The organism is Muricoprocola aceti (assembly GCF_025567005.1).
GTDB classification, from domain to species: Bacteria; Bacillota; Clostridia; order Lachnospirales; family Lachnospiraceae; genus Marvinbryantia; species Marvinbryantia aceti.
Genome location: NZ_JAOQKE010000011.1, coordinates 1 through 57,671, shown reverse-complemented (window position 1 = coordinate 57,671; position 57,671 = coordinate 1). Strand labels below are relative to the sequence as shown.

58 protein-coding genes and 1 tRNA gene (1 of these 59 running past the window's edge) are annotated in these 57,671 nt (G+C 42.5%); 42 read left to right on the top strand and 17 right to left on the bottom strand.

Annotation, left to right across the window (positions count from 1 at the left end; genetic code table 11):
* The 7 genes from OCV47_RS09620 to OCV47_RS09590 form a co-directional block, all read right to left on the bottom strand.
* Positions 1-472, bottom strand: the 5' portion of a protein-coding gene (locus tag OCV47_RS09620) for an ATP-binding protein (RefSeq protein ID WP_028087227.1). The gene continues 362 nt to the left of window position 1, outside the view; 472 of the gene's 834 nt are visible here — the first part of the coding sequence; its start codon is at positions 470-472; the stop codon falls past the left edge of the window.
* Positions 469-1,185 (bottom strand): replication initiator protein A, encoded by a 717-nt coding sequence (locus tag OCV47_RS09615; RefSeq protein ID WP_021739289.1) that lies wholly within the window; start codon positions 1,183-1,185, stop codon positions 469-471. The genes OCV47_RS09620 and OCV47_RS09615 overlap by 4 nt, the downstream gene beginning before the upstream one ends.
* Positions 1,186-1,207: 22 nt before the next feature.
* Complete coding sequence (locus OCV47_RS09610) at positions 1,208-1,591, bottom strand: hypothetical protein (RefSeq protein WP_021739288.1); 384 nt, start codon at positions 1,589-1,591, stop codon at positions 1,208-1,210.
* Between the two features lie 3 nt (positions 1,592-1,594).
* Entirely contained in the window at positions 1,595-2,512 is a 918-nt protein-coding gene (locus OCV47_RS09605; protein WP_262654864.1) for a ParM/StbA family protein, read from the bottom strand.
* A gap of 314 nt (positions 2,513-2,826) precedes the next feature.
* Positions 2,827-3,810 (bottom strand): zf-HC2 domain-containing protein, encoded by a 984-nt coding sequence (locus tag OCV47_RS09600; RefSeq protein ID WP_262654863.1) that lies wholly within the window; start codon positions 3,808-3,810, stop codon positions 2,827-2,829.
* Complete coding sequence (locus tag OCV47_RS09595; RefSeq protein ID WP_330684617.1) at positions 3,803-4,267, bottom strand: RNA polymerase sigma factor; 465 nt, start codon at positions 4,265-4,267, stop codon at positions 3,803-3,805. The genes OCV47_RS09600 and OCV47_RS09595 overlap by 8 nt, the downstream gene beginning before the upstream one ends.
* Before the next feature lie 91 nt (positions 4,268-4,358).
* Positions 4,359-6,605, bottom strand: coding sequence for a tetratricopeptide repeat protein (locus OCV47_RS09590; protein WP_262654862.1), 2,247 nt, complete (start codon positions 6,603-6,605; stop codon positions 4,359-4,361).
* Positions 6,606-7,351: 746 nt separating this feature from the next.
* Here OCV47_RS09590 and OCV47_RS09585 point away from each other — a divergent pair.
* Positions 7,352-7,786: a helix-turn-helix domain-containing protein gene (locus OCV47_RS09585; RefSeq protein WP_262654861.1), complete on the top strand. Its 435-nt coding sequence runs from the start codon at positions 7,352-7,354 to the stop codon at positions 7,784-7,786.
* 85 nt (positions 7,787-7,871) lie between these two features.
* Here the strand turns inward: OCV47_RS09585 and OCV47_RS09580 are convergent, their stop codons facing one another.
* Positions 7,872-8,579 carry a GntR family transcriptional regulator gene (locus OCV47_RS09580; protein WP_262654860.1) on the bottom strand — a complete coding sequence of 236 codons (708 nt, stop codon included), beginning with the start codon at positions 8,577-8,579 and terminating at the stop codon, positions 7,872-7,874.
* Positions 8,580-8,792: 213 nt separating this feature from the next.
* Between OCV47_RS09580 and phnG the strand changes: the two genes are divergently transcribed.
* From phnG to OCV47_RS16195, 18 genes are all read left to right on the top strand, one after another.
* Positions 8,793-9,212, top strand: coding sequence for a phosphonate C-P lyase system protein PhnG (gene phnG / locus OCV47_RS09575; RefSeq protein ID WP_262654859.1), 420 nt, complete (start codon positions 8,793-8,795; stop codon positions 9,210-9,212).
* A gap of 3 nt (positions 9,213-9,215) precedes the next feature.
* The gene (gene phnH, locus OCV47_RS09570; RefSeq protein ID WP_262654858.1) at positions 9,216-9,824 is read left to right on the top strand and encodes a phosphonate C-P lyase system protein PhnH; all 609 of its coding nucleotides are present in this window, start codon (positions 9,216-9,218) and stop codon (positions 9,822-9,824) included.
* Positions 9,824-10,888 carry a carbon-phosphorus lyase complex subunit PhnI gene (locus OCV47_RS09565; protein ID WP_262654857.1) on the top strand — a complete coding sequence of 355 codons (1,065 nt, stop codon included), beginning with the start codon at positions 9,824-9,826 and terminating at the stop codon, positions 10,886-10,888. Before phnH ends, OCV47_RS09565 begins: the two co-directional genes overlap by 1 nt.
* Complete coding sequence (locus OCV47_RS09560; protein ID WP_262654856.1) at positions 10,888-11,748, top strand: alpha-D-ribose 1-methylphosphonate 5-phosphate C-P-lyase PhnJ; 861 nt, start codon at positions 10,888-10,890, stop codon at positions 11,746-11,748. The genes OCV47_RS09565 and OCV47_RS09560 overlap by 1 nt, the downstream gene beginning before the upstream one ends.
* On the top strand, positions 11,730-12,560 hold the full coding sequence (locus OCV47_RS09555; protein ID WP_173790084.1) for an ATP-binding cassette domain-containing protein: 831 nt from the start codon (positions 11,730-11,732) through the stop codon (positions 12,558-12,560). The genes OCV47_RS09560 and OCV47_RS09555 overlap by 19 nt, the downstream gene beginning before the upstream one ends.
* 25 nt (positions 12,561-12,585) lie before the next feature.
* Entirely contained in the window at positions 12,586-13,770 is a 1,185-nt protein-coding gene (gene phnM / locus OCV47_RS09550; RefSeq protein WP_262654855.1) for a phosphonate metabolism protein PhnM, read from the top strand.
* Positions 13,771-13,778: 8 nt separating this feature from the next.
* Positions 13,779-14,492, top strand: a complete 714-nt coding sequence (locus OCV47_RS09545; protein ID WP_262654854.1) for a phosphonate C-P lyase system protein PhnL — start codon at positions 13,779-13,781, stop codon at positions 14,490-14,492.
* The gene (locus OCV47_RS09540; protein WP_262654853.1) at positions 14,492-15,307 is read left to right on the top strand and encodes a PHP domain-containing protein; all 816 of its coding nucleotides are present in this window, start codon (positions 14,492-14,494) and stop codon (positions 15,305-15,307) included. Before OCV47_RS09545 ends, OCV47_RS09540 begins: the two co-directional genes overlap by 1 nt.
* A gap of 137 nt (positions 15,308-15,444) precedes the next feature.
* Positions 15,445-16,554 (top strand): 2-aminoethylphosphonate--pyruvate transaminase, encoded by a 1,110-nt coding sequence (gene phnW, locus OCV47_RS09535; RefSeq protein ID WP_262654852.1) that lies wholly within the window; start codon positions 15,445-15,447, stop codon positions 16,552-16,554.
* The gene (phnX, locus tag OCV47_RS09530) at positions 16,551-17,336 is read left to right on the top strand and encodes a phosphonoacetaldehyde hydrolase (protein ID WP_262654851.1); all 786 of its coding nucleotides are present in this window, start codon (positions 16,551-16,553) and stop codon (positions 17,334-17,336) included. Before phnW ends, phnX begins: the two co-directional genes overlap by 4 nt.
* 65 nt (positions 17,337-17,401) lie before the next feature.
* The gene (locus tag OCV47_RS09525; protein WP_262654850.1) at positions 17,402-18,454 is read left to right on the top strand and encodes a phosphate/phosphite/phosphonate ABC transporter substrate-binding protein; all 1,053 of its coding nucleotides are present in this window, start codon (positions 17,402-17,404) and stop codon (positions 18,452-18,454) included.
* 146 nt (positions 18,455-18,600) lie between these two features.
* Positions 18,601-19,410 carry a phosphonate ABC transporter ATP-binding protein gene (gene phnC, locus OCV47_RS09520; RefSeq protein WP_262654849.1) on the top strand — a complete coding sequence of 270 codons (810 nt, stop codon included), beginning with the start codon at positions 18,601-18,603 and terminating at the stop codon, positions 19,408-19,410.
* Positions 19,407-20,192 (top strand): PhnE/PtxC family ABC transporter permease, encoded by a 786-nt coding sequence (locus OCV47_RS09515; RefSeq protein ID WP_262654848.1) that lies wholly within the window; start codon positions 19,407-19,409, stop codon positions 20,190-20,192. The genes phnC and OCV47_RS09515 overlap by 4 nt, the downstream gene beginning before the upstream one ends.
* Positions 20,192-21,043: a PhnE/PtxC family ABC transporter permease gene (locus tag OCV47_RS09510; protein WP_262654847.1), complete on the top strand. Its 852-nt coding sequence runs from the start codon at positions 20,192-20,194 to the stop codon at positions 21,041-21,043. The genes OCV47_RS09515 and OCV47_RS09510 overlap by 1 nt, the downstream gene beginning before the upstream one ends.
* 24 nt (positions 21,044-21,067) lie before the next feature.
* Positions 21,068-22,186 (top strand): phosphonoacetaldehyde reductase, encoded by a 1,119-nt coding sequence (locus tag OCV47_RS09505; RefSeq protein WP_262654846.1) that lies wholly within the window; start codon positions 21,068-21,070, stop codon positions 22,184-22,186.
* Between the two features lie 51 nt (positions 22,187-22,237).
* A complete protein-coding gene (locus tag OCV47_RS09500; RefSeq protein ID WP_262654845.1) occupies positions 22,238-22,828 on the top strand; it encodes a chromate transporter in 591 nt (196 codons plus the stop codon).
* Positions 22,829-22,833: 5 nt separating this feature from the next.
* Positions 22,834-23,397, top strand: coding sequence for a chromate transporter (locus OCV47_RS09495; RefSeq protein ID WP_262654844.1), 564 nt, complete (start codon positions 22,834-22,836; stop codon positions 23,395-23,397).
* Positions 23,398-23,439: 42 nt separating this feature from the next.
* Positions 23,440-23,694, top strand: coding sequence for a hypothetical protein (locus OCV47_RS16195; RefSeq protein ID WP_416888013.1), 255 nt, complete (start codon positions 23,440-23,442; stop codon positions 23,692-23,694).
* Between the two features lie 20 nt (positions 23,695-23,714).
* Here the strand turns inward: OCV47_RS16195 and OCV47_RS09490 are convergent, their stop codons facing one another.
* On the bottom strand, positions 23,715-24,146 hold the full coding sequence (locus OCV47_RS09490) for a MobA/MobL family protein (protein ID WP_262654843.1): 432 nt from the start codon (positions 24,144-24,146) through the stop codon (positions 23,715-23,717).
* A 117-nt stretch (positions 24,147-24,263) separates the two neighbouring features.
* On the bottom strand, positions 24,264-25,202 hold the full coding sequence (locus OCV47_RS09485; protein WP_262654841.1) for an Abi family protein: 939 nt from the start codon (positions 25,200-25,202) through the stop codon (positions 24,264-24,266).
* Positions 25,203-25,474: 272 nt separating this feature from the next.
* On the opposite strand from OCV47_RS09485, the gene OCV47_RS09480 reads away from it, so the two are divergent.
* The 3 genes from OCV47_RS09480 (at position 25,475) to OCV47_RS09470 (ending at position 30,911) form a co-directional block, all read left to right on the top strand.
* Positions 25,475-28,435, top strand: coding sequence for a TOTE conflict system archaeo-eukaryotic primase domain-containing protein (locus OCV47_RS09480; RefSeq protein WP_262654840.1), 2,961 nt, complete (start codon positions 25,475-25,477; stop codon positions 28,433-28,435).
* 10 nt (positions 28,436-28,445) lie between these two features.
* Positions 28,446-30,128: a recombinase family protein gene (locus tag OCV47_RS09475; protein WP_262654838.1), complete on the top strand. Its 1,683-nt coding sequence runs from the start codon at positions 28,446-28,448 to the stop codon at positions 30,126-30,128.
* Between the two features lie 219 nt (positions 30,129-30,347).
* The gene (locus OCV47_RS09470) at positions 30,348-30,911 is read left to right on the top strand and encodes a signal peptidase I (RefSeq protein ID WP_262654837.1); all 564 of its coding nucleotides are present in this window, start codon (positions 30,348-30,350) and stop codon (positions 30,909-30,911) included.
* A 45-nt stretch (positions 30,912-30,956) separates the two neighbouring features.
* Here the strand turns inward: OCV47_RS09470 and OCV47_RS09465 are convergent, their stop codons facing one another.
* Positions 30,957-31,457: a hypothetical protein gene (locus OCV47_RS09465; protein ID WP_256298914.1), complete on the bottom strand. Its 501-nt coding sequence runs from the start codon at positions 31,455-31,457 to the stop codon at positions 30,957-30,959.
* A 135-nt stretch (positions 31,458-31,592) separates the two neighbouring features.
* Here OCV47_RS09465 and OCV47_RS09460 point away from each other — a divergent pair, with 135 nt between their 5' ends.
* The 16 genes from OCV47_RS09460 (at position 31,593) to radA (ending at position 48,962) form a co-directional block, all read left to right on the top strand.
* Positions 31,593-33,170 carry a polysaccharide deacetylase gene (locus OCV47_RS09460; RefSeq protein WP_262654836.1) on the top strand — a complete coding sequence of 526 codons (1,578 nt, stop codon included), beginning with the start codon at positions 31,593-31,595 and terminating at the stop codon, positions 33,168-33,170.
* Between the two features lie 103 nt (positions 33,171-33,273).
* Complete coding sequence (gene tig / locus OCV47_RS09455) at positions 33,274-35,022, top strand: trigger factor (RefSeq protein ID WP_262654835.1); 1,749 nt, start codon at positions 33,274-33,276, stop codon at positions 35,020-35,022.
* Between the two features lie 151 nt (positions 35,023-35,173).
* On the top strand, positions 35,174-36,100 hold the full coding sequence (gene pyrF, locus OCV47_RS09450; protein WP_117448620.1) for an orotidine-5'-phosphate decarboxylase: 927 nt from the start codon (positions 35,174-35,176) through the stop codon (positions 36,098-36,100).
* A 20-nt stretch (positions 36,101-36,120) separates the two neighbouring features.
* Positions 36,121-36,798: an orotate phosphoribosyltransferase gene (gene pyrE, locus OCV47_RS09445; protein ID WP_262654834.1), complete on the top strand. Its 678-nt coding sequence runs from the start codon at positions 36,121-36,123 to the stop codon at positions 36,796-36,798.
* Positions 36,799-36,815: 17 nt separating this feature from the next.
* Positions 36,816-36,968 (top strand): hypothetical protein, encoded by a 153-nt coding sequence (locus OCV47_RS09440; protein WP_256298921.1) that lies wholly within the window; start codon positions 36,816-36,818, stop codon positions 36,966-36,968.
* 13 nt (positions 36,969-36,981) lie between these two features.
* Positions 36,982-37,443 (top strand): VanZ family protein, encoded by a 462-nt coding sequence (locus OCV47_RS09435; protein WP_262654832.1) that lies wholly within the window; start codon positions 36,982-36,984, stop codon positions 37,441-37,443.
* Entirely contained in the window at positions 37,436-37,750 is a 315-nt protein-coding gene (locus OCV47_RS09430; RefSeq protein WP_262654831.1) for a DUF6142 family protein, read from the top strand. The genes OCV47_RS09435 and OCV47_RS09430 overlap by 8 nt, the downstream gene beginning before the upstream one ends.
* Positions 37,751-37,761: 11 nt before the next feature.
* Complete coding sequence (locus OCV47_RS09425; RefSeq protein ID WP_262654830.1) at positions 37,762-39,828, top strand: aminopeptidase; 2,067 nt, start codon at positions 37,762-37,764, stop codon at positions 39,826-39,828.
* Between the two features lie 80 nt (positions 39,829-39,908).
* Positions 39,909-40,415: a 5-(carboxyamino)imidazole ribonucleotide mutase gene (purE, locus tag OCV47_RS09420; protein ID WP_117448625.1), complete on the top strand. Its 507-nt coding sequence runs from the start codon at positions 39,909-39,911 to the stop codon at positions 40,413-40,415.
* Between the two features lie 18 nt (positions 40,416-40,433).
* The gene (purM, locus tag OCV47_RS09415) at positions 40,434-41,459 is read left to right on the top strand and encodes a phosphoribosylformylglycinamidine cyclo-ligase (RefSeq protein WP_256298924.1); all 1,026 of its coding nucleotides are present in this window, start codon (positions 40,434-40,436) and stop codon (positions 41,457-41,459) included.
* Positions 41,453-42,076 (top strand): phosphoribosylglycinamide formyltransferase, encoded by a 624-nt coding sequence (gene purN / locus OCV47_RS09410; RefSeq protein ID WP_117448627.1) that lies wholly within the window; start codon positions 41,453-41,455, stop codon positions 42,074-42,076. Before purM ends, purN begins: the two co-directional genes overlap by 7 nt.
* Positions 42,077-42,085: 9 nt before the next feature.
* Complete coding sequence (gene purD, locus OCV47_RS09405; RefSeq protein WP_256298926.1) at positions 42,086-43,357, top strand: phosphoribosylamine--glycine ligase; 1,272 nt, start codon at positions 42,086-42,088, stop codon at positions 43,355-43,357.
* A 22-nt stretch (positions 43,358-43,379) separates the two neighbouring features.
* The gene (locus tag OCV47_RS09400; RefSeq protein ID WP_262654829.1) at positions 43,380-44,540 is read left to right on the top strand and encodes a cadherin-like beta sandwich domain-containing protein; all 1,161 of its coding nucleotides are present in this window, start codon (positions 43,380-43,382) and stop codon (positions 44,538-44,540) included.
* Between the two features lie 135 nt (positions 44,541-44,675).
* A complete protein-coding gene (locus OCV47_RS09395; RefSeq protein WP_117448629.1) occupies positions 44,676-45,059 on the top strand; it encodes a GntR family transcriptional regulator in 384 nt (127 codons plus the stop codon).
* 3 nt (positions 45,060-45,062) lie between these two features.
* Positions 45,063-47,507 carry an ATP-dependent Clp protease ATP-binding subunit gene (locus tag OCV47_RS09390; protein ID WP_256298931.1) on the top strand — a complete coding sequence of 815 codons (2,445 nt, stop codon included), beginning with the start codon at positions 45,063-45,065 and terminating at the stop codon, positions 47,505-47,507.
* Between the two features lie 81 nt (positions 47,508-47,588).
* Positions 47,589-48,962 carry a DNA repair protein RadA gene (gene radA / locus OCV47_RS09385; protein ID WP_262654827.1) on the top strand — a complete coding sequence of 458 codons (1,374 nt, stop codon included), beginning with the start codon at positions 47,589-47,591 and terminating at the stop codon, positions 48,960-48,962.
* Positions 48,963-49,094: 132 nt separating this feature from the next.
* Here the strand turns inward: radA and OCV47_RS09380 are convergent, their stop codons facing one another.
* The 3 genes from OCV47_RS09380 to OCV47_RS09370 all read right to left on the bottom strand — a co-directional run bounded on the left by OCV47_RS09380 (position 49,095) and on the right by OCV47_RS09370 (position 52,199).
* Complete coding sequence (locus OCV47_RS09380; protein ID WP_262654825.1) at positions 49,095-51,041, bottom strand: oxidoreductase; 1,947 nt, start codon at positions 51,039-51,041, stop codon at positions 49,095-49,097.
* 92 nt (positions 51,042-51,133) lie between these two features.
* On the bottom strand, positions 51,134-52,012 hold the full coding sequence (locus OCV47_RS09375; protein WP_262654823.1) for a LysR family transcriptional regulator: 879 nt from the start codon (positions 52,010-52,012) through the stop codon (positions 51,134-51,136).
* A gap of 10 nt (positions 52,013-52,022) precedes the next feature.
* Positions 52,023-52,199 (bottom strand): helix-turn-helix domain-containing protein, encoded by a 177-nt coding sequence (locus tag OCV47_RS09370; RefSeq protein WP_262654898.1) that lies wholly within the window; start codon positions 52,197-52,199, stop codon positions 52,023-52,025.
* A gap of 19 nt (positions 52,200-52,218) precedes the next feature.
* On the opposite strand from OCV47_RS09370, the gene OCV47_RS09365 reads away from it, so the two are divergent.
* The 3 genes from OCV47_RS09365 (at position 52,219) to OCV47_RS09355 (ending at position 55,481) form a co-directional block, all read left to right on the top strand.
* Positions 52,219-52,896: an MFS transporter gene (locus OCV47_RS09365; RefSeq protein WP_262654822.1), complete on the top strand. Its 678-nt coding sequence runs from the start codon at positions 52,219-52,221 to the stop codon at positions 52,894-52,896.
* Positions 52,897-52,928: 32 nt separating this feature from the next.
* Positions 52,929-53,939, top strand: a complete 1,011-nt coding sequence (locus OCV47_RS09360) for a uroporphyrinogen decarboxylase family protein (RefSeq protein WP_262654821.1) — start codon at positions 52,929-52,931, stop codon at positions 53,937-53,939.
* A 108-nt stretch (positions 53,940-54,047) separates the two neighbouring features.
* On the top strand, positions 54,048-55,481 hold the full coding sequence (locus tag OCV47_RS09355) for a YjiH family protein (protein WP_262654820.1): 1,434 nt from the start codon (positions 54,048-54,050) through the stop codon (positions 55,479-55,481).
* Positions 55,482-55,543: 62 nt separating this feature from the next.
* On the opposite strand, the gene OCV47_RS09350 is transcribed toward OCV47_RS09355, so the two are convergent.
* Positions 55,544-55,774 (bottom strand): hypothetical protein, encoded by a 231-nt coding sequence (locus tag OCV47_RS09350; RefSeq protein WP_317244246.1) that lies wholly within the window; start codon positions 55,772-55,774, stop codon positions 55,544-55,546.
* Positions 55,775-55,903: 129 nt separating this feature from the next.
* On the opposite strand from OCV47_RS09350, the gene OCV47_RS09345 reads away from it, so the two are divergent.
* A tRNA-Trp gene (locus tag OCV47_RS09345) sits at positions 55,904-55,974 on the top strand.
* 134 nt (positions 55,975-56,108) lie between these two features.
* Here OCV47_RS09345 and OCV47_RS09340 read toward each other — a convergent pair.
* Both OCV47_RS09340 and OCV47_RS09335 read right to left on the bottom strand, forming a co-directional pair.
* On the bottom strand, positions 56,109-56,285 hold the full coding sequence (locus OCV47_RS09340) for a hypothetical protein (RefSeq protein ID WP_262654819.1): 177 nt from the start codon (positions 56,283-56,285) through the stop codon (positions 56,109-56,111).
* A 51-nt stretch (positions 56,286-56,336) separates the two neighbouring features.
* Positions 56,337-57,491: an IS91 family transposase gene (locus OCV47_RS09335; protein WP_262654818.1), complete on the bottom strand. Its 1,155-nt coding sequence runs from the start codon at positions 57,489-57,491 to the stop codon at positions 56,337-56,339.
* Positions 57,492-57,671: the final 180 nt, after the last annotated feature.

Sequence of the window (57,671 nt, the reverse complement as noted above, 5' to 3'; positions counted from 1 at the left end):
TCATCAGCACCGGAACACCTTTTTCCAGAAGGGCATTGGCAATGCAGCCTGCAAAGAAGGATTTCCCAGTACCGACATTTCCCCAGAGGAGAAGACCGGAGGAATTGGCTTTCATATCTTCCCAGTTCTCCACATATTTGTGGGCGTATGCCATCTCCGGGTTGATGCCGTTATCTTTGTCAAATGTATAATCATAAAGTGCCTTATCCTGTAACCCGCTGGCTTTCATCCGTTCGATTTCTGCCTGTTTCTCCAGCAGTTTCCGTTTGGTTTCTTCCTGTTCATAGAGTTCCTGCTGGCATTTGCACCGGATGGGCGGCATGAATACCCTGCCCTGCAAGGTGTACCTGCCCTGCCGGGGTGTATGGCATTTGGCGCAGTAAATCAGGTGGTCGGAGTCATGAAAATATTCATCCGACTGCAATTCTCTGTTTGGTTCCTTATTGGTCAGTTCTTCTGTAAACTTTTTCATAATGTTTCGTACTCCTCACTTTCGTAAATGCTTTGCCGGGAAGGGGGATTGTCCTGCCTTGCCCAGTTGATGATGGTGGCTGCATGGTTCTGGTAGTGCTTTCCGGTGGAAGCCATGTAGCCGGATAACCGTTCGATATATTCCTGCCAGTCTGAAACCGACTGTCTGACTTCTTCCAGTTCCTTTTCTGACAGGAATACATTTTGAAATTTTCCATAGGGAGAGCGTTTCTCCTGACTCTCTCTTTTTGATAAATCGTTCTTATTTCTCTCTTTCTTATTACCGGACAGTTTTCTGTCTGTCTCAGGGAAAGAATCCTGTCTGTCAGCCGGACAGTTTTCTGTCTGTCTTACGGAAAGAATGTTGTCTGTCTGGCAGAATGCTTTTTCCGGGAATTTCACATAGATCCGGTTCGGATGACCGGCACCCTGGCGTTTTCGGATGATCAGATCCTGTTTTTCCAGTGCGGCCAGGGATGTTTTAATGGTCATCTGGCTTTTGTGAAGGACTTCTGCCATGGATTCGATGGTAAAATAGAGAAACACATGACCGGATTCATCCGTCCAGCCTTCGTTTTTCAGGGAAAGTCTTGCACGGTCAAGCAGAACCATATAGAGCAGTTTCGTTGTTTCATTCAGCTCCATATCCAGAAGGAACCGGGGAAACACCATATAAGGCGGCAGGCTGGTGTCTGTTGTTATAAATTCTGTCATGTGCTCACCTCCTTACCTTCCGTTATTCTCCGAGAAAATCCCAGTCTATATCTGCTTCCGGTCCAGATTCTTCCGGTGCCGGAAAGGATGCCCTGTTTTGGGGCTCCCTTTGTGTCAGTCCTGCTGTCAGCCCGGAGAGGAAGAGGGGAAGTGCCTGTTCCAGGCTCCTTTCCACTGCCTCCACGATCTGGTTTACAAATTGTTCTTCCCGTTCCCTTGTTTCCAGATAAGGGTCTTCCTGTGTGCGGTAATAACGGTCAAAATAATCGACCAAGGCGAGGGCAATTACATGGCTGTAGGATTTGAATTCCTGCTTGTCCATGGTCTGCAGATATTCCCAGGCTTTCCTTTGCAGATCTTTCTCCAGATTAAAGCGGAGGTTTGTGCTTCGGATATTGTTTCTCATCGGCTACTCCCTCCTTTTCAGGGTCGTCTGTGCCAGATATTCGTAACCTTTCGCTGTAGCACAGATATCATCAAGGATTGTGACACGGGCTTTGTCATACGTTCCAAAATTCCGAATCAGGCAGCCGCCACCGCCTACCACGTACAGCCGCATCAGGTCAGGATTGTATTCATATTTGCGGAGTGTGGCGAAAATATCAGCTACATACTGTCTGGCAACTGCTGTAATGCAGTCCAGGTATGGTGCGGCAATATCAGCTGTTCCGAACCGAAGAATCTGTTCTACGGTAGATTCCTCGATTTTTACTCCAAACCTGTCCAGAATGGCATTCTTTGCGGCAATCATGCACTGGTTTACCCCAAATTTTTCTGTCCAGCAGCGGCTCTCCTGAGCTTTTTTGTTGTTGATATATAGGATATTCATGGTTCCGTTCCCGATATCTGCAAGGAGATTGGTTCCCTTAAAATCTCCCAGATGGTTCACAACAGCCGGATATCCTTGTGGGTAAAGACTGCATCCTACAAAGCGGATGTGATAGTTTTTGCTGTTAAATGAGAAGAGGACTTCCGGGTTTTGGAGCAGATAGGAACGGAATGCCTCCCGTTGGTTCCGGATCCATGTCAGGGGAAGCCCGGCAGCCAGATGGACATCTGCTTCATGGATGGAAAAGACATTCAACTCCCGTGCCACTGCCATCAGTGTCAGGAGATAATAATCTTCATCCATAGCCTTATCCGGGATAAATTCTTTGTGCCCTTCGCCGATCCGGTAATAGGTTCCATTGTATTCAAGAATGTTTCCGGTAAAGATTGGCTCTGTTTCGTAAGCGGTGATTCCGGTAGGGGTGACCGTGTTGGCAGTTTTAATGTTGCCGTAGCCATGATCCACGGCAATGATTTTTGTGTTTCTGATTTCTCTCATAAAAATCCCTCCTGTTTTTGTATTGATTTCCTCAGCAGTTCGTACCTGTGTAGTACTGGCCTGCTGTGGGATAAGCATACAAAAATCAGAAAGGGAAGGCATTGAGAAGAAATTGAGTTTGAATTGAGAAAAATGGATACCAATATATAAGAGCGTATATGAATAATGTTGTATAGAGTATTCAAACAAATATATATTTGCTGAAATTAAAAGAACTTTCTCCCAAAAGTGGGAAAAAGTCATATAGACATAACAAAAGACACTTCGTATGACAATGTGTGATAATGCCATCCGAAGTGTCTTTGTTTCCAGGATTACCTTTTTTTCATTTTGATTATACCGATTCCAATAAGACAAGCACTGATTAATCCACCAGCAATTAAAATTATTACATAGACATTTGCATTGAAACTGATGTCTGTACTCCAATTTGAAAAGTTGACGTGACTGATAGTAAGTTGTCTTTTATGTTCAATAAGAAAAGTACAGATATCGTTGGAAAAAATCATCCATATACTACACAAGAAAGTACTGATTCCGGCTTTGATGAAAGAATTTACAGGTAAATATCTTATTGTGAGGAAAATGAGCCATACACCTAGCATAAGGACGAATGCAACAATGCTTCCTGTTTTCATTCCAGCCATTCCTGAGCGGTAACATACAATGAATATTGTAAGATATAGCCATAACGTGTCCCATATCATAGTAATAAGAGCTTTTTTATCAGATAAAACAGGTGGCAAAGTGATATTTCGTATTATAAAAGGGAAGAATACTACAGATAATCCGAATAAAGTAGGGATTGACCAATATAGGAATTCTCCGCCTCCATTCATGGCATCCACGAAAAAGAAAATCAGCAATAAAGCGGCAATACTGCATAGGATACATTTTAAAATTCTTTTTTGTGAAGATATCAAAGGAATTACAGTAAGTGCAGCAACAAGCATCATGGATGCAGTGACCACAAGAAATACACCAAGTCCTCCTCCGTTTGCCATAGATACAATAAAGGTAATAATGATTGGCAGAAGAAGGATACCTGCTATAACAACGCCGGCTTTAAACGCGGCATTCCGTTCTTTTTGAGCGTGACGGGCAAGAACTCCTTTTGATTCCTGTTTGATAACTGTGTTAATGGTATTATTCGCTAACTGTTCATAAGTATTTCTGCATTTAGGACAGTCAGTTAGATGCTGTTCTACCAGTTGGCAACTTGCCAAGCTGCATGCATGGTCATAATAAAGTGGCAGAAGATCCTGCACAATATCACATTGATTTTGATTATTATTCATGTTCATCCATCCTTTCTTTGATTTTTAATCTTGCCCTATGATAAGTAACTCTTGCCCAGTTCTCTGTTTTACCAAAGATAGTTCCAATCTGTGAAAATGATAATTCTCCAAATACCCTAAGCTGGAATACTTCTTTATAAGGCTCCTGAAGTTCATGAAGTATGAGATGGATCTGAAGAGCTGTGTCCTGATCTTCATAATTATCTACCATATCAAAAGATACTTCAGAGCTAGCTTCATCAAAAGATGCATATTTAGTATTTTTTCTACATTCATCAATTGCAAGGTTTTTAGCAATACTACAAAGCCAGGTAAATTCGCTGGACTTGCCTTCGTATGTGTGTTTTGCAGTCATAGCTTTATAAAAAGTATTTTGGGTAATTTCCTCCGCAAGAGACTGATTTTTTACAATAGTCATCACATATGAGTAAACCTGCAGATAATATGAATTGTACAATTTCTCATAATCCAGAACTGTTCACCTCCTTTTTACATAGATTAGACGGAGAAAGGATAGTTTCGTTACAAATTTTTTCGGTTTTATTTTATTATTTGTTTTTGGAAGCCAGGATTCCCCTTGCCAGTGCGATGCCTACCTGTGGATACAGTTCCTGAATTTCCTGATATTTTTCTTCAATCAGTTCCGGCTCATCAGCCCAGACATTCTCATAAATCTTCATGGCTTTTTTGAAATGGGTTTTAGCCTGTGAGATATTTGCTGTGATCAGGCAGATATTTCCCATGGATTCCTGTACCTGGGCATAGTCCAGACAGGTATCGGAGTTGTATTCTTTGATGATCTGGGCAAGTTTCTGGAGGGCAGCCATTGCCCGTTCCGGTTCCTGCAATTCTGTCAATAAGGCAGCATAATTGTTGATCTGGGGAATGCTGTCATTGGTATAAAGCAGTTGGTACTGCTCAAGCAGGAAGATACCCTTTTCCATGTGTTCTTTTGCAAGCTCTGCCTGATCATTCATGCGGTAAAGACCGCCCAGATTCGCATGAAGGTTGGAGACAAGGTGGGCATTATCCTCTGTGATTTCTTTGATCTGTGCAAGGGCTTCTTTTTCCAGTTTGATGGCTTTTTCCGGATTTGTTTCCATACATGCCTGATAGTCCAGTAATAATGCACGGTCAGTATCGGCACCGTTTCCATTCCCTTTCAAAAGCTGCTTCATCTCCAGGATAATCTCTTTCATACCTTTCCTGTAACGGTATTTCTCCATATATGGGAAGACATCCTCAAGAAACAGCAGGTACTTGGTCAGATCATCTTTTTCCATCATCCGTATGATATTCCCGACTGTCTGAAACAGTTTTTTATAATAGCTGACTTCCGTTCCATGCATCAGACATATTTTTTGCAGAGAATCAAGCAAAGTATGGCAGGCTGTGACCGAAGGTTTTGTTTCTGAAAGGGCAATCTCCTGAATCAACGGATGCAGGGAAATTGTATGCCGTGTAGTTACTTGTACAAAACCTGTTTCAATCAGATCATTGATGCCATTTAAGTCAGTTAATCCAAGCCAGTCAGCAAAAATACGGGCGGAAATACCGGCAGGAGGCAGAAAGCAAAGGTTCCACATGATTTCCTGTTGTTCCACGGATATGGAATAAAGAGAAAACAGAGTGTGGATATGGTTATAGTAAGTAGCCTTGCTGTTTTGCCCGTCTTTGATGGCACTGATTTTATCTTCATTTTCAAGGGATGCCTTTTCTTCCCGTAGCTTTTCCAGTAAGTGTTCCGGAGGTAGAATCCCATTTTCCAGTAGTTTTGCAGCCAGCTCTACTGCAAAGGTATGGCGATGGACGATTTCTATAATCTCTTCTACCAGTGTTTGGTGTACTTCTGCATCAGAATAAAATGCAGCTGCCAGTTGAAACAGGCTGGCTGGATCCCTGATCTCTTTTAACTGCAGGATACAGTGTCCGTCAAATTTACTTCTGGTCGTGAAAAGAATCCTGCACCGGTATTTCAGAATCACCGGCAGAAAACTGTCCTGCGTGGCAGTGACGTTGAAATTGTCTATGATGAGCAGTGTATCATCTTTCAGAGAACGGAGAAACCGGTTGTGCTTCCGGAAACGTTCTTCTTCCCCATCTTCCGGCAGATCGTCGGTAAAATCCATATCTGTGACAGCCTGATGTAAATCACCGGCATATTCTACATACAGGATGTTCGTATAATATTTTTTGTATTGCTTTGCATATGCTTTCGCCAGTTCACTCTTTCCAATCCCGGCAATTCCATAGAGAAATACTTTGCTGTTTTCTTCCAGCATTGTATGTAATTCGTCCAGTTCTTCTTCTCTTCCAAGAAAATGGCGGCATGGTCTGGGAACTTCACTGTCCATGATGTAATCCAGAATAACCGGGGAGAGAGAGCCGCCTGCAAGCAGCTTTTGGTTTCTGGTGTCACGTTTGATAAATTGGCGTTCCATACCAAAGGAGATTAGTTTTGCCAGAAAGAGAAGCCGTGAATCAATCGGCTTGTAAAGGGCTGCCAGATTTTTCTTTTTTGCTTCGGAGATTGTGGCATCCTGCATGAACAGGAGATAAACATCCTGCAGTGCTTTGTTACAGTCGGTCATTAATGGTATAAGATTATGCTGCAGTGTTTCAGCCAGCTTTTCCTGCTTGCTTGGTCTTGCATAGTAAGTGCAGATTTTGGGACTGATCTTCGCCTGTCCGGTCATCCACCGGCAGACCAGCCCATTGTCAAAAGAAAAATCTTTGCTTTCCGGGCTGTCCATAAAATCCTCAAATACTTCATATAAAAATTCAGGCTGGTTCATCTGGTTACTTTCGCTGATATGATTTTTCAAACATGTCATTATAGAGCTAAAATCGCATCGATCCAAACGCAATCCCCCCTTTTCGTATCAATTCTGTTTGTATTAGATACTAAACTTCCTATATCATAACACAAACATATGTTCTAGACAATGGTATTTCAATTATATGAACCAAAATAAATGAGAAATAACACTTAAATGTATTTTTAAATTCCAGTTTTGGTCCAAATGTAAAAGTAAATTCCATATAGGTCGAAGTTGCTCTTGCACACATATTTGCCTTCTGTTAGAGCCCGCTTGAAACAACCAACCTAAGTCCATTAGAAACAGCCTATCTGAGATCATCAGAAATAGCCAAGTTCAGTCCAATAGAAATAACCACTGCTTTACAACATCTGTTCTTAGGCTCCTGAGCCAGAGGGAACAGATCAGCCACCCGTAGGGCAAGGGTCTTGATAGGATTCTCAGATAATGCTAAACTGGGCAAATTCGACGGTAATTCAACCATCTGTTCTTGAGTTCTTCGCCGTCGGGATATAGAAGTCCAAGCATTATCTGAGGTTCATTTCAAGACTGGCGTCCGGAGTCAACTAACGATGGTTGTTTTAATGGACTCAAATTGGTCATTTCTGCTGGACTCTGAGTGGTTAATCTCTCCGGGCTCTAACACTTCTTGATTGCCATCATTATTTCTCTGTATAATGTACTTGCAGCTGATTGCCTGCCTGTGCAGATTGGAGATAATTATGAAGAATAAAGGCAATCAGAAACATTTAACATTTGAACAGCGTGTTGATATCGAGAAAGGTCTTACCGAGAATAAAAGCTTCGCCGAAATTGGAAGAATTATCGGTAAAGATCCCTCAACAGTATCTAAGGAAGTGCGTCTTCATGCACGTATCAAAGAGCGTCCGGATTCGGGTTATACCAATCCACCTTGCATTCATCGGAAAAAATGTAAAATGACCGGTCTTTGTGATAATCAATGTGGAACCATGTGTAAAATCTGCAAAAAGCAAAATATGCGTTGTATAGATGTATGTCCTGCATACGAAACGGCGGAATGTGAAAAACTTAAGAAACCACCATATGTATGTAATGGATGTGGTAAGAAAACCCATTGTCTTATGCCAAGAATGTTTTATTCTTCTAAGTATGCTCATGATGAGCCTTGTAATTAAGGGGGGAACATAAGAAAACACTGATATTTCCTGTGGTTTCAGGTAATCACTTACATTATCATATCCCGTCAGTGATCTTTTTCGTCTATAGCTTGAAAATAAATTTATCGCTGCGGTACATGGTTCGTGTAATTTCCACAATCCTTTCCAAAGGCTGTGAAATGCAGCGGGAGGTCAGTACAAGACTTGGAGCGTATCCTTTAATATTAAGAAGGGTACGTTCTTTTTTTGTGAGTGTAGACACGGTAAGCTGAGTATTGTCGGAAACCAGATTAGTGTATCCGTAGTTATGGATATAATCAAATACTGAAGTAATTGAAGTACCTTCCTGTGAAATACAGGGAAAGAGATTTTCCGCAAGGTAGCTGATATGTATGGCAATCGGTTCCTTGTCAAGGATACGAAGACGGGTAACTTTATATACGTCTATAGAAGTATCAACTTTCAGCATAGAGTGAATCAGGGAGTCTTTTCGAATTTTCTGACATCCGATATTTATGGTCTCAACTGGAATGTTCAAAGATGCCATTTTCTGACTGAAACTTTCGTTATTCATAGCAAGATATATTTTTTCACGTTTTCCTGAAAAGAAGCTTCCATATCCTTGCATGGAATATATATAGCCCTCTTCCTTCAGGCGATCATAAGCTTTTCGGATTTCGGCGCGTGTTACACCGAAGCGTACTGCCATCTTGTTTTCACTGGGCATTTTTTCATCTTTCTTATAGACATTCTGTTTAAACTCTTTGATCAGAGTATCTGCAATTGTTTCCCAGGTCCAATCTTTTGACACAAAGATACCTCCTTTTAAATTAAGTACATGATTTATTGTACTTGTTCCCTGTTTAATTCAAGTCCGATTATATCAGTAACGAGAGCCATAAAACAATACAAAAAGCAGATATTACAAAGAATTTACAAAATCAAGTTGGCAACCTTACAAAGGTTCTTTATTTTATGCCAAGAAGAAAAAATAAGACATCACAAGATGCAAAGGAGAAAAACTATGTTGAAAAGAAAACTGTCGGCAATTCTGGCGGGAGCTTCAAAGGATGAGCTCGCAGTGATTGCAAATCAGATTAAATCAGCAAATAATATAAAGATTCTGAAAGAGCCTCAAAAAACACTGGTTATGGTGAAGGTAAGAGAGTCCGTGAAAAATTCGTTATTCTATCTTGGCGAGGTACTGGCAACAGAATGTATGGTGACTGTAGACGGGACAAAGGGAGTGAGCGTAATTGCGGGAGATGATTTTGAAAAGGCAATTGCAGCGGCAATCATTGATGGTTTTCTGAATGGAGAATGGGAAAAAAAAGATATTCTGCGGCAGATAGACGAATTGGGAAAAGAACAGAATAAATCAAGAGAAGAAATCAATCGTCAGCTGAGAAAATCGAAAGTAAACTTTAATGTAATGGGAGAATAAATAATGGCAGAAGATATGGAGTTGGAATATCAGTTTGATTTCGTCCACGATGGACAGAAGGTCTTTCGAGGATTGTTGGAGGCAATCGCGAATCCGGGAGAGATAAAAAGTATCAGACAGGAATCCGGAAAATTTGAAGGGAAATATGCTGTGCTTTTGGCACTGGGCTGCACGCTTCTTGACAATGAGGAAAAGATGTATGTGGAGAAGAATCCGAGCCTTTCATCCGAACTGCACAGCCTTACATTGTGTCGTGAGGACGAGTTAAAGATTGCGGATTATGTGTTCCTGTCATCGGAAATGAATTATGGATCTCTGGAACAGATATTAAGAAATGTAAAGCATGGTACATATGCTGATCCACAGGAATCAGCAACAGTTATCCTGTCATGTGAGAGCATACAGGGAAAAGAATCGATGACTCTGATGGGACCGGGAATCAAAGGTGAGAAGCAAATAAGTGTATATCCATATATCAAAAAGACAATTACACTTTATAGAAATCTGAACATAGAATATCCGTTGGGTGTTGATATGGTGTTTGCAGATAAGGAGGGGAATCTTCTCGGAGTTCCCCGGCTTGTAAAAGTAAAAGAGCAGGAGGAGATATAATGGCATATGTTGCAGTTACAGGCGGAAGGGAAGCCATTGAGCAGTCTCTGAAACTGTTGGAAATATTCAGAGATAGTAAAGAAGATATATCGGTATCCAGTATTAAGGAAAATATGGGGCTTTTGATTGACAAAATTATGAGCGAGGCGGGATTTTATTCTCAGGAATATGCGGCACTGGCATTGAAACAGTGTGAAGGAAGTGTGGAAGAAGCGGTATTCTTGTTAAGGGCTTACAGATCTACATTGCCGAGAAATTATTATTCCAATCCAGTAGATACAAGAGATATGCGTTTGATCCGCAGAATTTCCGCAGCATTCAAGGATATTCCGGGAGGACAGATTCTTGGACCGACTTATGACTATTCACACCGACTTCTTGATTTTTCACTGATGGAAGAAAAGAATGCAGACGAGAAAAAGGAAGAGCAGGAGCCGGAAGAAGAATTATCGGGAGCGGATATACACTGTGGAAGGGTAACTGACCTGCTGAGGGAAGAAAAGGTACTGGAATATGTGGAAGAGGATAATACGGAACCTTTTGATGTGACCTGTAACCTGTTGACATTTCCGGCGCCGAGAAGTGCAAGGCTTCAGACATTTGCAAGAAGTGACGCGGGATTTTTGGGAGGTGTCGCCTACAGTGCAATGCGTGGATATGGAGCGACCCATCCAACGGTGTCAGAACTGAGATGTGGTTATGTGGAAGTATGCGTTCCATATGCACTGAACGAGGAGGAGGAACTCTGTATCGGAGAGATTCTGGTTACAGAAGTAGAAGCTTTGGTTCCATCCTGTACAGAAACAGATGAAGAGTTTGACAAGATGACGTTGTCTGGTGGCTATGGATTGATATTCGGAAGAAATGAAAATAAAGCGATTGCTATGTCTATCGCAGATGCCAGTTTGGAGACTGTGGGTGACACACCATCGCAGGATGAGGAATTCGTGCTGACTCATGGGGATTGTCTGGAGATGAGCGGATTCATTTCTCATTTGAAACTGCCGCACTATGTAACGTTCCAGTCGAAGCTTGACCGTGTCAGAGCAAAGGAGGAAGCATAATGATAGATGGCAGACATTATAATTTCGCGTTTCTGGATGAAGGCTCTAAGAGAGAAATAAGAAGAAGTATATTGAAGGCAGTCGCAATACCAGGGTATCAAGTGCCGTTTGGTTCCAGAGAACTTCCGATTGGAAGAGGGTGGGGAACCGGAGGAATCCAGATTACATTGTCGATTATTGGAAAAGAAGACGTACTGAAAGTTATCGATCAGGGAAGTGATGACAGTGTAAATGCAGTAAACATTAAAAAGCTTGTAGAAGAATGCACCGGAGTTCAGATTACCACAGATTCTGAAGAAGCGACCATTATTCAGAGCCGTCACCGTATACCGGAGATTCCGATGAGAAATGATCAGATTCTTGTACTTCAGGTTCCGACACCGGAGCCCCTTAGAATCGTGGAGCCGAGAGAAGCTGTGACTAAACAGATGCATGCGGAGGCAGAATACAGTGGGATGTGGCTGTCTTTGTTCGAAGATCTGACACAGTACGGCGAAATCAGCATCAGCTCAGAGTATCCGGTAATGGTGGAGGACAGATACGTTATGAATCCCAGTCCGATTCCAAGATATGATAATAAGAAGCTGAATGACAGTGATACCCTATATCTTTTTGGGGCCGGAAGAGAGAAGAAGATTTATGCGATTCCACCGCACACGAAGGTTATTTCCATGTGCTTTGATGATGTTCCATTTAAGACAGAGGATTTTGAAGGAAAATGCTGCCGTCTTTGCGGGGCAACAGGAGTGTATCTGGATGAGTTGATTGACGAAAAGACCGGTGAAAAGGTGTATGAATGCAGCGACACGGGATTCTGCAGGGGAAGAAGGGAGAGGATAGCATGGAAACACCAGTCTTAAGCATCGATCACTTAACAGTACGTTACGGCAAGACCTGTGAATACTGTAGGAACGGTGGAAAGCTTGATAAAAATACTTGTCCTCACTGCAAGACAGTCTGGGCGTGCAATGATGTGAATGTGAATTTATATGAAGGAGAGATCCTTGGTATTGTCGGGGAATCAGGTTCTGGGAAATCCACCTTGATGAAAAGCTTATATTTTGACTTTGACATTACGGAAGGAAAGGGTTATCTGAGAGATTTTCATGATGGAAAAGAAGATATCTTCTCTCAGAGCCTGCAGCAGAAGAAATATATTAAGAATCATATTATGGGTATGGTATACCAGAACCCTATGTTGGGGCTGCGTATGGATTACTCCAGTGCGGGAAATATTGCGGAAAAACTGATTGCAGCAGGACAGCGAAATTATGCGGGTATGAATGATAGGGTAGCAGAACTTCTGGATGCAGTGGAGATTCTGCAGACCAGAAAAAAGGAACCGCCGAAGAATTTCAGTGGTGGAATGCAGCAGAGGGTTCAGATTTCAAAAGCACTTGCTAATAATCCGGCAATTCTCCTTCTGGATGAAGTGACCACAGGGCTTGATCTTTCCGTACAGGTAAAGGTATTGGAGTTGATTCGTGAAATCCGACAAAAATTCAATGTGTCTATTATGCTGGTGTCCCACGACCTGGCGGTTATCCGGATGCTCGCTGACCGTACCATAGTGATGCTGGATGGAAAGATTATTGAACAGGGGCTGACCGATCAGATTCTGGATGACCCGCAGATGCCATATACACAACAGCTGGTACATTCATTACTTTAAGAAATGAAAAACAGGAGAAAAATGGATGAAGAAAGCAATTAAAAATGGAAAACTCATTTTGAAGGATCGTGTGCTGGAAGGGTATGATCTGATTCTCGAAGAGGGAAAGATTCAGAGTGTCTGTCCATCAGAAGAGAGCAAAACAGAGGATGGCTGCATATATGATGTGAAAGGAAGTTATGTTATGCCGGGAATCGTAGATATTCATTCGGACATGATTGAATCATATATTCAACCGAGGAGCACGGCTGTTATGGACTTCGAAATGGGGCTTAAGGAAGCGGAGAAAGTGTTGGTCGGATGTGGAATTACTACAATGTTCCATTCAATCTCTATGTTTCGTGAGGGAACCTGGGATGTCAAAGCAATACGACAGGCACCGCAGGTAAAAAGACTGGCGGAGCTGGTGGCAAGGTACCGCCATGAGGAGAGATTAATCAGACACAGATATCATCTTCGATACGAGATAGATAATCTGGCCTGTTATGAACAGGTGAAAGAGATGATTCAGAAAGGATATGTAGATTTGCTATCATTCATGGATCATACACCAGGACAGGGACAGTATAAGAACCTTGACATTTATCGGAAACATCAGCCAAATGAAGGCAGAGATATGACAGAAGAGGAGTTTGCAGCGCTTGTCAAATCCGAGTTTGAGAAAGAAACCAGTACCTTTGATCAGTTGAAAGAACTGGCGGAGATGGCAAAAGAATGCGGTATCTCTGTTGCAAGCCATGATGATGACACGTTGGAAAAACTTCAGATTAATAAACGACTTGGTGTGGCAATCAGTGAGTTTCCGATTACTATGGAAGTCGCTAAAGCTGCAAAGCTAAAGGGATTTAAGACCGTTGTAGGCGCACCGAATATTCTGCTTGGAGGATCGCATTCGGGAAACCTGTCAGCGTTGGAAGCAATCAGAGAAGGTGCGGCGGATGTTCTGGTATCTGATTATTATCCACAGTCTCTTTTACAGGCGGTATTTCAACTTTATGAGACAGAAGGAATACCAGTGTGGGAGGCAGTAGGATATGTGACGCTGGCACCGGCAGAGGCAGTAGGATTGGCGGATTGTATTGGGTCTCTGGAGGAAGGAAAAGAAGCAGATATTCTTGTCGTGAAAAGTCAGGGCGGTCACCCTTGCTTGGAAAAGGTATTTGTTGCTGGCGAGTGCATTATGGAATGTCATTACCGGAAAGCAGATTAGGAGGAAATATGGAGACGATATTGGAAATCAAAGGACTATCAAAAGAATTCTATCTGCATGCTCAAAACAGATTGATTAAAAGTTGCAGAGATATTTCTTTTGCGTTGAATAAAGGGGGTTTCATCGGAATAGTGGGAACTTCGGGAGCCGGGAAATCTACGGTTTTGCGCTGTATCTACCGAACCTATCTGGCAACAACGGGGAGCGTCATCTATGATTCGCTTTCTTATGGGAAGCTGGATCTGATTAAAGCTTCCGAACAACAGATTATTCATCTGCGAAAAGTGGAGATAGGATATGTATCACAATTTCTTTCAATCCTGCCGCGAACGACTGCAAAAGAACATGTTATAAGCGGGGCTTTGGATGCAGGGTTTTCATATGAAGAGTCAGTAAAAAAAGCGGAAGAGATGCTCAGATACTTTAGACTGAATGAGAATCTGTGGGATATTTATCCGAATACATTTTCCGGAGGAGAAAAGCTGAGACTGAATCTTGCACATGCCATGGTCAAGGCACCGAGACTCCTGCTTTTGGATGAGCCGACTGCTTCGTTGGATAATAATACAAAGATACTGGTTAAGGAGCTTCTTATGAAATTGAAAGGGGAAGGGACTTCCATGATTGGTATTTTTCATGACCTGGAATTTATGGAAGGGCTGTGTGACCATGTATACAATATCACAGAAGGCAGATTTAAAAACGAGAAGGAGGCATCCTGATGTATTTCGCAGATTTGCATGTACATACCAATGTTTCGGATTGCAGTATGTCAGCAGAAAATATTTTGAAAAAGGCAAAAAAATCGGGAATTACACATATTGCCTTTACCGATCATGATACTACCCAATGTGCATTCGAGCATCAGCGGCTGGCGGCAGAGTTTGGAATTCAGGCGATTCCTGCAGTGGAAATGTCTGCTTATGATTATGAAGGAAAGAGAAAAGTACATATTCTTGGATATGGATATAAGACAACAGAACATATAGAAGCTATAGGAAGCGAAACCCTACGTAAACGTCATGAAAATTGTCTCAGACAGATTCACATTTTAAACAATATAGGTTATCAGGTTCCGGTTGAAGAGGTTCAGAAGATGGCAGGAGACTGTATTTATAAGCAGCATATTCTGGATTATCTTTTGAAAACCGGGCAGAGTAAGTCACTTTTTGGAGATATATACCGGAATATCTTTAAAAATGGCGGCCCCTGTGATTTTGATATTACCTATCCGAACGCTGCAGAGGTTGTGGAAGCGATTAAGAAAGATGGTGGAAAGGCTGTACTGGCACATCCGGGACAGCAAAAGAATTTCGATATCATTCCATTACTGGTACAGTCAGGGCTTGACGGAATCGAATGGAATCATCCTTCTAACAAAGATGAGGACAAGAAAAAAGTAGAAGCATATGCCCGAGAATATGGATTATTTCTGACAGGCGGGAGTGATTTCCACGGGCAATACGAAAATGGCGGGGCAGGGCTCGGTGAATATCCGGCACATGGAGAAAGCATCTGTCTGTTTGTAAATAATTAGGTCAATATTTTTTCAAAATTTTTACAGGGGTTTGAAGACAATAAAACATAGCTCCGATAGAATGATTAAGTAAAAAAAGAAATATACAGTATCAACTGTTAAAACGAATATTTGCATTAACAGAAAGGATATGAGTCATGAATAAATATAAATTACTTACTCCCGGACCGCTGACCACAACAGAAACCGTGAAAGAAGCCATGCTTACAGATCATTGTACATGGGATGATGATTACAAGGCTATAACTCAAAGTATCAGAAAAAAGCTGATAAAAATTGCAAATGTGTCCGAAGAAAACTATACAGCAGTACTTTTGCAGGGCAGTGGTACCTATGGGGTTGAGTCTGTTCTTACAAGCTCTGTCGGAAGCGGAAAGGTTTTACTTATCACAAATGGCGCATATGGTAAAAGAATGGTGCAGATTTGTGAATATGCAGGGATTAGTTACCTTGAGTACAATGTGGAGTATGCTGAAATACCTTCTTCTGAAATGGTTGAGGAAATTCTCAATTCAAACGGTGATATTACACATATAGCAATGGTACATTGCGAAACAACATCGGGTATTTTAAATAATATTGAAAGTATTGCTTATACTGCAAAAGCATATAACAAGACATTCATTGTAGATGCTATGTCGAGTTTTGGTGGATTTGAAATTCCTGTTGAAGAATCAGGAATTGATTTTCTCATCAGTTCCGCAAATAAATGCATCCAGGGAGTTCCCGGTTTTACATTCGTAATAGCAAAAAGGGATTCTTTGGAGAAGACGAAAGGAAACTGCCATAGTCTTTCACTTGATTTGTATGCTCAGTTTGAGGAAATGGAAAAGGACGGAAAATGGCGTTTTACTTCCCCTACGCATACAGTTCTTGCGTTTGCAAAAGCTCTGGACGAGCTTGAAGAAGAAGGCGGAGTTAAGGCACGTGAAAAACGTTATACAGAAAACAACCACAGATTGACGGAAAATATGCAGGCACTGGGATTTAAAACATATGTTGCAAGAGAATATCAAAGTCCGATTATTACTTCTTTTCTTTACCCGGAAAATAAGAATTTTGATTTTAAAGAAATGTATGACTATATAAAGGAAAACGGATATGCGATCTATCCTGGGAAAGTAACAGATATAGATACTTTTCGCATTGGAAATATCGGTGAGATTTATCTTGAGGATATAGAAAGAATAACAGAGATTTTTAAGAATTTTCTTGCACTGAAAAACACTGGAGGAAATATAAGATGAGGAAAATAGAAGCAGTTATTTTTGACTGGGCAGGAACAACAGTGGATTACGGTTCTTTTGCTCCTGTACAGGCTTTCATTAAAGCATTTGAAAAATTCGGAATAAAACCGACAAATGATGAAGTAAGAAAACCTATGGGCATTGCAAAAATAGATCATATTCGCGAGATGCTTAAAATGGAACGCATTTCCTGTGAGTGGGAACATATTTATGGCAGAGGCTTTACCGAGGACGATGTAAAAGAAATCTATCAATTGTCTGAAACACTTATTCTGGATATTTTAAAAGATTATTCTGAGCCAAAGCCTTATGTGCTTGAAACTATCGTTGCACTTAGGAAAAGAGGTATCAAAATAGGTTCAACGACAGGGTACAACGATGAAATGATGGAAATTGTAAAAAAAGCAGCCGCTGAAAAGGGGTATATGCCTGATGCCTGTTTTACTCCTGACAGCACGAACAAAGTCGGCAGACCATATCCATATCTTATCTTTAAGAATATGATGGCACTCAATGTCAAGTCTGTTGATGCTGTTTTAAAGGTTGGCGATACTGTTGCAGATATTATTGAAGGTAATAACGCCGGTGTTACAACTGTAGGAATAATTGAAGGAAGTTCTGTACTTGGATATTCCGAAGCAGAATATGAAGTACTTACTGATGAAGAAAAGACAAGAGCTGGAATCAAAGCATCGGAAATCTATAAAAACTGCGGTGCTGATTATGTACTAGCCAATATGAGTGGCCTGGTTGATTTGATTGATGCTCTTGAACAAAAATAATCAGTTGAAAACAACTGTTTATTATAAATAATTTATTGTGCATACGACACAGAAAGGACAAGATTATGAAAAATTTTAAGAAATTTTTAACGCTGGGGTTAACACTGGCAATGTTCGCAGGATGTTTAACAGGTTGTCAAAATAATAGCACTGCCCCTGCCGAGGATGAAACTGCAACAAACAAATATGCAGACACTATCACAATGATTTGGGCGCCAAACGAATCAGCAGAAGATTATGATGTTGCAAGAGAAGAGTTTTCAAAGCTGATCGAGCAGGCAACAGGCAAAAAGGTGGAGCATCAGCTTACAACAGATTATGCAGTTGCCATTGAGGCGATGGCATCCGGAAAAGCACAGATTTGCTTTAACGGTGCAGAAAGTTATGTTCAGGCACATGAAAAAAATAATGCGGTTCTTCCTCTGTTCGTAAACAGCGGTGAGTCAGGTACACTTGAGGATGCAATCTATTACAGCTTCCTTGCAGTGGAAGAGGAAAATGCTAAGGATTATGCTGATGGTGACAGTTATAGTATTGACAATATCGAAGGTAAAAAGATGTCTTTTGTATCAAATAGCTCAACATCAGGTTTTAAAGTTCCAACGACATCTATCATCAATCATTTTGCAGATAAAAATCTGACAACAGATTCTCTTATCAATGCAGGCGAGTTCTTCTCTGAGGTAATGTTCGGAGGCTCTCATCAGGGATCTGCTTTTAACCTTATGTCAGGAAAAGCTGATGTAGCAGCATTCTGTGATACCGAGATCAGACCTTATGCTGATTGTACAGAAGGAGAAGAAAATACAGTAGGTGCTGTTTATACTATCAAAGATAATGCTACTGCTCCTTTTGATCAGGTACAGGGTGAGAAATTTACAGTTATAGCATGTACACCTGTACTGAACGGACCTTTCTTCTACAATGCAGACACACTTAGCCCTGAAGATGTGAAGGCTATTCAGGATCTGTTCACATCTGATGAAGTAACAAACAATCCTAAAATCTTCATTCCTGAAGGATCAGAAGATGTAGGCTTATTTGAAAAAGAGGGGGATGCAAAGTTCGTTTTAGTTGAGGATGAATGGTTTGATCCAATCAGAGAAATGGGTAAATAAGATTTAAGTGTAAAGACTGAAGGAAATCAGCATAATGTGTATCAATCAAGTTGGTTTACACTTACGCAGTTTCTTTCAGTCTTTTTATCTTGAAAGAAGATAAAACCTCCAGCGGATCGCAGAGGTGTGCAGAAAGGAAAAAGAAAATGCCAATATTACAATTTGAAAATGTCAGTAAAATATATAATAATGTGACTAAGGCACTTGACAATATTTCATTTTCGTTGGACGAAGGCGAATTTGTTTCTATCATAGGCCCGTCAGGAGCTGGGAAATCAACAATTCTCCGTTGCTGTAACCGTTTGATTGACGCAAGCGAGGGTAATATCTGGTTTGATGGAAAAGAAATTACAAAAATGAAAAAGAAGGAGCTTCGCAACGTCAGAACCAAAACAGGTATGATATTCCAGCATTATAATCTTGTCGAGAGATTGAGCGTTATGGAAAACGTATTGCATGGCAGGCTTGGGCAGAAATCTACATTTGCAGGAATGGCAGGTATCTATTCTGAGGAAGAAAAGCTTCAGGCGTTTCAGATTTTAAAAGAGCTTGATCTTGCTGAGCAGGCATATAAGCGCTGCGATGAGCTTTCAGGCGGACAAAAGCAGCGAGTTGGTATTGCAAGAGCAATTATGCAGCAGCCAAAGATGATTTTATGCGATGAGCCTATTGCTTCTTTAGACCCGAAATCTTCAAGAGTTATTATGGATCATTTAAAGAAGATCAATGAAACAAAAAATATAACCTGTCTTGTAAATCTGCATCAGGTTGATGTTGCGATGAAATATTCAAAACGAATCATTGGGGTTACCGGAGGCAAAATCGTTTTTGATGGTTCTCCTGAAAGACTGGATACCGCAACAATTCACAAAATATATCAGTCAAGTGACAGTGAGCTGATTACGGATGTCAATGTGAATATGGATGAGAATATGAATATGAGGGCTGCCATATGAAAAATGATGTATTTGTGAAAAGAAAAGGTACCTATATTGCTGTCATGGTGGTAATTGTTCTGCTTTATTTTGGATCGGCATATGTTACCGAATTTCATATGTCAGAAGGCCTTGCATCATTTCCGGGAGCTCTTTCATGGATTAGAAAAAATCTTATTCCTGATGAGCAGGCAATAGGCAGAATACCAAAAATATTGTCCATGCTTTTGGAAACCACTCTGCTTTCTGTCGCTGTAACTGTTATTGCTGCTACTTGTGCATTTATGTTCAGCCTGCTCGGAACACGTACCACAAAAATCAATCCTGCAATTGGAAAAACGGTTCGTATTGTTGCCGCATTTTTCAGAAATGTTCCTGATGTTGTATGGGCTATGATTTTAATGTTTTCATTTGGACAGAACATATTAACAGGCTTTCTTGCTCTGTTCTTTACCACATTCGGTTTACTTACAAGGGCTTTTATTGAAACAATAGATGAGGTCAGCTCCTCTTGTGTTGAAGCACTGACTGCAACCGGTGCAAAATTCATTCAATGTGTATTTCAGGGCATTATTCCATCATCACTTACGGGTATTGTTTCCTGGGTGTTGTACATGATAGAAACAAATATACGAAGTTCCACACTGATAGGCATGCTGACATCAACAGGGATAGGCTATTTGTTTGATATGTATTATAAAGGGCTTCAATTTCCATCGGCAGGACTGATTGTTTTGTTTATGGTCATTCTGGTGATTGCGATCGAGAGTATTTCAAATAAGATAAGGAGAGTGATTATGTAATGAATACAAATACTATTGCTATTACTGATTTCGGTGGAATAGAAAGGAACAGAAACGGTAAAATCCGAATCTCTGCCAAAAGTAAAAGTAATTCTGCAGTCAAACTCCTTGTCATTTCCCTTGCAGCTATATCCGTGGTGGCAATTTTCACCTTTGACTATAAAAACATTGATTTGGGTCAAGCGATTGCAGACACCTTTGTAAATTTTAAAACAGTATTCTTAACACCAAAGCTCTCAAGAACGAGTTTGACAGAGCTTTTATATCAGCTGTTAGTCACTTTCTGCCTCGGGGCTTTATCTACTGTATTCGGAATGATATTGGCTTTTTTTTGTTCTCTTCTTTGTGCAAAGAATATTTCCGATCTTCATGTGGCTAATATCATAAAAAGTGTGGTTGCGCTGGTAAGAGCAGTCCCTACTGTGCTTTGGGTGTTGATATTTGCTGTTTCGGCAGGACTTGGAAGTGTTGCTGCAGTTGTCGGTCTGACGTTTCACAGTTTCGCCTATCTTACAAAGGTATATTCAGAGGCAATTGAGGAAATTGATGACGGAACAATAGAAGCTTTAAGAGCAAGCGGTGCAGGCTTCTGGCAGATTGTAACGCAGGCGATTCTGCCGTCAAGCATAAGCTATATGGTGGCATGGACATTTATGAGATTTGAAATCAATTTTACGAATGCAGTTGCAATGGGAGCAGCAGCAGGTGCAGGTGGAATTGGATTTAACCTCTATATGGCAGGCAGTTTTTATTTTGATCTGAGAGAGATGGGGGCGCTGACATACATTGTTGTAATTGCGGTTGTCATCCTGGAAATGTGTTCGACCAAAATAAAAGAAAAGGCTAAATAATGTATGATCGAAGAGGTTTTGAGTATGAAACAAGAAATTATCATAAATAAAAATCCGTTAGATGTGATAAATGAAATATCAGTTAGGCATAAGATAAAACGCTTTATGCTTGTCTGTGATACTGCATTTGAATCACTCGGCACTTTTGATGAGTATGGCAAGATAAAAAACATTGCTGTAACATTCAATTCTTTTTCCTCAAATCCGTTATACGACGAGGTATGCGAGGGTGTAAAATTATTCAAATCCGAAAGATGTGACGGAATTATTGCTATAGGCGGAGGCAGTACAATAGATACGGCAAAATGTATTAAAGCGTTTTCAAAAATGTCAGACAATGAGCTTTATTTGACACAAAAATTTCCTGAAAATGATACACCATTTATTGCCGTACCTACAACCGCCGGAACAGGTAGTGAATCAACACGGTATGCTGTTGTTTACTACAAGGGCGAAAAGCAGTCGGTTACGGATAATACCTTGATTCCTGATTATGCTCTGCTTGATGCAAGAAATTTACAAACCCTTCCCCTGTATCAGAAAAAATGTACGATGCTTGATGCACTTTGTCAGGGGATTGAATCCTGGTGGTCGGTAAACGCAACTGAAGAAAGTCGTAAAATTTCTCAGAAGGCAGTTGCTATGATTTTGGAAAATTTAGGTGGTTACCTTAGTGGAGATCAAGCGTGTGCAGATAATATGATGATCGGATCAAACCTTGCCGGACAGGCAATCAACATTACACAAACTACGGCAGCACATGCAATGAGTTATAAGTTGACAAGCCTCTATAAGATACCTCATGGCAGAGCAGCCTTTGTATGCCTGCCTTATGTATGGGAATATATGATAAAAAATTCAAAAGATAATGAAAATCTTACACAAGTGTTTAAAAATATTGTTTCTACATTAGATTGTAAAACTTTATGGGATGCAGTTAATCTTTTGAAAGAAATGAATCATGAACTGTTCGGAAAAGAAAATGTAACTGTTAATTTCCAAGATATCCCTCTGCTTGCACGTTCAGTAAATGTCACACGGCTCAAGAACAATCCGGTAAAACTTAGTAATCAGAATCTTATCTCACTTTATACCAACATTTTGGAGGAATTTGCCACTGGAGACATTACGGTTTTGAACTAAAAGTTACGATTATCTTTACTCTTGTTAAATTCATGAGGAAGGGGGTATTTAGTGAGTCAGAAAGAAAACAAGTCTTTGGAAGAATTACCCGTGTCACAGATTTACTGGAAATTGTTCAAAAATATATTTGTAATCAGTGCGTGTACGTTTGGAGGAGGGTTTGTAATCATTGGAATGATAAAACAGAAATTTACAGAAAAGCTGCACTGGATATCAGAAGAAGAAATATTGGATATGACAGCAATCGCACAGTCGGCACCGGGGCCTTTGGGTGTCAATATGGCAATTATTACTGGTTATCGTATCCGCAAAATACCGGGCGCACTCATCTGTACACTGGGAGCAGTACTGCCTCCGTTGATTACTGTTTCTGTCATTTCTGTATTTTATAATCAGTTCCAGAACAATGCGATTATCGCACGTGCGCTTCAGGTCATGAGAGCAGGGGTTGCGGCAGTCATTGTCGATGTAGTTATCAATCTGGCATCCAATATATTTAAGACGAAAAATGTTCTATGGATTATGGTGATGATTGCTGCATTTGTTGCTACTGTGTTTTTCAAGGTCAGTGCAATCGTTCTGATACTGATTTGTTCTGAAATTGGGTTATATTATAGTATTATGACAGGAAGGAGAAAATAGGATAAATGATATATTTGAAACTGTTCTGGTCATTTTTTCAAATCGGGCTTTTCAGTTTCGGGGGCGGTTATGCAGCTGTGCCTTTGATTCAGAGTCAGATTGTGGAAACGAATCAATGGATGAGCATGGGGCAGTTTGCAGACTTGATTACAATAGCAGAGATAACGCCGGGACCGATTGTGGTGAATTGTGCTACTTTTGTGGGACAACAGATTGCGGGACTGCCGGGGGCTATCGTGTGTACCTTAGGATGTATTCTCCCTTCGGCCCTCATTGTCCTTGCATTATCCTGGATGTATATGAAATTCCGTAACCTGAGTATTGTACAGGGAGTGCTCATTGGGCTGCGTCCGACAATCGTTGCCATGATTGCATCAGCCGGTTTTTCATTACTTTTGCTGGCACTTTTCAATACTTCGCTTTCAGAGCTGGTAATATCCGATTTCAGAGTTGTGGAGGGTGTGATATTTGTAGCGTGCCTTGTGCTTCTGCGGAAGTTTAAGGTGAATCCGATAGGGATTATCTTTGGATCTGGAATTGTTGGAATAGTAGTGTATTTGTTATTGTAAACGGCAGAAATAAAGTTAACATAACAAAAAAGATTCAATTGCTTGTGGGATGTAATCGTAAAGTACTCCGGAGACATTGAAAATATTCCCGTAGCAGGGCTACAGATTACAACACTTTTGAATCAGTATGCGGTAATACCGATTCCATATCCGGTCAGGATCATATTGATCTGCTGGGAACGGGTAAGAAAGTTCTCTTTCGCATCCTTATCAATTTCCGTGACCAGTTTTGGATTTCTTGTTTGGTGGCTTTGTATTTTTCTATTACGGGCTTTGTCATTTTTATCCATTCTTTAGCGGAAGTGGTCTGCTTTTCGTTATGGAGCATCTGGTATTGGAAGATGATCATGGTACCATGGATATTTTCCAGTGCTTTGGCGATTCAGTTTGCATCGGTCAGAAATCATGCCTTTCTTTTCCATATCTTTTGCAATATAGCCTTCGTGGATTGTCGGCTGTTCAATAATGCCCTGATCAGAAAAACTGTGATGATCAATCCGTGTATCAATCTCATAGTCTTTTTCCTGTGTGGCAGAGGGCGTCAGATAGACTTGAAGAATGTGTGCATGGGGATTATGTCCATCGGTATCGTGGATGGCAAAATCAGCACACATCCCCATATCTACAAAGTTCTTTTGAATAAAATCCTGAAGGAGAGAGATGTTGCTGTCGGCATCCAATTCTATGGGAAGAGCCACAGCAAATTCTCTCGCCAGTCGGCTGTCTTTTGTTTTTTCAGCAGCTTCCACAGCATTCCAGAGCTGCTCCGGGAACTGGAGGAAGATAAGGAAAACAATGGACAGGAGAAAAAAGAAGCGGCAGCTTCCTGAGATGGAAATCGCAGGGCTGCCGTTTTATATATGATTTTAATATATTTTATATCTGCAAATCTTCTCCCAATTTTCAGGGAATCCCATTTGTTTTAATAGTTGTGCCTGTGTTAAATGTGGGCACTGCTTAAGTACTCGCTTGATTAACTGGATAAGAGAGCGTTTGAATGATTTAAAATCATCATTGTTGATGAGATATCTTAGTGAAAGAACTACAGCAAATAAATCGTGTTTACCAAGAGTATAACTCCCCTTTTTCAATGGAATAGAAAGCTTTTGGTGTAGGAGTGTATCAGGGATTGTATCTTGAGTTCGAAAATCATATAATCGTTCTCCATGAGCACATACATTCCGGCACTTTGCAATAATAGTGATAAATTGATGCAATTGTTTTTCTGTATAGCCTGGGAAATGTTTACTGACTTTTACCTGGACATCGTTTGGCATATATTGATAAAAGGCAGAAAGCTGTCCAAATGTAACAGCATTCATTGCAACCCAGAGTGGAACATTACCATATACCTTGGAATAATGGGAAATATAATTATAATGGGAAGGCATCGAAATACAGTTTTGCATAGAATGAATCAGGCGATTGACAGCTTTTTGGTTTTTCTTTGCAGAATTAAAATTTACAGGGTTTAGATATTCTGCCTGACTTTCACCAAATTTTTCACAGAAGTGATAGGAAATCAAAGATTTCAGATGCCGTTCTACATGAAGAATATACATTAAAAATAAAGTCCGTAACTCTTCATCAAAATAATAAAATGCAACAATTTCTTCAAATGTAACACCATATAAGTATTTTCCAGAAGGTTTATGTTTGAACAGATTTTTGTATCCGCCAATCAAAGAATAGTAGCTGATATGCTCTAGCGTATGGATGGCAGTTGGAACATCTGAAATGGTTAATTGTTTTTCACTCTGTAATTTTTCAATTTGCTGATCGTATGTAAGAAATTTTTTCTCCATAATATATCACTCCTGTATAGTAAAAAAGGAGCCCACGCATGAGCTCCTCCGGCTACGGGCCCCTCAAGCATCCGTAGCACAACCACTAAAAATACTATACAGGATTGATTTCAGAAAGTCAATCTGTTTTTAGTGGTAGTATTAGTTTATTCATATAAGCGTTAAATATTCGGAAACAAATATTGAAGATAGTTGGAACAAATGATAGAATAAAGTTGGGACAATGAATGCGAGATAATATTGTGAAGAAATAAGAATTGCAGGTGACAGAGGTGAACGTAGAAGCATACGATGTGGATTCGTTGAGAAAGATGGTTAGGATACTTGAATATGAGAACAGATTATTAAAAGATAAATTGAAGAAAGCAAGTATTCCATATGATGAGGTAAATCCTTTCGAAGAAAAAATAGAAAATGCAGAAGAGTATGACCCGGATCAGGGGGAACGTATTGTGAATCCTTCGTTTATTTCAGAAGAGATGGCAATCCGTTTCTTTTCGATGTTTTGGGGAAGAGAAGATGTATATGCCAGACGAGGTAAGAACGGTGGTTATTTTCCCCAATGTGATAATCGTTGGAATGACAGACTTTGCCCTAAGCAACGTAAAGAGAAGGTATTTTGTGATGAGTGTGAAAATACCAAATGGACAAGGCTGGATGTTAAAAAAATAATTGCTCATTTGTTGGGATTTAAAGAGGATGGTTCAGATGTAATTGGTGTATATCCTCTATTGCCAAATGGTACATGCAGATTTATTGTATTTGATTTTGATAACCATGAAAAAGGAGCGGAAGCTACCGATTTTGCCAATACGGATAATGAGTGGCATAAAGAAGTGGATGCTCTTAGAAAAATGTGTGAGCTTAATGGTATCAGACCTTTAGTTGAGAGATCCCGCTCCGGGAAAGGGGCACATGTATGGATTTTCTTTAAAAAGGCAATACCGGCGGCAACGGCAAGAAATTTCGGATTTCTCTTATTGGATAAAGGTTCAACTTCCATTAATCTGAAATCGTTTCATTATTATGACAGAATGTATCCTTCACAGGATGTGACAAGTAGTATAGGTAATTTGATTGCATTACCGTTACAGGGACAGGCACTTAAGAATGGAAATAGTGCTTTTGTAGATGAAAATTGGAATGCATATCCTGATCAATGGGATACTCTATTTAATAAAACGGATAAGTTGGGCGTAGAAGATGTTGAACAATACATGACAAAATGGCAGGGAGAATTAGCAGAAGCCAGAGGAATGCTTGCTAATATTGATAAAAACTCCAGACCGAAACCATGGAAAAAGAAGTGCGAGTTTTCTAAAGCTGATGTTGTGGGCAAGCTGCATATGGTATTGGGTAATGGTGTTTATATTGATACTTTGAACCTTATGCCAAGAATACAAAATCAGATTCGTAGTCTGGCAGCATTTGATAATCCGGAATTTTATAAAAATAAAAGGCTTGGATATTCAAATTACTACAATTTTAGTGCTGTGTATTTAGGAAAGGATATAGATGGGTACATACAGATTCCGAGGGGACTGAGAGAAAAATTAATAGAAGAATGTGAAAAGGCAGGGATTTCTGTTGATGTTTCTGATCAGAGAGAAACAGGACATCCAATCCGAGTATCTTTTAAGGGAGATTTGCGAACGCAGCAGGAGCTGGCGGCAGAAAAATTACTGTCACATTCGGATGGTGTTTTGAGTGCGGCAACTGCATTTGGTAAGACGGTAGTATGTAGTTATCTTATTGCTGAGCGAAAAGTAAATACGCTTATCCTGTTACAAAGCAAAGACTTACTGAATCAGTGGGTCGATGAACTGAATAAGTTTTTGGAAATAAAAGAAGAACCACCGGAATATGAAACAAAAACAGGAAGAAAGAAAAAGAGAGACAGTGTGATAGGAATTTTGCACGGCAGTAAAAATACATTAACAGGTATCATAGATGTTGCAATGGTTGGTTCTATGTATAGCAGGGGAAAGTTTAATGAACGGATTAATTCTTATGGAATGGTAATCATGGATGAATGCCATCACGCAGCTTCCAATACATCCATGGAATTATTACAGAAAATTAATGCGAAGTATGTGTATGGTGTTTCAGCTACACCAAAACGTGGCGACAGCCTTGACAGGATCATTTATATGTTGCTGGGGCCACTGAGACACAGGTTTACTGCGTTGGAGAGGGCGCAAGAGCAGGGAATCGGACATTATTTTGTCCCGAGATATACAAGAGTAGTCGATAATGCAGAAAGCAAGGATGATATTAATAAAGCGTATAGTCTGATTAGTACCAGTCGGGTACGTAATGAAATGATTGTAAACGATGTGCTAACTTGTGTTGCAAGAAAACAAACTCCGGTAATTTTGACGAAATTTAAGGAACATGCAAAATTTTTATATGATGCTTTGAAAGGGGAAGCAGATCATGTATTTCTTCTATATGGTGATAACTCCGATAAGGAAAATGCAGAAATTCGAGTAAGGTTAAAGCAGGTTCCTGAAAATGAAACGCTTATTTTAGTTGCAACCGGTCAGAAGATAGGAGAAGGGTTTGACTTTCCAAGACTGGATGTATTAATGCTTGCAGCTCCTGTGTCTTTTGAAGGGCGTCTTGAACAGTATGTGGGAAGACTGAATAGAGATTATCCCGGAAAAGAAGCTGTTTATGTGTATGATTATATTGATTCTCATGTTCGCTTCTTTGATAAGATGTATGCAAAAAGATTAAGAACATACAAGAAGACAGGATTTTCAATATGGACGGGAGAGTTGCAGTCGAAACAGATGATAAATGCAATATTCGATTCCGGAAATTATACCGAAAAGTTTGAACAGGATATAGTGGAGGCAGAAAAAATGGTGGTAATTTCCAGCCCGGATATCAGACAGGACAAGATTGAACGATTCTTATTCCTGATGAAGGGAAGACAGGAAGCAGGCGTAAAGGTAACTATCATCACAACAGATCCGGAAGAGATTGTTTATGGAAGTTCGGATGTATGCCATGAGTTAATCAGAACAATGCAGCTGGTAGGAATGAATGTAGTAACAAAAACAGAAGTAGAAGAACGGTTTGCTGTCATTGATGATGAATTAGTATGGCATGGGGGCATGAATCTTCTTGGAAAAGTAGATGTTTGGGATAATTTAATGCGTATCAGGAATCATCAGGTTGCAGCGGAATTGTTGGAAATTGCACTGGGATATTTATCAGAAAAATAAGGAGATACTTATGAAAAAAAAGACAAAATGCTATATCTATATCCGTGTATCCACCACCATGCAGGTGGATGGCTACAGTCTGGATGCACAGAGAGATAAACTGAGAAAATATGCCGAGTATCAGAACATGGAGATTGTAAAAGAATTTGCAGATGAAGGTAAATCCGGTAAAAGCGTAGAAGGCAGACCGGAATTTCAGCGGATGTTGGACAATATTGAAGATGGTACGGACGATGTACAGTTTGTGCTGGTATTTAAGCTTTCCCGTTTTGGGCGTAATGCTGCGGACGTTTTGAATTCATTGCAGAGGATGCAGGATTTTGGAGTGAATCTGATCTGTGTAGAGGATGGCATTGACAGTTCTAAAGACAGTGGAAAGCTGATGATCTCCGTTTTGTCAGCGGTGGCAGAAATTGAACGTGAAAATATTTTGGTGCAGACCATGGAAGGACGAAAGCAGAAAGCAAGGGAAGGTAAATGGAACGGTGGATTTGCTCCCTATGGTTACAAACTGGTAAACGGAGAACTTCAGATTGCAGAGGACGAAGCAGAGGTAATTCGACTAATTTTTGATAAATTTATCCATACCAATATGGGAATGAGTGCGATTGCGTCATGGCTGAACCAGCATGGATATAAAAAGAAAAAGAGACAGAATAATACACTGGACGCATTTGCAACTTCATTCATCAAAGGTGTTCTGGATAATCCGATTTATTGTGGGAAATTGGCATTTGGTCGCAGAAAGAATGAAAAAGTTCCCGGAACAAGAAATGAATATCGGATTGTGAAGCAGGAAGAGTATATGCTGAACGATGGCATCCATGAAGGTATTATTTCAGAAGAGGCTTGGGAACTGGCACATCAGAAACGGCAGAAAACAGGAGTATCATACGAAAAGACCCATAGTCTGGAGCATGAGCATATTTTATCCGGCATTTTGAAATGCCCTCTTTGTGGCAGCGGAATGTATGGGAATGTCAATCGAAAAAAAAGAAAAGACGGTACGGCATATAAAGATTATTTCTATTATGCCTGCAAGCATCGGAAGCTGGTGGACGGGCATAACTGCAGCTACCGCAAACAATGGAGTGAAGATAAGGTGAATGATGCGGTAGAGGAAGTAATCCGGAGGCTTGCGCAGAATCCAAAATTTGAGGAAGCAATTTTAAAGAAAATCGGTGCAAGAATTGACACAACGGAAGTGGAAAAGGAAATTGAAGAATTGGAGAAACAGCATCGGCAGCTGACTGGAGCAAAAAATCGACTTGGACAGCAGATGGACAGTCTGGATATTACAGACCGTTTTTATGAGAAAAAATATCAGGATATGGAGACAAGATTGTATCGCCTTTATGATGAAATCGAGGGTGTGGAGAACAGCATCAGTGAAGTCAAGAACCGTCTGCTGAATATCAAACAGAAGAAAATATCAGAAGATAACGTCTATCAATTCTTGCTGTATTTTGATAAACTATATGACAAGTTCACGGATCTGGAGAAGAAAGAATTTCTTAACAGTTTTGTAGAACAGGTAGACATTTATGAGCAGGAGCAGCCGGATGGCAGATTCCTGAAGCACATTAAGTTCCGTTTTCCGGTGTATTTCAATGGTTCGGAAATAGAAGAACTTAGTTGGGACAATGAAAATACCGTTGAAGTTGTTTGTGGCCTACAAAGGACGAATAGGTAGAAGTCCTTGAATTTACGCACTTTGTGGAGTCTTCAGTTTCGAAAACAGGTGAAAATCACAAAGAAAAGAGCCTTGTGAAGAAACCGGATGAAGTTTTAACGATTTTGCTTTTTAACGTGCGGATTTTGCAAAAAACGAAAATAAGCAAAAAAATCTGTTACAATACATAAACATTCAAAATTGATGTCGAAAAATGTCGATTTATGAGGAATGAAGAAAATGGCGAAAGGAACGAAGTATTGTAACATGAAGACGCAGGCGCAAACGACAACATTTGCAGAGAATCAGAAAAAGAAAAGACAGAGAAAGTACCGGATGAAAAAACGACTGACTCTGATAATTGTGTTTGGAATTTTGGTGGGATGCAGTATTTATCTGCTGATCTCAAAGCAGGCTGGAGAGAATCAACTGTGGATGCCTTTCGGGTATGGCGCAGCCAATGTGCTGTCCGGCAGTATGGAACCTGCCTTTTCGGCTGGAACACTGTTAATTATAAAAGAAGAAAAAGAGACTAAGCCAGGCGAGATTGTCGTTTATCAGGCAGAGGAAGAACTGATTGTACACAGAGTAATATCCGTTGAGGGAGATATCATAGTGACGAAAGGTGATGCTAACACAGTATGCGACAGACCATTTCGAAGTGATGCCTTGAAAGGCAGGGTGATTGCCTGGATTCCATATGTCGGAGCAATTGCCAATATACTGGAAAATGTGGTGCCTCTGCTGACGGCATTGATATTGGTGACTGTAGTAGTACGCAGAATCAGAAATAAAGAAATATAAAATGACCGGCTGGGAATGTTCATCCCGGCCGGTCATTTTATACGTTTATTTTTTCTTTTTGGATTTTGCAGATGCATTGGCAGCTGCTTCTTTATTAAGAGTATCCTGTGCTTTATTGCGTAACTTTGCGAAAAAGCCTTTCTTCTTCACAGGCTGCTCCAGCGGACCTCTTACTCCACGGACATCTGTAATATAAATGCCACTTACAGTAGCTTTTACTTCCTTCTTCACTGGGATGACATCGAATACCTTTGCGTCTGCAACCAGCGTCATGATTCTTGGACCAACTTTTGCTTTCACAATCGGAAGCTTGGAACGTCTCATAAGCTTTGGAGTCTGGTCAATGACCATCTGAGGGAGTCCGGAATCTTTTAAACGTAACATCTTCTTATCAATTATCAGCATGGAAACGGTCTGTTTTACAGCTTCCATCTGTTCCATCTGCTCGGTCTGCTTCTTTTGGGCTTTTCTGCCAAAATAGTACAGAACACCGAGAACAATCACTAAAATGACAAGAATAATAATTAATACGTTAAGAAATGTCATTTTTCTCCTCCTCTGAATTCGCTTTTTTTATTCTAACATTCTTTTTTCAAAAGTGCAATAATCTTTCCGATTGTTTTTTGGGTAAACTTATGATAAAGTAAAAAAGAATATATTTTTATGAAGGGATGAATGCTTATGGGGTATGAAGAAGATACACAAGCACGAGCGGCCAGGCGAAAAAAGCGTAAAAGACGACAAAGGACAATGGGATTCCTGATCCTTTTTCTGATGATACTGGTGATAGCCGGTGCGATTTGTTTTGTGATTCTGGGGAATGACGGAGATAATCTGGAACTTGTAAAGAATAGATTAGGAACCGTCGGTGAGACTGCCTCCGGCTGGATACAGTCAGTCAGGGACTCATTGCCGGATGGAGTAAAAGAAAAGCTTCCAGCCGGATGGTTTGAGACGGAGACTGAGAGCGAAACGGAGACAGAGACTCAGAGCGAGACTGAGACAGAAGATCATTCGGATGAAGAAGCAGCACAGTTGATTGCTCAGGCAGACAGTATGGCAGTTTCTTATGATTATGATGGAGCAGCGGAGCTTTTGAAAGCTTCTCCTCTATATGCAGTGAGAACAGACCTTCAGCAGAAAGTGACTGATTATGAGGCACAGAAAGCAGCCTGCGTGGCCATCACACCAGAAGAAGTGACTCATATTTTCTATCATACACTGGTAGTGGATCCGTCAAAGGCATTTAATCCAGATCTGGATGGATACGCTGGATGGCAGCAGTGGATGACGACAGTTTCTGAGTTTGATGAGATTACCCAGGAGATGTACGACAGAGGATATGTACTGGTCAGCATTCATGATCTGATCAATAAAAAGACCAACGAAGATGGCAGCGTAACCATAGAACCGAATACCATTTACCTTCCGGAAGGAAAGAAGGCATTTGTACTTTCGCTGGATGATCTCAGTTATTATCATACGTATGACAACCATGGCGTGGCATCGAAGATTGTGCTGGATGAGAATGGCAAGCCTACCTGCGAATATGTTCAGGATGATGGTACGGTAGTGACCGGAGCTTATGATGCAGTGCCAAGACTGGATGCTTTCATGGAAGAACATCCGGATGGCTGTTATAAAGGTGCGAGAGGCATCATTGCCCTTACTGGATATAATGGCATTCTGGGATATCGTACTGATGGAACCTACAGTAAAGACCACAATACCAATTCTGATGTATATTATCAGGACGATCTGCAGTCAGAATGGCTGGCCAAACATCCAGACTTCAACTGGGAGAAGGAATGTGCAGATGCCAGAGCAGTTGCAGATGCTATGAAGGCTGATGGATGGGAGTTCGCAAGTCATACCTGGGGACATAAGAATGTAGGCGAGACAGATTATGACGATCTGGTAAGAGATACAGAGAGATGGTTTGAATATGTTTCCCCGTTGATTGGTGAGACGGATGCCATTATTTTTGCTCACGGTGCAGACATTGCGTCGAATGGCTACACCAGTGACAATGCAAAGTACGAATATTTTAAGAGTAAAGGATTTGATATTTACTGCCCGGTGGACTCTGAACCTTATACAACAACTGTAACATCAGAGTATCTGCATCAGGGCAGACGGGATCTGGATGGGTATCGGATTTATAATGACGCGATATCAGAAAATCCAATGGCAGCAGATCTGTTTGATGCCAGTAAAGTATTGGATCCAGACAGACCACTTCCGGTACCGGATCTGTAAGAAAAAGAGTCTTGGCGGACAGTCAGATGTTGATGTGATGAGGCAAAGCCTTTTGCATAAAGAGGGAATATCTTGAAAGTGTGGAAGAAAAGAGGATAGGATCATGAAAAGAAAAGCAGTAGCAGCACTGCTGGCTTGCGTAGCACTGGCAGCGACAGGATGCGGAAGCAGTGAAAAAGAAACAGAAAAAGCAACAGAAGCAGCAACAACAGAAGCTGCGTCTGAGACTGAAACTGAGAGTGAAAGTGAAGCAGCGACCACAGAAGCGGAATCTGAAAGCGAAACCGAAAGCGAAAGTGAAGCAGCGACCACAGAAGCAGAATCTGAATCAGAAGAAGCAGCAGAGCTAAAGACAGGAAAAGCAGCAGCTGAGAGTGAAACTGAGAGCGAAAGCGAGACTGCATCAGAGACTGAAACAGAAAGCGAAAGCGAGACTGCATCAGAGACCGAAACAGAAAGCGAAAGTGAGACTGCATCAGAGACCGAAACAGAAAGCGAAAGCGAGACTGCATCAGAGACCGAAACAGAAAGCGAAAGCGAGACTGCATCAGAGACCGAAACAGAAAGCGAAAGTGAGACTGCATCAGAGACCGAAACAGAAAGCGAAAGCGAGACTGCATCAGAGACCGAAACAGAGAGTGAAAGTGAGAACGCCTCTGAAACAGAAACCGGATCAGAAGCAGAGTCCGAGACTGGCAGTGAAGAAGAATCTGAAACAGAGACAGAGTTCAATGTGGCAGATATTCCGGAATATGATGCAAGTGAGTATGTAACCCTTGGTGAATACAAAGACCTGACAGTAGAAGTTACACCAGTAGAGGTTACTGATGAGCAGGTAATGGACAAGATTGCATCTGAGACAAAACAGACCCTGACAGAAGGTACTGTAGAGTCAGGTGATACCGTTAATATTGATTATGTCGGCAAGATCGACGAAGAAGAATTCGATGGCGGAAGTGCAGAAGGATATGATCTGGAGATCGGTTCCTGCACATTCATCGACGGATTTGAAGATGGTATTATCGGTATGCAGGTTGGTGACACGAAGGATCTGGAACTGAAGTTCCCAGAGGATTATCACAGCACCGATCTGGCTGGTAAAGATGTTGTATTTACGGTAACTGTAAATTCCATCTCCCGTGTACCGGAACTGACTGATGAAGTGGCAGACAGCGTAGTAGAAGGAATGACAGCAGAAGCATATCAGGAGAGTGTTCGCCAGGATCTGGAAGATCAGGCAAAGGAATCTCAGAAAACGGAAGCTGAGCAGAAGCTTCTTCAGGCAGTATATGAGAACGCAACAATAGATGGATATCCGGAAGAAAATCTGCAGTATACGATCAAGCGTGCAAAGGATTACTATGAATGGCTGGCCAGCATGTACGGTATGTCACTGGATGATTATCTGAAAAATTACGGAATGACTCAGGACGAATTTAATGAACAGATTCAGCCGGTTGCAGAGGAAGCACTTGGTGAAGAGATGACTTTACTGGCTATCGCCAAAGAGGAGAACATCGAAGTATCTGATGAAGAATACGAAGCCGGACTGGCAAGATATGCAGAAGCACAGGGTATGGACGATCCATCCAAGCTGGAAGAAGCATATGGTGAGAACTATATCAAGAACAGTCTGCTTCAGGAAAAGGTTCTGGAATTCTTATATGAGAACGCAACGATCGAAGAAGTAGCAGAAACCGAAGCAGAATCTGAGAGTGAGTCTGAGACAGAAGCAGCATCAGAGGTGGCATCTGAAGAAGAAACTGAGACAGAGACCACATCTGAAACAGAGACAGAGAGCGAAAGTGAGACAGCATCTGAAACGGAGACAGAATCTGAAACAGAAGCATAAATGAATAGTTGCAATAGGATTTTAAATTGCCTGTAAAGACTTTCTTTACAGGCAGTTTTACTATGTGGTATCATAAACAAAGAATCGGGATTCATTAAAAAATATCCGATAGAGAAGAACAGATATCAAAAGAGGAAAATGGAGGCACAGCATGATTCAGAAACTGATCAGTAATATTCAGAAAACCAAGGCACCAATCGTAGTAGGATTAGATCCTATGATGAATTATATTCCACAGCAGGTAAAAGAGAAGGCATTTCAGGAATTCGGAGAGACACTGGAAGGCGCCGCAGAAGCTATCTGGCAGTATAATAAGGAGATCGTGGATTGCACCTGTGATCTGATTCCGGCGGTGAAGCCACAGATCGCCATGTATGAGCAGTTTGGAATCGAAGGAATGAAGGCCTTCAAGAAGACTGTTGATTACTGCAAGTCTAAGGGACTGGTGGTAATCGGAGATGTAAAGCGTGGAGATATCGGATCTACATCAGCTGCCTATGCAACCGGACATCTGGGAAAGGTACAGGTAGGAAGTAAGACCTACAGCGCTTTTGACGAGGACTTCGCTACCGTGAATCCATATCTGGGATCTGACGGCATCAAGCCATTTATGGAAGTCTGCAAGGAAGAAAAGAAGGGCTTATTTATTCTGGTAAAGACCTCCAATCCATCCAGTGGAGAATTCCAGGATCAGCTGATAGATGGCAAACCACTGTATGAACTGGTTGGAGAAAAGGTCGCACAGTGGGGCGAAGAATGTATGGGTGAACAGTACAGCTATATCGGTGCTGTCGTAGGGGCTACTTATCCTGAGATGGGAAAAGTACTGCGTAAAGTAATGCCAAAGTCTTATATTCTGGTTCCTGGCTATGGTGCACAGGGAGGAAAAGGTGCGGATCTGGTGCATTTCTTTAATGAAGATGGACTGGGCGCAATTGTGAACTCATCCAGAGGTATCATTGCTGCATACAAGCAGGAAAAATATGCAAAGTTCGGAGCAGAACACTTTGGAGAAGCAAGCCGTGCAGCGGTAGAAGATATGGTGGCAGATATTAATCAGGCGTTGGAGAACAGATAGGAAAAGAGGAGTATAAGAAGATGGAACAGTATAAGCAGGAATTTATTGAGTTTATGGTGGACAGCCAGGTATTAAAGTTTGGAGAATTTACATTAAAGAGCGGAAGAAAGTCTCCGTTTTTCATGAATGCAGGGGCCTATGTGACTGGTACACAGCTGCGTAAGCTGGGCGAATATTATGCCAAAGCGATTCATGACAATTACGGACTGGACTTTGATGTCCTGTTTGGACCGGCTTATAAAGGAATTCCACTGAGCGTGGCCACTACAATGGCAATCAGTGAACTTTACGGAAAAGATATCCGTTACTGCTCAAACAGAAAAGAAGTAAAAGATCATGGGGATACCGGAATTCTTCTCGGAAGCAAGTTAAAAGATGGCGACAAAGTAGTGATTATTGAGGATGTAACCACATCCGGTAAGTCTATTGAAGAGACATTCCCGATTTTAAAAGAGCAGGCAGATGTGGAGATAAAAGGTCTGATGGTATCTCTGAACCGTATGGAAATCGGAAAAGGCGGAGTAAAGAGCGCACTGGATGAGATTCAGGAGAAGTATGGTTTCCCGGCACATGCGATCGTTACTATGGAAGAGGTAATAGAGAGACTTTATAATCAGGAATGTCAGGGAAAGATTGTGATTGATGACAGTATAAAAGCAGCCATTGATTCATATTATGAACAATATGGAGCAAAATAGAAAAAGGAGGCTTGCATATGAATGAAAAAGTATATCGCAGCATGAGTCTGGCAGGCGCCTGCAATATTGCAGTTGGAATCGTGATTCTGGTTGTAGGGATTGCAGCAGGAGTGATGGCCATTGTATCCGGAGCAGGACTTCTGAAGACGAAGAAGAATATCATGTTCTAGCAGAGGGTGCAGCGTGAAAAAAGAAACAAAGAAAAAAATTCAGATTGTCAGTGCAGGACTGTTTTTGCTATATCTGATCTGTCTGACCTACTTTCTCTTTTTTGTAGAAAGTCTGGGCAGAAGTTATGCGGAGCGGGAGTACACTTACAATCTGCATTTGTTTAAAGAGATCACCAGATTCTGGAGATACAGAAAAGAATTGGGTATGGCAGCGGTACTGGCCAACATTGTGGGAAATGTGATCTGCTTTATTCCGTTTGGCGCAATTTTGCCTGTGCTGAATCGAAAAGCACGCAATTTTTTCATGATTCTGACTCTGTCTTTTGAATTCAGTCTGCTGGTAGAATGTACACAGCTGATTTCCAAAGTAGGAAGTTTTGATGTGGATGACTTGTTCCTGAATACCCTGGGAGGTGTCCTGGGATTCCTGCTATTTACTATTTGCAACAGAATGAGGAGAAAGCATTATGGCTAAAAAAACGATGTATTCTTTCGAAGAAAAGACGCATCCTACAGATGGAATCGTATCTACGATTATGGGAGGAATTTCTTTGGCGCTTCTGATTGTGGCAGTGTATTCTTCTTATTATATGAGAGGAGATGCCGGAATCTATGCAGGAGCGTTTGGATTGTCAGGAATCTTGTTTGCGTTTGTGGGATTTATCATTGGAGTAAAGAGCTTTTCCAGAAAGAATATCAAATATAAATATCCGAAGATCGGATCCATCCTGTGTGGAATCGTGTTTGTCGTATGGCTGGGCGTAGCACTTGGAGGAGCATAAGGAGTGAAGAGATGCAACAGTTTGATGAGTTGAAAAAAGAAAGAATGCAGCTGGCAGCGGAGCGGATCAGTGAGATTGTCACAGAAGCAGCGATACCGGCACCATTTGCACGGTATTTTAAGGAAGAGGCAGAGTTTATCAGTCAGATGCTGGATCTGGCTGAGACCATTCGGACAGGAAAAACAGCAGACTGGACATTACAGGAATGGGAACAGTGCAATCAGAGAATGTATGCAGATATCCTGCCGGAGCAGTATGAACACTGTTTTGGCAATCCGGAGTATGCAGTAGCAGAGCTGGGGGAAGTACACGGAAGAATATTATCATTCCTGTACACAGAGATCAGAGGGATGATTGTGTATGCCTTCGAACAGAGATGGGAAGATCTGCTGATTGTATGCGAGCTGTTTATTGAAATCTATAATTGCTTTGAAGAAGAAGAATTACCGACTTACCGCCAGATCCAGCAGATTGTATACTGGTATGTCAGCGATTATAGCGATCAGACTCTTGCCTGTCGGATTCGGGAGGCCGTAGATCCAACGCTGGACTTTGCAACACGGATCATTACAGAAGAGGATCTGACAGATCTGCGTTACCTGTACAAATATGGTGAGTATGTCAATGAAAGTGTTCTTGGCACCGCCCGCTTCCTCAATAGTCTGCCGCAGGAAGAGATTGACCGCATTGCATCGGTCTATACAGAAGGATATCGGATGGGATTCGTTCTGGGAAATAAAGATCTGTCAAAGAAAAAGACAGTTAATATACGATATATTCTGGGATTTGAACGAATCATCCGCAAAGCGATCGAGAATTTTGCGCAGATGGGGCTGAGACCGGTGATCTATCGCAGCGCAGCACACAGCATCAATAAAAAAGAGCATATTCGCATCGGATATTACGGGGCAATTCCCAATAAACAGTATGAATACGATCACAAGGGTGATGCAGCCATTTATCTGGATCGTGCATTTATGGAACGCAAGCTGGGGGTAATGCGCAGCGCTTATGAAGAGTATAAAGAACAGGCAAATACCCATGCCGGACCAGCCTGCGTGGAGACTTTCGGTGAAGTACCATTTGTCCCGGTGAATAAAGAAGCAGCTTATCGTCTGTCGGAAAAACAGCAGAAGATGGCCGTAGAACTGGCAAATGAGACAGCACAGATCACCAATCGCTATATAATTGGCGAAGAACGCAGTTTTACCATTATCGCGTTCCCGGTACCGGAGATCGGAGAACAGTTTGAAGAGATCTTTGCAGAGACAGTGAAGATTAATACACTGGACTATCAGTTATATCAGAGAATTCAGCAGACCATCATAGATGCACTGGATCAGGGCTGCAAGGTACACATCCTTGGAAAAGACAGCAATCGAACGGATCTGACAGTGAGCCTGACTGATCTGAAGGATCCACAGAAAGAGACGATTTTTGAAAACTGTGTGGCAGATGTGAACATTCCGGTGGGGGAAGTGTTTACTTCTCCGAGACTTGCAGGCACGACAGGTGTGCTTCATGTCAGTGAGGTTTATCTTGAGGAACTTCGTTATGAGAATCTGGAGATTCATTTCCAGGATGGTATGGTTACTGATTATACCTGCAGTAATTTTGAAGACGAAGAAGAAAATAAAAAATATGTCAGAGAAAATGTGTTGTTCCATCATGATACCCTTCCTATGGGAGAATTTGCCATTGGAACCAATACTACAGCCTATGTAATGGCAGAAAAATATGGTATTGGCAATAAACTGCCGATACTGATTGCAGAAAAGATGGGTCCTCATTTTGCAGTGGGAGATACCTGCTACAGCTGGTCAGAAGATACAGCAGTCTATAATCCGGATGGCAAGGAGATTATAGCAAGGGATAATGAAGTATCTATTTTACGAAAAGAAGATTTGTCAAAAGCATATTTTGGATGTCATACAGATATTACCATTCCATATAAGGAACTGGGGCTTCTGGCTGTGCTTCACAAAGACGGCAGTCAGACGCCGATTATCCAAAACGGTCGATTTATTCTGCCAGGAACAGAAGAGCTGAATAAACCCTTTGCAAACGTGGGCGAATGAGTTGACAAGCAGAAAAAACGTTAGTAAAATAAGGGCTTAGAAGAATGCCTAAAAGTTTAAAGACAAAAGGAGAATGCACAATGACAAAAGTCGGTATTGTAATGGGAAGCGACTCAGATATGCCTGTTATGGCAAAGGCCGCTGATATTTTGGAAAAGCTTGGTGTGGAATATGAGATGACGATTATTTCTGCACACAGAGAACCAGATTTATTTTTTGAGTATGCAAAATCAGCAGAATCTAAGGGATGGAAAGTCATTATTGCAGGAGCAGGTATGGCAGCACATCTTCCAGGAATGTGCGCAGCGATATTCCCGATGCCAGTGATTGGCATTCCAATGCATACCACTTCTCTGGGAGGAAGAGATTCCCTGTATTCCATCGTACAGATGCCAACCGGCATTCCGGTTGCTACTGTAGCGATCAATGGAGGCGCTAATGCGGGACTGCTGGCCGCTAAGATTCTGGCTACTTCCGATCCGGAACTTCTTCAGAGACTGAAGGACTATTCACAGGAATTAAAGGAACAGGTAGAAGCAAAAGCAGAAAAGCTGGCCAAAGTTGGCTATAAAGAATACACAAAATAGAATAGAGGAGAACAGGTTATGGATTACAAGAACGCAGGTGTAGATATTGAAGCAGGTTATAAGTCAGTAGAACTGATGAAGGAGTCCGTAAAGAGAACTATGAGAGAAGAAGTTCTCGGAGGTCTGGGTGGTTTCTCAGGTGCATTTTCCCTGGCAAAGATCAAGAACATGGAGGAACCGGTTCTGTTATCTGGTACAGACGGATGCGGAACGAAAGTAAAGCTGGCATTTATCATGGATAAACACGATACCATCGGCATTGATGCTGTGGCAATGTGTGTGAATGATATCGCCTGTGCAGGTGGTGAGCCACTGTTTTTCCTGGATTATATTGCATGTGGAAAGAATTATCCGGAAAAGATTGCCGCTATCGTAAGTGGTGTGGCAGAGGGCTGTGTACAGTCTGATTGTGCTCTGATCGGTGGAGAGACAGCAGAACATCCGGGACTGATGCCGGAGAATGATTATGACCTGGCAGGATTTGCAGTTGGCGTGGCAGATAAAAAAGACATGATCACCGGTGAACATATCAAGGCAGGAGATGTACTGGTGGGTATAGCATCTACTGGAGTACATAGCAATGGTTTTTCACTGGTTCGTAAAGTATTCCAGATGGATAAAGAAACATTGGATACTTATCATGAAGAATTGGGTAAGACACTGGGAGAGGCGCTTCTTGCTCCAACCAGAATCTATGTAAAGGCTCTGCGCAGCGTAAAAGAGTCCGGTGTGACCATTAAGGGATGCAGCCACATTACCGGTGGTGGGTTCTATGAGAATATTCCGAGAATGCTTCCAGATGGAGCAAAGGCTGTTGTAAAGAAAGACAGTTATGAAGTACCGGCTATCTTCAAGATGCTGGCAAGAGAAGGAAAGATTGAAGAACAGATGATGTACAATACGTTTAATATGGGTATTGGCATGGTACTTGCGGTTGATCCTGCCGATGTGGAAAAGACACTGGCAGCTCTTGAAAAGACAGGGGACAAGGCTTATGTGATCGGTGAGATTGCAGACGGAGAAAAAGGAGTAGAATTATGCTAAAACTGGCAGTTCTGGTCTCCGGAGGCGGTACAAACCTTCAGGCCATCATAGATGGAATCGCAGATGGGACGATCACGAACACAGAAATTGGTGTAGTAATCAGTAACAATCCAGGTGCGTATGCACTGGAGCGAGCAAAGAAAGCCGGTATTCCGGCGGTTTGTGTGTCACCGAAGTCTTATGCAGACAGAGAAGCTTTTAATCAGGCGCTGCTTCAGACAATTCAGTCCTATGAACCGGATCTGATTGTACTGGCAGGATGTCTGGTGGTCATACCGAAGATAATGATTCAGGCGTACCCGAATCAGATTATCAACATTCACCCGTCGCTGATACCTTCCTTCTGCGGAACTGGCTATTATGGCCTGAAGGTGCATGAGAAGGCACTGGAACGCGGTGTAAAGGTGACTGGAGCAACGGTACATTTTGTGGATGAAGGAACCGACACTGGTCCGATTATCTTGCAGAAGGCAGTTGAGATACAGCAGGGAGATACTCCAAAGATTCTGCAGCAGAGAGTGATGGAGCAGGCAGAATGGGTTATTATGCCAAAGGCGATTGACCTGATCGCTAATGGACGTATCAGAGTGGAGAATGGAAAAGTAGTTTTCATGTGAGGAGGACGTATGAAAGTATTAATCGTAGGAAGCGGCGGAAGAGAGCATGCCATCGCATGGAAGATTGCGCAGAATAAAAAAGTAGAGAAAATCTACTGTGCACCGGGAAATGCCGGAATCGAAGAATTTGCCGAATGTGTACCGATCGGTGCCATGGAATTTGACAAACTGGCAGCTTTTGCAAAAGAACATGAGATTGACCTGACAGTGATCGGTATGGACGATCCCCTGGTTGGCGGAATTGTAGATGTGTTTGAAGCACAGGGATTAAGAGTATTCGGACCACGCAGGAATGCAGCGATTCTGGAAGGCTCCAAAGCCTTTTCCAAGGATCTGATGAAGAAGTATCATATTCCAACGGCTGCATATGAGAATTTTGATGATTCGGAGAAAGCACTGGAATATCTGGAGACGGCAAAGTTCCCGATTGTATTAAAAGCAGATGGACTTGCCCTTGGAAAAGGTGTACTGATCTGTCAGACACTGGAAGAAGCAAAGGCTGGTGTGAAGTCTATTATGCTGGATAAGCAGTTTGGTGCATCCGGCAACCGTATGGTCATCGAAGAATTTATGACCGGACGGGAAGTATCTGTATTGTCTTTTGTAGATGGCAAGACCATTAAGACCATGACCAGTGCACAGGATCACAAGAGAGCCGGTGATGGAGATACCGGACTGAATACAGGCGGTATGGGAACATTTTCTCCAAGTCCTTTCTACACGAAGGAAGTGGATGAGTTCTGCGAAAAATATATTTATCAGCCAACTGTAGACGCTATGGCAGCAGAAGGCAGAGAGTTCAAGGGAATTATATTCTTCGGACTGATGCTGACAGAAGACGGACCAAAAGTTCTGGAATACAATGCCCGTTTTGGAGATCCTGAGACACAGGTTGTGCTTCCGAGAATGAAGACAGACCTGGTAGAGGTATTTGAGGCATGCATTGATGGAACACTGGATCAGATTGATCTGGAATTCGAAGATAATGCGGCGGTCTGCGTAGTCCTTGCATCGGATGGATATCCGGTAAAATATGAAAAAGGTTATGTGATATCCGGATTCGAAAATTTTAAGGACAAAGACGGCTATTATGTATTCCATGCCGGAACAAAGAAAACAGAAAAAGGAATCGTTACAAACGGTGGACGTGTGCTCGGAGTAACGGCCAAGGGAGCGGATCTGAAAAAGGCTCGTGCCAATGCCTATGATGCGGTAAACTGGATCAGTTTTGAGAACAAGTATTATCGACATGATATAGGAAAAGCCATTGATGAGGCTTAGAACAAAAGAAAGAGGTAAAAACATGAAGGAAATGAAGAAAATCATCGGCCGGGTGTTGCTGCTGGTGTGCTCTCTGATCTGCCTGCTGGCAGTCAGTATATCTGCAGAAGACTATGACAGTACATCCGGGGACAATTCCCTGTACAGCCTGGGACTGGAAAATGCAGTCTCCTGTGAGCCGGAATTCTATTATGCAACACTGGAATACAACGTTACAGTAGCAGGAGGAACGAAAGAGCTTCAGCTGGATCCTGTAAAATCAGCGGACAGCGCAGAGATTACTGATATCAGCGGAACGGAATTGTCTGATGATGGAACAGGTACCGTATCTATTTCGGTACAGGCAGCGAATGGAGCAACTGCTACTTATGTGCTGCATGTAAGAAGTGATGGAAGTCAGAGTGAGACAGAGACTGAAGATGCAGCTGCAAAGGCAGAATCAGAAGCAAAAGCAGAATCTGAGAAGCTGGCAACAGAATCCGAAAAGGTTGCGCAGTCAGAAGCAGCAGCACAGCTGGAACAAAAAACACAGCAGCTGACTTCTCTCCAGAAAGAAAACGATGATTTCGCAGATCGTCTGGACAAGCTGATGAAGATTTTATATGGATTGATTGCATTTGCAGTAATCCTGTTATTCGTGATCATCAATCAGAGCCTGAGAAACAAGGATATGAAAGATGAGATCAAGTCCTTAAAAGGACAGGTAACAGAAAGCTATGAATATGCAAGAAAAGAACAGAACATGAGAAGTGACTACTATTATGCACCTGTTCAGAATACACCACAGCCAATGCAGGGACAGAATCCACAGATGAATGATATGTCCGGAACAGTACATGCAGCATTTGGCAATGCTTCCCAGAAGCTTCAGGCACAGCCAATGAATATGGCGGCAGCCACACAGGAAGCAGCACCTGCTCCATCTAAGAAAGAGTTAAAGAAGCAGGAGAAGGAAGCCAGGAAGGCTGCAAAGAAAGCAAAGGGCAGAGATGCAAGACAAATGCAGCCAGAACCGATGATGCAGCAGGATCCAATGATGGCACCACAGCAGAATGTGCAGCCTCAGATGTCTCCGCAGCAACAGGTACCACAGCAGATGCAGCAGGTTCCGCCACAGCAGCCGACTATGGTACAGAGCAGTATTGAAGAACCAGATGTCAATGTAGATATGATTGATTTATAGAACAAAGGAAAAAGAATCTCGTTTTCATACGGGGTTCTTTTTTTCTTTTCTTGATTTGCACCCGTCATCTGTGCTATAATCCATATAACAGATGGTAATATAACCATATAAGATGAAAGAAATGGAAGTGAGCATATGGTAATGATAGAGATAGATTTTCAGAGCGATGAAGCCATTTATATTCAGCTCCGAAATCAGATTATTCTTGGAATTGCAACGTCATCGCTCCAGGAGGGGGAAGCACTTCCGTCCGTACGACAGCTTGCAGATGATATCGGGGTGAATATGCATACGGTGAATAAGGCATATTCCGTATTGCGTCAGGAGGGATTTCTGCGGCTTGACAGGAGAAAAGGGGCTGTGATAGCCTTGGATGTAGATAAGATGCAGGCGATAGAAGAATTGAGAAGCAGTCTTCGGGTCAGCCTGGCTAAGGCCTGCTGTAAGAATATTACAGAGGATGAGATCCACAGTATGGTGGATGAGATTTTAAAAGATATGAAGAATGGAAGGATGTAGAATATGCAATATACCGAACAGGTAAAGCGAGCATTGAAATATGCAAAACAGACCGCAAAACAATGCGGACAGAGCTATATCGGGTCTGAACATTTACTGATGGGGCTGATGCGGGAAGAGAACGGTATGGCTTCAGCAATTTTGAAGGAATGCAAAGTAGATGCACAGAAACTGATGGAATTGATTCAGGAACTGATCGTCCCTGAAGGAATGTTAGCAGAACGGGGAATCATGGATTATTCACCCCGTGCGACAGAAATTCTGGCACAGGGCGAGGAAGAAGCACAGTTCTTTGGACAGGAGAAGATGGGAACGGAACATTTGCTTCTGGCAATTCTGAAGGATGTAGATTGTGTGGCTACCAGACTGCTTCACACAATGGGAATACAGGTACAGAAGGTATTTATGGCAGTATTGGAATGTCTGGGGCTGGAAGAGAGCCGTTATAAAGAATATATGCGTACAGTAAAAAGCAACCAGGCGGCAGGTCAGCAGGGAGGAACCATGCTGGAACAGTTCAGCCGTAATCTGACACAGCAGGCAGCGGAAGGACGCCTGGATCCAGTAGTAGGACGTGAGGCAGAGATTGAACGGATTATCCAGATCCTGAGCAGAAGAACCAAGAACAATCCATGCCTGATTGGAGAACCAGGTGTGGGAAAGACAGCTATAGTGGAGGGACTGGCACAGCGTATTGTGGCAGATACCGTACCAGACAGTATCAGAGGAAAGAAGCTGTATACGCTGGATATGGCAGCAATGGTGGCCGGATCCAAGTATCGAGGCGAATTCGAAGAGCGAATCAAGAGGGTGATTCAGGAAGTTTCAGAGAGAAGTGATGTACTGTTGTTTATCGATGAGCTTCATACCATCATTGGCGCCGGTGGTGCAGAAGGCGCCATGGATGCATCCAATATTCTGAAGCCGGCACTTTCCCGTGGTGAGATTCAGCTGATTGGGGCGACTACGATCGGTGAATATCGCAAGTATATCGAAAAAGATCCTGCGCTGGAACGACGTTTCCAGTCTGTTGTAGTGGAAGAACCAAAGCCAGAGGAGACAGTAGAGATCCTGAAGGGGCTGCGAAAGGCTTATGAGAACCATCATAAGGTGACAATTACGGATGAAGCGATAGAAGCAGCAGTGACCTATGCCACACGCTATATCAATGATCGTTTTCTGCCAGACAAGGCGATTGATCTGATTGATGAAGCGGCATCCAGAAGGCAGCTGAAGCGTGCAGAAACGGCGGATGGACTTGGTGTACTTCAGGAAAAAATGGAGGAACTGTCCGAAAAGAAGGAAAATGCCATAATTTTAGGTGAATGGGAAGAAGCTTCCAGATACAATCAGGAACAAAACAAGCTGATGAAAAAGCTGGAGGAGACAAAAAGACGCCATGATCAGAAGGCTGAGAAGAAACGGCCTGAGATTGGCGAGAATGAGATCGCAGAGATCGTATCTATGTGGACAAAGATTCCGGTGCAGAAGCTGGAAGAAAAGGAATCCCATCGGCTGCTGAAGCTGGAACAGACTCTGCACCAGAGAGTGATTGGACAGGATGAGGCAGTGACAGCAGTGGCGAAGGCAATCAAGCGAGGCCGTGTGGGGCTGAAGGATCCGAAACGTCCGATTGGTTCGTTCCTGTTCCTTGGACCGACCGGTGTGGGAAAGACGGAACTGTCCAAGGTACTGGCGGACGTGGTGTTTGGCAGTGAACAGGCCATGATCCGTGTGGACATGTCCGAATATATGGAGAAACACAGCGTATCCAAGCTGGTGGGATCACCTCCAGGATATGTGGGATATGAAGAAGGAGGACAACTCAGTGAGAAGGTCAGAAGGAATCCGTATTCTGTGATTTTGTTTGATGAGATAGAAAAGGCTCATCCTGATGTATTTAATATTTTACTGCAGGTACTGGATGATGGTCATATCACGGATGCCCAGGGAAGAAAGGTGGATTTTAAGAATACCATTCTGATTATGACATCGAATGCTGGTGCGGCAGCAATTCAGGAACCGAAGAAGCTGGGATTCCTGGCAGGAGAGGATGAGAAGCAGAATTATCAGCGTATGAAGGGCAATGTCATGGAAGAGGTAAAGCGGGTCTTCAAGCCGGAGTTCCTGAACCGAATTGATGAGATCATCGTCTTCCATTCCCTGAACAAGGAAGAGATTGCGAAGATTGTGGCACTGCTGCTGAAGGAATTTGAAAAGCGCTGCAAAGATCAGATGGATATTGAGCTTCATGTGCGTGACTCTGTGAAGAAGCACATTGCAGAGACCGGATACGATGCCAAATATGGCGCAAGACCGTTAAAGAGAGCCATTCAGACACAGCTGGAGGATGCTCTGGCAGAAGAGATTCTGGAAGGAAGAATCAAACGGGGCGATAAGGTCGCTGTGGGGTATGTCAACGATAAAATGAGATTTACGGTAAAATAAAAGTAGGAAAAAGAGGTATCTGTTCAAAATCCCATGGTAAATGCGGAGAATGGACAGATACAACTGGTTGGGGAGAAGTATATGGCGAAAGCAAAATCAACCGCTTTTTTCTGTCAGAACTGCGGTTATGAATCAGCAAAGTGGCAGGGACAGTGTCCGGCCTGCCATGAGTGGAACACCTTTACAGAGGAGCCGGTGGCGAAGATCACCGGCTCAGCTGCGGTAAAGAAGGCGGCAGCAGAGATACGGCCAGTACGGTTGTCAGAGATACAGACGGATGAGAGTCAGAGAATCTCTTCTGGTATGGAAGAACTGGATCGTGTGCTGGGAGGCGGCATTGTGGCCGGTTCCCTGATGCTGGTGGGTGGTGATCCTGGTATTGGAAAGTCAACACTGCTTCTGCAGGTCTGCCACAATCTGACTGGAACGGGGCATAAGGTGTTGTATGTATCTGGAGAGGAGTCAGTGCAGCAGATTAAGCTGAGGGCAAAGCGGATTGGGGATTTTAAGGATGATCTGATGCTGTTGTGTGAGACGAATCTGGAGCTGGTACGTTCGGTTATAGAGAAGATCAGGCCGGAGATCGTAGTGATCGACTCTATTCAGACCATGTATCACGAAGCAGTGTCAGCAGCGCCGGGCAGTGTGTCTCAGGTGAGAGAAGCCACCAATGTGTTGATGCAGATTGCAAAAGGAATGGGAATCTCCATTTTTCTGGTGGGTCATGTGACCAAAGAAGGCGTGGTGGCAGGACCGAGAGTGCTGGAACATATGGTAGATACAGTATTGTATTTTGAGGGAGACCGCTATGCATCTTACCGTATTTTGCGAGGCGTAAAAAACCGTTTTGGTTCTACCAATGAGATCGGTGTCTTTGAGATGCGGCAGAGTGGTCTGCGGGAAGTGACCAATCCGTCAGAATATATGCTCGATGGCAAGCCGGAGAATGCATCAGGTTCTATTGTAGCCTGTTCCATGGAAGGAAGCCGTCCAATTCTCATTGAGATCCAGGCGCTGGTGTGTCACACCAATCTGCCGATGCCACGCAGAACCACGGCGGGCACCGATTTTAACCGTGTGAATCTGTTGCTGGCGGTGCTGGAAAAGCGGGCAGGAATGCAGATGTCAGCCTGTGATGTGTATGTGAACATTGCAGGGGGGATTCGGATGACAGAGCCAGCTATTGACCTGGGCCTGATTCTGGCACTGGTATCCAGTTATAAAGATATTGCTATAGATGAGAAGACCATCGCTTTTGGCGAAGTGGGTCTGAGCGGAGAGATCCGCTCAGTGAATATGGCACAGCAGCGTGTACAGGAAGCAAAGAAGCTGGGATTTGAGACAGTGCTGATGCCGAAGGTATCTATGAAAGCATTGCAAAAGGTAGAGGGAATCCGGATCATTGGACTGGAGACCGTGCGCGATGCGATGCAGTATCTGATGAGAATGAGATAGTATAATGTGGGGTATCACATGCTTTCATGGATGTGATACCCCACATAGGATTTTGACTCGTAACTGTGAAGGTACTGAACAGTTACAATTTGTTTATTTTTTATGTCCCTGGTATCAATAAAAATTCTCAGATTAAATATCGAGTGCGGCGTGGTAACCTTCATAGACCGCATTGGTAATAGTAGATACTTTGGAGGCATCACCAATAACTGCAATGTATGGAGCACTGTCACGCAGGCTGTTTACCAGGCTGGTACGGGAATGCTGTCCCAGAGCGCAGATCACGGAAGTACCCGGGATCAGAATCTCTTCTCCAGTGTCAGTTTCACACAGAACTCCCTCATCTGTTACGGCAAGTCCCTTGCAGCCGGTATGGACTGTCACATACTTATCCACTTCTTTTAGCAGCAGAGGACGATGACGGATATTGGCATCTGGAGCCAGTTCCTGACGCATTTCTACCAGATGCACATGCTTTCCTTCCATGCCAAGATGGATGGCACATTCGCATCCAGCCAGTCCTCCGCCCAGAACAACAACCTGATCGGTAACCTTTTCTTTTTCAAGATAATAGTCATTTACGATCACAACATTGTCTCCATTCAGTCCTTTGATTGGCGGAACCAGAGGCTCAGATCCAACGGCAATGATCAGTGCATCCGGATTTTCCTTTTCTACATACTCTGGTGTGACTTCTGTGGAGGTACGGATTTCTACGCCGGAATTCCGTGCAAAAAGCGCATAAGTCTGAGATAACTGGTACATTTCCTGTTTAAATGGAATCGCCTGCTCACTTTTCAGGATGCCACCCAGCTGCGCCTCTTTTTCGCATAAAATAACCTGGTGTCCGCGCCTTGCAGCGGTATAAGCTGCATAGAGACCTCCAGGTCCACCGCCGGCTACCAGAACTTTCTTAGATACCGGTGCTGGAGATACTTCATTTCCTTCAATTTCCCGTCCAATTAATGGATTAACAGTGCATCGCCTGGTGGCAGTGACGGCACGCTCTGCCATGCAGGTGAAACAACGCAGACAGTGTACGATTTCGTTTTCACGGTTTTCCATGATTTTCCTTGGGAGAAACGGGTCAGCCAGAAGGGCTCTGGCCATATATACAATATCAGCTTTTCCGGAAGCTATGATCTCTTCCATCTGCTGTGGATCATTCAGACCGCCTAACGTGGCAACCGGAACAGAGACATGTTTTTTAATCTCGGCGGCAAGATAGACATTGCATCCGTGCTCTTTGAACATGGATGGATGCGTATCTCCAAAACCACGCTGGTAGGTGCCGGCAGATACATGAATAATATCCACATATGGCTCAATCATCTGGGCAATGCGAACCCCTTCTGCCAGATCATAGCCACCTTCGAAAAGCTCGGATCCACTCATGCGGAATTCAATCGGGAATCCAGGTCCAACAGCTTCTCTGACAGATTTTAATACTTCAATGGCAAGACGGCAGCGGTTTTCCAGACTTCCGCCATATTCGTCGGTACGTTTATTAAAATATGGAGAAAGAAACTGGTTTAACAGCCAGCCATGTCCACCGTGAATCATGATCATACCGAATCCGGCGCGCTTTGCAAGACCTGCAACACGGCCATAAGAAGCGACAATGTCCGAAAGCATGTCTGTGGTCAGAGCTTTGACCGGAACCCCATCTGGACGGACGGTATCGCTTGGACCCCATTGATGCATATTGTGCTGTTTGCTTTTATCAGTCATATAAGTACCGGCATACATACCAGAATGAGACAATTCCAGGCTTGGAACAGCTCCATGGCGGTGAATGGCATCAGCTGTATAAGTGGCTGCTGCCAGAGAATTCAGGATAGAAGTATCCAGATGGTAAGCGTGCGAACCATCGGTCTCAGGGTGCACCATACATTCACTGACAGTAACTGCACCAGCGCCGCCTTTTCCTCTCAACTCGTAAAAAGCTGTGGATTTTGGACCAATACAACCATCATTGGTGATATCAGTTCCTCCCATAGGTGCAGAAAACATACGATTACGGAATGTTACCCGTCCAATGGTGATAGGACTGCATAAATGTGGAAAATGCCTTTTCATGTTTTGTTTCCTCCAATGTCTTTGTGTAGATTTGCTAAATATAGCATAGCAGGAATGGAAGAAACCATCCATCAATAGAATGACGGTACCTGTCAACAAATGGTTGATACCTGAGAAAGCTGAATCAGGGAAGCAACCACAGAAGAGGAAGAATCATTCTCCCGGCAGATCATAGATACTTTCCATGGAATGGCATCCCGCAGTGGAATCGCATGAAGATCCCCCAGCAGATGATCAGACTGGTGGATATCAGCGTCAATACCGATCCCGGACTTCTCCCGACAGAAACGGTAAATCAGAGGACTTTCCATAGTACGTATGGCGATGGCAGGTGAAAAACCGAAATCACTGCATCGCTGAATCAGATTGTGATAGCTGTCATACTTTTGATTCAGAGTGACCAATGGCTGCTCTTTCAGATCCTCTATACTGAGACTGTCCCGTTCATAGAAGGGATGACCTGGATAGACAAGGGCAATCATATGACAGCTGAATACAGGAACAGAAAAAAGGTCAATCTGAGGTATCGTACCAATCACAAATCCGGCATCCAGTGAGCCATTAACAACTTTTTCTAAAACTTCTTTATTTATCAGCTCTTCCCACTGAATGGACAGATCAGGAAATTCCTGAGACAGTTGATTTAACTTCTGTAATGGAAGTATATTCAAAACGCCACAGGCGAAGCCGATGCGAAAAGGTCTGCCATCTTTGTCAATCTGTTGAATCGTAACTTTGAGATCTTCCAGACGGTAGAGAATCTTCTGACTCTGTTCGTAAAAATAATCACCGGTTTTGGTAGGAATCATACCACTGGAAGTGCGCTCAAAAAGGAGGGTATGAAGTTCTTCTTCCAGTCGGCTGATGATGCGGCTCAGACCCTGTGGGGTAATAAATAAATGTCTGGCAGCCTGATTGATGCTGCGTTCTTCGTATACAAGACGAAAACAGCGAAGATCTTTGGTATCCATAGGCACCTCCTTATTTCTTTAACATAGCAAAGGACAGCAGCAGTACCAGCCGTACTTTTGCATCATCCAGATTCAGCCTTGTCAGCTTCTGAATACGCTCCAGGCGATAGAAGAGTGTACTGCGGTGAATAAATAATGCATTGGCTGTTTGAAGGGCATTGCGTTCCAGAGACAGATACACATTCAGTGTATGGAGCAGCTCGGTATTGTTTTCTTCTCTGTTCCAGAATCCGCCACTGATGGTACTGATGCTGGCCGACCTGGCAAAGTGGTGTGTAAAATTCGTAACAGCGGCATCTGCGATTTATTACTTCCGTGATGCTATGGGCAATCCGGGACTGATGGCTCCATATCTGCTCAGCGTAGCCATTGGTGCAATCCTGGGAGCATTTGTAATGAGATATATCTCAAAGGCACTGTCTTCTAGAACAACTATGATTCTTGCTTATGCTGGAATGACCGTTTCCCTGTGCCTGATTTACTTTATGTATGGTAATGCATATGTAGTTATTGCACTGATGACCGTTGCACAGTTCTTCTATGGTATGGCTTTTGCAGCATCTCCTGCACTGTACGCAGATACCGTTGTATACGCAACCTGGAAGAGTGGAAAAGATGCATCCGGATGGATTATGGGACTTCAGAATCTGCCATTAAAAGTAGCCGTATTCCTTCGTGGAACGATCCTCAGCGCATGTCTGGTAGCAGTTGGCTGGCAGTCAGGTGCGGTACTGGAAGGTACAGCAAGACAGGGTATGACCATTGCATTTGCACTGGTTCCGGCGATCTTCTGTCTGGTTGGTATGCTGCTTCTGATTTTTGGATTTAAGATCACAAGAGATAAGGTTGAGACTTATCAGGCTGAGATCAATGCGAGATCATAAAAACAGAAATATATAATTTGGAGGTATTTATTATGCTTACAGCAAAAGAAAACTTATTAGAGACATTAAAAGTAGACGGCAAACCGGATCGTCTGGTAAAACAGTATGAAGGAAATGCATTCTTCCCTCCAAACCCGGCAGCAATGTATATCAGAGGCAACCGTCATCCAGGAATGGAACCAATGAAAGACCGCTTTGGAACTACCATTCTCTGGCCGGAAAACCAGGTAGCAGCAATGCCTCATGTAACCAATGACAACAAGGTGATCAGCGATATTACTGAATGGAAAGATCAGCTGGTAATGCCGGATCTGGAAGCAAACTGCTCTGACCCTGCACTGTGGGAACCGTTCATTAAACAGGCGGAAGAGATTCGTGCCAAAGGTGATCTGGTTATGGCATTTATGCCTACCGGTGTATTTGAAAGACTTCATTTCCTCATGGGATTCGAAGATATGCTGATGAACTTCCTGCTGGAGCCGGAAGATATGATGGATCTTTGTAATGCAATCGGTGAATATCGTTATCAGTATATGAAGCTGATCGTAGATAACATCAAACCAGATGTCATGCTCAGCCATGATGACTGGGGATCCAAACATTCTTTATTCGTCAGCCCGGATACCTGGCGTGAATTTATCAAACCACAGTATGTAAAAACCTATGGTTATATGAAAGAGCGTGGTATTATCATTATGCATCACGCAGATTCCTTTATGGAACCAATCGTAGAAGATATGGTAGAACTGGGAATTGATATCTGGCAGGGAGCACTTCCGGAAAATGATATTCCAAAGCTCCAGAAACAGCTGGCTGGCAGAATGACATTGATGGGCGGACTAGATGCATCTGTTGTAGACCGTGCAGATTCTACCGAAGAAGAGATCCGCAAGGAAGTACGCAGAGCATGCCAGACTTATGGACCAGGCGGACACTTCATTCCATGTATTACCTACGGTGCTCCAGGATGCCTGTTCAAACATGTAGATCCGATCATCAATGATGAAATTGACAAATACAATAAAGAAACTTATGGAATTTAAAGCCTCCGGCATAGAATAGGAGAGGCACCAAAAGGACAGAAAATGAGCCGGGAAAATCACGTTCCCGGCTCGCTTTTTATCCTGATTGGGATAAAAAAGGGAGAAGGTATGGAAAAAACAACATATAAATGGTCTGCGTACCTGAAGTTCGTAGCATTTTCGTTATTAGGAATTTTTGTATTTTTTATCAATGTACCATTTCCGGGATATGAGATACAGCTTGGAATCTGGAAATGGGGAGCTGTTCCGGCACAGAGTAATGTGATGGTGTCTCATCTGACCAATTTTCTAAAAGCAGCATTGTTTACAGGTAATTTTAAAGCAATGCCGCTGATCGTGTGGGGAATTGGTGTTTACAGTATTGTGGACCTGTTTGTACTGCGGCCGGATAAGTTCTGGCATACAACCAAAGTAGCAGCCGTATTTGCCGTATTTAAAATTGTGGGATTTGGTCTGTTATGCTTTGCTATGCTGGAGATCTACCTGGGCTGGCATCCAGGATTTATGGAATGGTTTTTTGAACCAGTGCCATCACTGAGCGATAAAAGTATCTGTATGTTTATTATGAACAGTATTCTGGTGACGATCTCCATTTCTATTCCGGCAGCATCGCTATTCCTGCCATTGCTGGTGGATTATGGACTGGTGGATTTTGTGGGCGTACTGGTACGGCCAATTATGCGTCCGGTATTCAAACTCCCTGGAAGAGCGGCTGTGATCATGGTGTCTGCATTTCTTGGAAATTTTTCAGTAGGACACATTGCGGTGAATGATCAGTATAAAACGGGAAGAATGACAGAACGGGAAGCGGTAGTAATCGGAACCAGTTTTTCTACCGTGTCGGTGGGATTTTTGATGGCTTTGGCCAACAATACCGGGTTAAATGAACGTGGATACTGGAATTTGTATTTCTGGACTGCATTTTTGATTACACTTTTGGTCAGCCTGATCGGCGTTCGGATCTATCCGCTTCGTCAGATCCCTGATCGTTGTTATCCGGGAGTGGAAGCCTGTCCGGAACCACTGATCAAGAAAAACATTCTGAAAGTAGCCTGGAAAGAGGCACTGGATGTGGCCGCGAATCAAGATCCGCTGATCAGCAGAATCGGTTATATCATGAAAGAAACGATCGGCGTACTGGGAACTGTAGCATCAGGAACAGCCTTCTTTGCAACGGCGGGTGTACTGCTGTATACGTATACACCGATTGTGAAATGGGTGGGTTATCTCTTCTATCCATTTATGAGAATCTCTATTCCAAAGGCAGAAGCCGTGACTGCCTGTACCGGCGCAGCTGTATCATTTGTAGAAGTGACTATTCCGGCACTGCTGGTAACAGTAGGAGAATGGAGTATGCGTACCAGGTACATGATGGCAGTGATCCCGGTTACTTCCATTATCTTCCTGGCCAGCTTCGTGCCGTGCCTGATGGCGACAGAAGTTCCGGTAAAGTTCAAAGATATGGTAATCATCTGGGTAGAGCGGATGCTTCTGTCTGTATTGATCACAGGAATTTTCGCTATCATCCTGTTCCCGGCATAAAGCAGAAAATTTTTAATAAGCCCCGGAAATTAGAAAGACTGGTTTCTCGGGGCTTGTATGTATCATTGAGACATTTGCTTCAGAGATTCGATCAATTCCAGATCCGTGGAGGTAACTTTCAGATTAGATTCGATGATCTTTCCTTCCGGGGTGGTAATCGAAAAAGCTATTACACTGCCTTCTTTCAGAGCTGGCTGGGCTGCGCGTAAAAAAGCAGGGAACTTTGGGTGCTGATCGGTAAAACGCTGCCACAGACTTTTAAGCTGAAGCAGAGACTGAAAATTCATGGCCATAGTAATACTCCTTTGCTATATGTTTTTGCGAGTAGATCGTATCATTTTTTAAGAAAAACGTCAAATTATTTCAAAAAGATATTGACAGAAAATAGGAATCATGGTATAAATATTTGGTGAGCAACACACAGGGGATTGGTCAAATGGTATGACAGAAGTCTCCAAAACTTTTAGCGGGAGTTCGATTCTCTCATCCCCTGCTCGTAAGAAGCGGTTTTTCCTTTAAAACAAAGGAAAGATCGCTTTTTTTACTTTATAGGAAAGTTCTCTTTTAGAGAACTTTCGAATGAAAAAGGCCTGCCGAAAGGCAGGCACAGTTCAAAGACAACACGGATTAGAAGATATAAAAACCTTCTACACCAGCCTCGTCATCAAAAAGATCATCTTCATTTAAAAAGTAATCCATGTCCAGAAGTGCTTCATCCGACATTTCGCGAACATCTTTTGAAGTCATACCGTCGGGAGGATTTTTGATATATTTTTTTCTGAGTTCCTCGATGTTTGTATTCATGGTGGTGCCTCCGTTTTTTTGTTTAACACAGACGGAGAAAACTGTAAAAGGCTATATATGAGAAGGAGAACGGCAAGCCCGTGAACGAGCCATTACCTTTTTATATAATTCATCGAGAGGAACACGTTTGTGTTTATGGTAAAGTTCCAGGAAGAGCATAGTGGCGCCACAGGAACATTTCGGAGGATCATAACCAAAAGAAGAAAGAATAGAAGTACGCCACTTGTGGAAGGAAAGAAGAATCTTATGTTTATCGCGAGAAATGGCTCTTCGTATTTTGGAGTCAGATGGACGGTGTCTGGCATAGATACCGTAGTAACGGATCATTTTAAAGTGTTTTTCAGGGATATGCTGAATCAATCGAGAAATAAAATCCAGGACAGGGAGAGTTTCGATGACAAGGAGATTGTCTTCGTGACGATTATAATGAAAAGTGACAAAATCGTCGTCATAATCATCGATTCTGGAAGTAGCAATGACAGGACGTCCAAGATAGCGACCGATGTATTTGATTACAGAGGAAGGATTACATTTGTTTGGTTTGGCATAAACGTAAAAGCCATTTTTATGCTGTGAATAAACAGAAGCTTTTGTTTTTTTAAAAGAGTTTCCGAGAGTTTTGTGAAGAAGAGAAAGTAGGACAGTCTGAAAAGAATCCCGGAGGTACTTATAGTGAAAATGAGAAACGGAGCGCCAGAAGAGGTGTTCGCTGATTCCGCCTTCGGAAAGAAGACAATGGATATGAGGATTCCATTTGAGGTCACGGCCGAAAGTATGAAGGACACAGATAAAACCGGGAGTGACAGGGTCAGATTTGGAGAATTTCTGGAACATACGTAAGATAACGGAACGAACAGCGGCAAAAAGGCAATTGAGAAGGGAGCGGTTTTTTAGAAAGAAAGGTCGGAGTTCTTCGGCGATAGTAAAAACGAGATGTCGATGCTGACAGGCGATGATCTTAAAGGACATAGTGGTAGCGCGGATCATTGAATAAGAGTTGCCGCAGGTGGGACAAAATCTGGAATGACAGCGAGAAGCGACATATTTAAGGTTGCCACAGACAGGGCACCCAAACAAAGCACCACCGTAAGATGGATCTCCGCAGGAGATCATTTTGTCAACATTTTCAATGACAGACTGGCGTGGATGAAGGATGTAAAGCATTTCTTCGTAATGGTCAGCAAAAATATTTTGAAGTATGTTCATAAGATTATTATGCAGGAAAAAGGAAAAAAAGAAAACCCCCTAACCCCTCATGAATGAGGGGCAGGGGAGTTGAAGTGTCGAAGACACTTTTTTATGTTGTGTGTCCAGCGAAGCTGGACCACACTTGCCGGTGTAAGTCCGGTCACGGTAATCGCCAGTGAGCCGTGTAGCTAAACTCGG

Bases quoted from the DNA above. Each gene is read 5' to 3' on its own strand.
- OCV47_RS09615 (WP_021739289.1), bottom strand. From the start codon at position 1,185: ATGACAGAATTTATAACAACAGACACCAGCCTGCCGCCTTATATGGTG.
- OCV47_RS09610 (WP_021739288.1), bottom strand. From the start codon at position 1,591: ATGAGAAACAATATCCGAAGCACAAACCTCCGCTTTAATCTGGAGAAA.
- OCV47_RS09605 (WP_262654864.1), bottom strand. From the start codon at position 2,512: ATGAGAGAAATCAGAAACACAAAAATCATTGCCGTGGATCATGGCTAC.
- OCV47_RS09600 (WP_262654863.1), bottom strand. From the start codon at position 3,810: ATGAATAATAATCAAAATCAATGTGATATTGTGCAGGATCTTCTGCCA.
- OCV47_RS09590 (WP_262654862.1), bottom strand. From the start codon at position 6,605: ATGAACCAGCCTGAATTTTTATATGAAGTATTTGAGGATTTTATGGAC.
- OCV47_RS09585 (WP_262654861.1), top strand. From the start codon at position 7,352: ATGAAGAATAAAGGCAATCAGAAACATTTAACATTTGAACAGCGTGTT.
- phnG (WP_262654859.1), top strand. From the start codon at position 8,793: ATGTTGAAAAGAAAACTGTCGGCAATTCTGGCGGGAGCTTCAAAGGAT.
- phnH (WP_262654858.1), top strand. From the start codon at position 9,216: ATGGCAGAAGATATGGAGTTGGAATATCAGTTTGATTTCGTCCACGAT.
- OCV47_RS09565 (WP_262654857.1), top strand. From the start codon at position 9,824: ATGGCATATGTTGCAGTTACAGGCGGAAGGGAAGCCATTGAGCAGTCT.
- OCV47_RS09560 (WP_262654856.1), top strand. From the start codon at position 10,888: ATGATAGATGGCAGACATTATAATTTCGCGTTTCTGGATGAAGGCTCT.
- OCV47_RS09555 (WP_173790084.1), top strand. From the start codon at position 11,730: ATGGAAACACCAGTCTTAAGCATCGATCACTTAACAGTACGTTACGGC.
- phnM (WP_262654855.1), top strand. From the start codon at position 12,586: ATGAAGAAAGCAATTAAAAATGGAAAACTCATTTTGAAGGATCGTGTG.
- OCV47_RS09545 (WP_262654854.1), top strand. From the start codon at position 13,779: ATGGAGACGATATTGGAAATCAAAGGACTATCAAAAGAATTCTATCTG.
- OCV47_RS09540 (WP_262654853.1), top strand. From the start codon at position 14,492: ATGTATTTCGCAGATTTGCATGTACATACCAATGTTTCGGATTGCAGT.
- phnW (WP_262654852.1), top strand. From the start codon at position 15,445: ATGAATAAATATAAATTACTTACTCCCGGACCGCTGACCACAACAGAA.
- phnX (WP_262654851.1), top strand. From the start codon at position 16,551: ATGAGGAAAATAGAAGCAGTTATTTTTGACTGGGCAGGAACAACAGTG.
- OCV47_RS09525 (WP_262654850.1), top strand. From the start codon at position 17,402: ATGAAAAATTTTAAGAAATTTTTAACGCTGGGGTTAACACTGGCAATG.
- phnC (WP_262654849.1), top strand. From the start codon at position 18,601: ATGCCAATATTACAATTTGAAAATGTCAGTAAAATATATAATAATGTG.
- OCV47_RS09515 (WP_262654848.1), top strand. From the start codon at position 19,407: ATGAAAAATGATGTATTTGTGAAAAGAAAAGGTACCTATATTGCTGTC.
- OCV47_RS09510 (WP_262654847.1), top strand. From the start codon at position 20,192: ATGAATACAAATACTATTGCTATTACTGATTTCGGTGGAATAGAAAGG.
- OCV47_RS09505 (WP_262654846.1), top strand. From the start codon at position 21,068: ATGAAACAAGAAATTATCATAAATAAAAATCCGTTAGATGTGATAAAT.
- OCV47_RS09495 (WP_262654844.1), top strand. From the start codon at position 22,834: ATGATATATTTGAAACTGTTCTGGTCATTTTTTCAAATCGGGCTTTTC.
- OCV47_RS09485 (WP_262654841.1), bottom strand. From the start codon at position 25,202: ATGGAGAAAAAATTTCTTACATACGATCAGCAAATTGAAAAATTACAG.
- OCV47_RS09475 (WP_262654838.1), top strand. From the start codon at position 28,446: ATGAAAAAAAAGACAAAATGCTATATCTATATCCGTGTATCCACCACC.
- OCV47_RS09470 (WP_262654837.1), top strand. From the start codon at position 30,348: ATGGCGAAAGGAACGAAGTATTGTAACATGAAGACGCAGGCGCAAACG.
- OCV47_RS09465 (WP_256298914.1), bottom strand. From the start codon at position 31,457: ATGACATTTCTTAACGTATTAATTATTATTCTTGTCATTTTAGTGATT.
- OCV47_RS09460 (WP_262654836.1), top strand. From the start codon at position 31,593: ATGGGGTATGAAGAAGATACACAAGCACGAGCGGCCAGGCGAAAAAAG.
- tig (WP_262654835.1), top strand. From the start codon at position 33,274: ATGAAAAGAAAAGCAGTAGCAGCACTGCTGGCTTGCGTAGCACTGGCA.
- pyrF (WP_117448620.1), top strand. From the start codon at position 35,174: ATGATTCAGAAACTGATCAGTAATATTCAGAAAACCAAGGCACCAATC.
- pyrE (WP_262654834.1), top strand. From the start codon at position 36,121: ATGGAACAGTATAAGCAGGAATTTATTGAGTTTATGGTGGACAGCCAG.
- OCV47_RS09440 (WP_256298921.1), top strand. From the start codon at position 36,816: ATGAATGAAAAAGTATATCGCAGCATGAGTCTGGCAGGCGCCTGCAAT.
- OCV47_RS09430 (WP_262654831.1), top strand. From the start codon at position 37,436: ATGGCTAAAAAAACGATGTATTCTTTCGAAGAAAAGACGCATCCTACA.
- OCV47_RS09425 (WP_262654830.1), top strand. From the start codon at position 37,762: ATGCAACAGTTTGATGAGTTGAAAAAAGAAAGAATGCAGCTGGCAGCG.
- purE (WP_117448625.1), top strand. From the start codon at position 39,909: ATGACAAAAGTCGGTATTGTAATGGGAAGCGACTCAGATATGCCTGTT.
- purM (WP_256298924.1), top strand. From the start codon at position 40,434: ATGGATTACAAGAACGCAGGTGTAGATATTGAAGCAGGTTATAAGTCA.
- purN (WP_117448627.1), top strand. From the start codon at position 41,453: ATGCTAAAACTGGCAGTTCTGGTCTCCGGAGGCGGTACAAACCTTCAG.
- purD (WP_256298926.1), top strand. From the start codon at position 42,086: ATGAAAGTATTAATCGTAGGAAGCGGCGGAAGAGAGCATGCCATCGCA.
- OCV47_RS09400 (WP_262654829.1), top strand. From the start codon at position 43,380: ATGAAGGAAATGAAGAAAATCATCGGCCGGGTGTTGCTGCTGGTGTGC.
- OCV47_RS09395 (WP_117448629.1), top strand. From the start codon at position 44,676: ATGGTAATGATAGAGATAGATTTTCAGAGCGATGAAGCCATTTATATT.
- OCV47_RS09390 (WP_256298931.1), top strand. From the start codon at position 45,063: ATGCAATATACCGAACAGGTAAAGCGAGCATTGAAATATGCAAAACAG.
- radA (WP_262654827.1), top strand. From the start codon at position 47,589: ATGGCGAAAGCAAAATCAACCGCTTTTTTCTGTCAGAACTGCGGTTAT.
- OCV47_RS09380 (WP_262654825.1), bottom strand. From the start codon at position 51,041: ATGAAAAGGCATTTTCCACATTTATGCAGTCCTATCACCATTGGACGG.
- OCV47_RS09375 (WP_262654823.1), bottom strand. From the start codon at position 52,012: ATGGATACCAAAGATCTTCGCTGTTTTCGTCTTGTATACGAAGAACGC.
- OCV47_RS09360 (WP_262654821.1), top strand. From the start codon at position 52,929: ATGCTTACAGCAAAAGAAAACTTATTAGAGACATTAAAAGTAGACGGC.
- OCV47_RS09355 (WP_262654820.1), top strand. From the start codon at position 54,048: ATGGAAAAAACAACATATAAATGGTCTGCGTACCTGAAGTTCGTAGCA.
- OCV47_RS09350 (WP_317244246.1), bottom strand. From the start codon at position 55,774: ATGGCCATGAATTTTCAGTCTCTGCTTCAGCTTAAAAGTCTGTGGCAG.
- OCV47_RS09340 (WP_262654819.1), bottom strand. From the start codon at position 56,285: ATGAATACAAACATCGAGGAACTCAGAAAAAAATATATCAAAAATCCT.
- OCV47_RS09335 (WP_262654818.1), bottom strand. From the start codon at position 57,491: ATGAACATACTTCAAAATATTTTTGCTGACCATTACGAAGAAATGCTT.